General features: G+C 58.7%; 55 protein-coding genes, 2 tRNA genes, 1 pseudogene and 1 riboswitch (1 of these 59 running past the window's edge). Of the genes and pseudogenes, 22 read left to right on the top strand and 36 right to left on the bottom strand.

What is annotated here, in order from left to right; all coding sequences use genetic code 11:
• Nucleotides 1-696: the 5' portion of a Fic family protein gene (locus VD17_RS08580; RefSeq protein ID WP_046053463.1), read on the bottom strand. 459 nt of this gene lie to the left of the window's left edge; the window shows 696 of its 1,155 coding nt (coding positions 1-696); the start codon lies at nt 694-696; its stop codon lies off the left edge, out of view.
• 261 nt (nt 697-957) lie between these two features.
• Nucleotides 958-2,790 (bottom strand): gamma-glutamyltransferase, encoded by a 1,833-nt coding sequence (gene ggt, locus VD17_RS08575; protein WP_046053462.1) that lies wholly within the window; start codon nt 2,788-2,790, stop codon nt 958-960.
• Nucleotides 2,791-2,954: 164 nt separating this feature from the next.
• Here ggt and VD17_RS08570 point away from each other — a divergent pair, with 164 nt between their 5' ends.
• Nucleotides 2,955-4,064: a DUF2817 domain-containing protein gene (locus VD17_RS08570; protein WP_046053461.1), complete on the top strand. Its 1,110-nt coding sequence runs from the start codon at nt 2,955-2,957 to the stop codon at nt 4,062-4,064.
• On the opposite strand, the gene VD17_RS08565 is transcribed toward VD17_RS08570, so the two are convergent.
• From VD17_RS08565 to VD17_RS08555, 3 genes are all read right to left on the bottom strand, one after another.
• Nucleotides 3,968-4,876 carry a hypothetical protein gene (locus VD17_RS08565; RefSeq protein ID WP_052962684.1) on the bottom strand — a complete coding sequence of 303 codons (909 nt, stop codon included), beginning with the start codon at nt 4,874-4,876 and terminating at the stop codon, nt 3,968-3,970. The two genes, VD17_RS08570 and VD17_RS08565, sit on opposite strands and share 97 nt — an antisense overlap.
• A gap of 144 nt (nt 4,877-5,020) precedes the next feature.
• Nucleotides 5,021-5,097 (bottom strand) — tRNA-Met (locus VD17_RS08560).
• A gap of 116 nt (nt 5,098-5,213) precedes the next feature.
• Complete coding sequence (locus tag VD17_RS08555; protein WP_046053460.1) at nt 5,214-7,271, bottom strand: methyl-accepting chemotaxis protein; 2,058 nt, start codon at nt 7,269-7,271, stop codon at nt 5,214-5,216.
• Nucleotides 7,272-7,603: 332 nt separating this feature from the next.
• Here VD17_RS08555 and VD17_RS08550 point away from each other — a divergent pair, with 332 nt between their 5' ends.
• Nucleotides 7,604-8,821 (top strand): MFS transporter, encoded by a 1,218-nt coding sequence (locus VD17_RS08550; protein ID WP_046053459.1) that lies wholly within the window; start codon nt 7,604-7,606, stop codon nt 8,819-8,821.
• Nucleotides 8,822-8,862: 41 nt separating this feature from the next.
• Here VD17_RS08550 and VD17_RS08545 read toward each other — a convergent pair whose 3' ends face one another.
• Nucleotides 8,863-9,708: a helix-turn-helix domain-containing protein gene (locus tag VD17_RS08545; protein ID WP_046053458.1), complete on the bottom strand. Its 846-nt coding sequence runs from the start codon at nt 9,706-9,708 to the stop codon at nt 8,863-8,865.
• An 83-nt stretch (nt 9,709-9,791) separates the two neighbouring features.
• Here VD17_RS08545 and VD17_RS08540 point away from each other — a divergent pair, with 83 nt between their 5' ends.
• The gene (locus VD17_RS08540) at nt 9,792-10,415 is read left to right on the top strand and encodes a glutathione S-transferase family protein (RefSeq protein WP_046053457.1); all 624 of its coding nucleotides are present in this window, start codon (nt 9,792-9,794) and stop codon (nt 10,413-10,415) included.
• 174 nt (nt 10,416-10,589) lie between these two features.
• Nucleotides 10,590-11,495 (top strand): DMT family transporter, encoded by a 906-nt coding sequence (locus VD17_RS08535; protein ID WP_046053456.1) that lies wholly within the window; start codon nt 10,590-10,592, stop codon nt 11,493-11,495.
• A 190-nt stretch (nt 11,496-11,685) separates the two neighbouring features.
• Here the strand turns inward: VD17_RS08535 and ychF are convergent, their stop codons facing one another.
• The 8 genes from ychF to VD17_RS08495 form a co-directional block, all read right to left on the bottom strand.
• Complete coding sequence (ychF, locus tag VD17_RS08530) at nt 11,686-12,786, bottom strand: redox-regulated ATPase YchF (RefSeq protein ID WP_046053455.1); 1,101 nt, start codon at nt 12,784-12,786, stop codon at nt 11,686-11,688.
• Between the two features lie 22 nt (nt 12,787-12,808).
• Entirely contained in the window at nt 12,809-13,393 is a 585-nt protein-coding gene (gene pth / locus VD17_RS08525) for an aminoacyl-tRNA hydrolase (protein WP_008037207.1), read from the bottom strand.
• Nucleotides 13,394-13,562: 169 nt separating this feature from the next.
• Complete coding sequence (locus VD17_RS08520; RefSeq protein ID WP_046053454.1) at nt 13,563-14,165, bottom strand: 50S ribosomal protein L25/general stress protein Ctc; 603 nt, start codon at nt 14,163-14,165, stop codon at nt 13,563-13,565.
• A 141-nt stretch (nt 14,166-14,306) separates the two neighbouring features.
• Complete coding sequence (locus tag VD17_RS08515; protein WP_003208392.1) at nt 14,307-15,248, bottom strand: ribose-phosphate pyrophosphokinase; 942 nt, start codon at nt 15,246-15,248, stop codon at nt 14,307-14,309.
• 45 nt (nt 15,249-15,293) lie between these two features.
• Nucleotides 15,294-15,368, bottom strand: a tRNA-Gln gene (locus tag VD17_RS08510).
• A gap of 37 nt (nt 15,369-15,405) precedes the next feature.
• Entirely contained in the window at nt 15,406-16,257 is an 852-nt protein-coding gene (gene ispE / locus VD17_RS08505) for a 4-(cytidine 5'-diphospho)-2-C-methyl-D-erythritol kinase (RefSeq protein ID WP_046053453.1), read from the bottom strand.
• Nucleotides 16,258-16,259: 2 nt separating this feature from the next.
• Nucleotides 16,260-16,877, bottom strand: coding sequence for a lipoprotein insertase outer membrane protein LolB (lolB, locus tag VD17_RS08500; protein ID WP_046053452.1), 618 nt, complete (start codon nt 16,875-16,877; stop codon nt 16,260-16,262).
• Between the two features lie 4 nt (nt 16,878-16,881).
• Nucleotides 16,882-18,606 carry a tetratricopeptide repeat protein gene (locus tag VD17_RS08495; RefSeq protein WP_046053451.1) on the bottom strand — a complete coding sequence of 575 codons (1,725 nt, stop codon included), beginning with the start codon at nt 18,604-18,606 and terminating at the stop codon, nt 16,882-16,884.
• 282 nt (nt 18,607-18,888) lie between these two features.
• Between VD17_RS08495 and hemA the strand changes: the two genes are divergently transcribed.
• The 6 genes from hemA (at nt 18,889) to VD17_RS08465 (ending at nt 24,252) form a co-directional block, all read left to right on the top strand.
• Complete coding sequence (gene hemA, locus VD17_RS08490; protein WP_046053450.1) at nt 18,889-20,178, top strand: glutamyl-tRNA reductase; 1,290 nt, start codon at nt 18,889-18,891, stop codon at nt 20,176-20,178.
• Complete coding sequence (gene prfA / locus VD17_RS08485; protein ID WP_046053449.1) at nt 20,175-21,257, top strand: peptide chain release factor 1; 1,083 nt, start codon at nt 20,175-20,177, stop codon at nt 21,255-21,257. The genes hemA and prfA overlap by 4 nt, the downstream gene beginning before the upstream one ends.
• Entirely contained in the window at nt 21,258-22,088 is an 831-nt protein-coding gene (gene prmC / locus VD17_RS08480; protein WP_046053448.1) for a peptide chain release factor N(5)-glutamine methyltransferase, read from the top strand.
• Nucleotides 22,082-22,837 carry a molybdopterin-synthase adenylyltransferase MoeB gene (locus tag VD17_RS08475; protein WP_046053447.1) on the top strand — a complete coding sequence of 252 codons (756 nt, stop codon included), beginning with the start codon at nt 22,082-22,084 and terminating at the stop codon, nt 22,835-22,837. The genes prmC and VD17_RS08475 overlap by 7 nt, the downstream gene beginning before the upstream one ends.
• Nucleotides 22,830-23,621 (top strand): glutamate racemase, encoded by a 792-nt coding sequence (murI, locus tag VD17_RS08470; protein WP_046053446.1) that lies wholly within the window; start codon nt 22,830-22,832, stop codon nt 23,619-23,621. Before VD17_RS08475 ends, murI begins: the two co-directional genes overlap by 8 nt.
• Before the next feature lie 112 nt (nt 23,622-23,733).
• A complete protein-coding gene (locus tag VD17_RS08465; RefSeq protein ID WP_046053445.1) occupies nt 23,734-24,252 on the top strand; it encodes an acyloxyacyl hydrolase in 519 nt (172 codons plus the stop codon).
• Nucleotides 24,253-24,381: 129 nt separating this feature from the next.
• Here VD17_RS08465 and VD17_RS08460 read toward each other — a convergent pair whose 3' ends face one another.
• The 11 genes from VD17_RS08460 to VD17_RS08410 form a co-directional block, all read right to left on the bottom strand.
• A complete protein-coding gene (locus VD17_RS08460; RefSeq protein ID WP_046053444.1) occupies nt 24,382-24,687 on the bottom strand; it encodes a YkgJ family cysteine cluster protein in 306 nt (101 codons plus the stop codon).
• A 53-nt stretch (nt 24,688-24,740) separates the two neighbouring features.
• Complete coding sequence (locus VD17_RS08455; protein ID WP_046053443.1) at nt 24,741-25,244, bottom strand: DUF2878 domain-containing protein; 504 nt, start codon at nt 25,242-25,244, stop codon at nt 24,741-24,743.
• A complete protein-coding gene (locus VD17_RS08450) occupies nt 25,237-26,508 on the bottom strand; it encodes an SAM-dependent methyltransferase (protein WP_046053442.1) in 1,272 nt (423 codons plus the stop codon). The genes VD17_RS08455 and VD17_RS08450 overlap by 8 nt, the downstream gene beginning before the upstream one ends.
• Complete coding sequence (locus VD17_RS08445) at nt 26,495-27,310, bottom strand: DUF1365 domain-containing protein (protein ID WP_046053441.1); 816 nt, start codon at nt 27,308-27,310, stop codon at nt 26,495-26,497. The genes VD17_RS08450 and VD17_RS08445 overlap by 14 nt, the downstream gene beginning before the upstream one ends.
• Nucleotides 27,307-28,554: an NAD(P)/FAD-dependent oxidoreductase gene (locus VD17_RS08440; RefSeq protein ID WP_046053440.1), complete on the bottom strand. Its 1,248-nt coding sequence runs from the start codon at nt 28,552-28,554 to the stop codon at nt 27,307-27,309. Before VD17_RS08440 ends, VD17_RS08445 begins: the two co-directional genes overlap by 4 nt.
• Nucleotides 28,551-29,333: an SDR family NAD(P)-dependent oxidoreductase gene (locus VD17_RS08435; protein ID WP_046053439.1), complete on the bottom strand. Its 783-nt coding sequence runs from the start codon at nt 29,331-29,333 to the stop codon at nt 28,551-28,553. Before VD17_RS08435 ends, VD17_RS08440 begins: the two co-directional genes overlap by 4 nt.
• Nucleotides 29,330-29,752 (bottom strand): nuclear transport factor 2 family protein, encoded by a 423-nt coding sequence (locus VD17_RS08430; RefSeq protein ID WP_046053438.1) that lies wholly within the window; start codon nt 29,750-29,752, stop codon nt 29,330-29,332. The genes VD17_RS08435 and VD17_RS08430 overlap by 4 nt, the downstream gene beginning before the upstream one ends.
• Nucleotides 29,745-31,190 (bottom strand): deoxyribodipyrimidine photo-lyase, encoded by a 1,446-nt coding sequence (phrB, locus tag VD17_RS08425; protein WP_185753121.1) that lies wholly within the window; start codon nt 31,188-31,190, stop codon nt 29,745-29,747. The genes VD17_RS08430 and phrB overlap by 8 nt, the downstream gene beginning before the upstream one ends.
• Before the next feature lie 20 nt (nt 31,191-31,210).
• The gene (locus VD17_RS08420; protein WP_046053436.1) at nt 31,211-32,152 is read right to left on the bottom strand and encodes a MerR family transcriptional regulator; all 942 of its coding nucleotides are present in this window, start codon (nt 32,150-32,152) and stop codon (nt 31,211-31,213) included.
• A 10-nt stretch (nt 32,153-32,162) separates the two neighbouring features.
• The gene (locus tag VD17_RS08415) at nt 32,163-33,122 is read right to left on the bottom strand and encodes a YbgA family protein (RefSeq protein ID WP_046053435.1); all 960 of its coding nucleotides are present in this window, start codon (nt 33,120-33,122) and stop codon (nt 32,163-32,165) included.
• A gap of 133 nt (nt 33,123-33,255) precedes the next feature.
• Nucleotides 33,256-34,242, bottom strand: coding sequence for an NAD(P)/FAD-dependent oxidoreductase (locus tag VD17_RS08410; RefSeq protein WP_046053434.1), 987 nt, complete (start codon nt 34,240-34,242; stop codon nt 33,256-33,258).
• A 196-nt stretch (nt 34,243-34,438) separates the two neighbouring features.
• Here VD17_RS08410 and VD17_RS08405 point away from each other — a divergent pair, with 196 nt between their 5' ends.
• Nucleotides 34,439-35,341, top strand: coding sequence for a TIGR01777 family oxidoreductase (locus VD17_RS08405; protein WP_046053433.1), 903 nt, complete (start codon nt 34,439-34,441; stop codon nt 35,339-35,341).
• A 13-nt stretch (nt 35,342-35,354) separates the two neighbouring features.
• Nucleotides 35,355-36,377, top strand: a complete 1,023-nt coding sequence (gene hemH / locus VD17_RS08400) for a ferrochelatase (RefSeq protein ID WP_046053432.1) — start codon at nt 35,355-35,357, stop codon at nt 36,375-36,377.
• Between the two features lie 112 nt (nt 36,378-36,489).
• On the opposite strand, the gene VD17_RS08395 is transcribed toward hemH, so the two are convergent.
• Together VD17_RS08395 and upp are read right to left on the bottom strand one after the other, a co-directional pair.
• Nucleotides 36,490-37,764 carry a uracil-xanthine permease family protein gene (locus VD17_RS08395; protein ID WP_046053431.1) on the bottom strand — a complete coding sequence of 425 codons (1,275 nt, stop codon included), beginning with the start codon at nt 37,762-37,764 and terminating at the stop codon, nt 36,490-36,492.
• A gap of 2 nt (nt 37,765-37,766) precedes the next feature.
• The gene (gene upp / locus VD17_RS08390) at nt 37,767-38,405 is read right to left on the bottom strand and encodes a uracil phosphoribosyltransferase (RefSeq protein WP_046053430.1); all 639 of its coding nucleotides are present in this window, start codon (nt 38,403-38,405) and stop codon (nt 37,767-37,769) included.
• A 164-nt stretch (nt 38,406-38,569) separates the two neighbouring features.
• On the opposite strand from upp, the gene VD17_RS08385 reads away from it, so the two are divergent.
• From VD17_RS08385 to VD17_RS08375, 3 genes are all read left to right on the top strand, one after another.
• Nucleotides 38,570-39,127, top strand: a complete 558-nt coding sequence (locus VD17_RS08385; RefSeq protein ID WP_033061274.1) for a hypoxanthine-guanine phosphoribosyltransferase — start codon at nt 38,570-38,572, stop codon at nt 39,125-39,127.
• A 181-nt stretch (nt 39,128-39,308) separates the two neighbouring features.
• A complete protein-coding gene (locus VD17_RS08380; RefSeq protein WP_046053429.1) occupies nt 39,309-39,794 on the top strand; it encodes a hypothetical protein in 486 nt (161 codons plus the stop codon).
• Between the two features lie 63 nt (nt 39,795-39,857).
• Nucleotides 39,858-40,145 carry a PA4642 family protein gene (locus VD17_RS08375; protein ID WP_046053428.1) on the top strand — a complete coding sequence of 96 codons (288 nt, stop codon included), beginning with the start codon at nt 39,858-39,860 and terminating at the stop codon, nt 40,143-40,145.
• Between the two features lie 224 nt (nt 40,146-40,369).
• On the opposite strand, the gene mqo is transcribed toward VD17_RS08375, so the two are convergent.
• Complete coding sequence (gene mqo, locus VD17_RS08370; protein ID WP_046053427.1) at nt 40,370-41,878, bottom strand: malate dehydrogenase (quinone); 1,509 nt, start codon at nt 41,876-41,878, stop codon at nt 40,370-40,372.
• A 738-nt stretch (nt 41,879-42,616) separates the two neighbouring features.
• Nucleotides 42,617-42,850 (bottom strand): hypothetical protein, encoded by a 234-nt coding sequence (locus tag VD17_RS08365; RefSeq protein ID WP_046053426.1) that lies wholly within the window; start codon nt 42,848-42,850, stop codon nt 42,617-42,619.
• A 201-nt stretch (nt 42,851-43,051) separates the two neighbouring features.
• Between VD17_RS08365 and VD17_RS08360 the strand changes: the two genes are divergently transcribed.
• A complete protein-coding gene (locus VD17_RS08360; RefSeq protein WP_033061281.1) occupies nt 43,052-43,636 on the top strand; it encodes a YajG family lipoprotein in 585 nt (194 codons plus the stop codon).
• 371 nt (nt 43,637-44,007) lie between these two features.
• Nucleotides 44,008-44,292: a hypothetical protein gene (locus tag VD17_RS08355; RefSeq protein WP_046053425.1), complete on the top strand. Its 285-nt coding sequence runs from the start codon at nt 44,008-44,010 to the stop codon at nt 44,290-44,292.
• Nucleotides 44,293-44,418: 126 nt separating this feature from the next.
• On the opposite strand, the gene VD17_RS08350 is transcribed toward VD17_RS08355, so the two are convergent.
• Nucleotides 44,419-45,582, bottom strand: a complete 1,164-nt coding sequence (locus VD17_RS08350; RefSeq protein WP_185753118.1) for a 1-acyl-sn-glycerol-3-phosphate acyltransferase — start codon at nt 45,580-45,582, stop codon at nt 44,419-44,421.
• 142 nt (nt 45,583-45,724) lie between these two features.
• On the opposite strand from VD17_RS08350, the gene VD17_RS08345 reads away from it, so the two are divergent.
• Genes VD17_RS08345 through VD17_RS08335 form a run of 3 tightly spaced genes read left to right on the top strand, consistent with a single transcriptional unit; the run spans nt 45,725 to nt 46,839 of the window.
• On the top strand, nt 45,725-45,907 hold the full coding sequence (locus tag VD17_RS08345; protein WP_008153387.1) for a CPXCG motif-containing cysteine-rich protein: 183 nt from the start codon (nt 45,725-45,727) through the stop codon (nt 45,905-45,907).
• A 12-nt stretch (nt 45,908-45,919) separates the two neighbouring features.
• Nucleotides 45,920-46,180 carry a putative signal transducing protein gene (locus tag VD17_RS08340; protein WP_046053423.1) on the top strand — a complete coding sequence of 87 codons (261 nt, stop codon included), beginning with the start codon at nt 45,920-45,922 and terminating at the stop codon, nt 46,178-46,180.
• Nucleotides 46,181-46,215: 35 nt separating this feature from the next.
• Nucleotides 46,216-46,839, top strand: coding sequence for an SOS response-associated peptidase (locus VD17_RS08335; protein WP_046053422.1), 624 nt, complete (start codon nt 46,216-46,218; stop codon nt 46,837-46,839).
• Nucleotides 46,840-47,046: 207 nt separating this feature from the next.
• Here VD17_RS08335 and VD17_RS33070 read toward each other — a convergent pair whose 3' ends face one another.
• Both VD17_RS33070 and VD17_RS33065 read right to left on the bottom strand, forming a co-directional pair.
• Complete coding sequence (locus VD17_RS33070) at nt 47,047-47,790, bottom strand: methyl-accepting chemotaxis protein (RefSeq protein ID WP_370693218.1); 744 nt, start codon at nt 47,788-47,790, stop codon at nt 47,047-47,049.
• A gap of 114 nt (nt 47,791-47,904) precedes the next feature.
• Nucleotides 47,905-48,099 (bottom strand): annotated as a pseudogene (locus tag VD17_RS33065) (HAMP domain-containing protein); the annotation flags it as partial.
• A gap of 1,361 nt (nt 48,100-49,460) precedes the next feature.
• Here VD17_RS33065 and VD17_RS08320 point away from each other — a divergent pair.
• Nucleotides 49,461-50,279 carry a M48 family metallopeptidase gene (locus tag VD17_RS08320; protein ID WP_046053419.1) on the top strand — a complete coding sequence of 273 codons (819 nt, stop codon included), beginning with the start codon at nt 49,461-49,463 and terminating at the stop codon, nt 50,277-50,279.
• A gap of 160 nt (nt 50,280-50,439) precedes the next feature.
• Here the strand turns inward: VD17_RS08320 and VD17_RS08315 are convergent, their stop codons facing one another.
• From VD17_RS08315 to VD17_RS08305, 3 genes are all read right to left on the bottom strand, one after another.
• Nucleotides 50,440-51,024, bottom strand: coding sequence for a TMEM165/GDT1 family protein (locus tag VD17_RS08315; RefSeq protein ID WP_046053418.1), 585 nt, complete (start codon nt 51,022-51,024; stop codon nt 50,440-50,442).
• 88 nt (nt 51,025-51,112) lie between these two features.
• A riboswitch (yybP-ykoY riboswitch) is annotated at nt 51,113-51,237 on the bottom strand.
• A 50-nt stretch (nt 51,238-51,287) separates the two neighbouring features.
• Complete coding sequence (locus tag VD17_RS08310) at nt 51,288-52,286, bottom strand: class I SAM-dependent methyltransferase (protein WP_046053417.1); 999 nt, start codon at nt 52,284-52,286, stop codon at nt 51,288-51,290.
• A 34-nt stretch (nt 52,287-52,320) separates the two neighbouring features.
• Entirely contained in the window at nt 52,321-53,286 is a 966-nt protein-coding gene (locus VD17_RS08305) for a 2-hydroxyacid dehydrogenase (RefSeq protein WP_046053416.1), read from the bottom strand.
• A gap of 250 nt (nt 53,287-53,536) precedes the next feature.
• Here VD17_RS08305 and VD17_RS08300 point away from each other — a divergent pair, with 250 nt between their 5' ends.
• On the top strand, nt 53,537-54,166 hold the full coding sequence (locus VD17_RS08300) for a LysE family translocator (protein ID WP_046048281.1): 630 nt from the start codon (nt 53,537-53,539) through the stop codon (nt 54,164-54,166).
• Nucleotides 54,167-54,181: 15 nt separating this feature from the next.
• Here the strand turns inward: VD17_RS08300 and VD17_RS08295 are convergent, their stop codons facing one another.
• Nucleotides 54,182-55,075 carry a glycosyltransferase family 2 protein gene (locus tag VD17_RS08295; RefSeq protein ID WP_046053415.1) on the bottom strand — a complete coding sequence of 298 codons (894 nt, stop codon included), beginning with the start codon at nt 55,073-55,075 and terminating at the stop codon, nt 54,182-54,184.
• Between the last annotated feature and the right edge of the window lie 120 nt (nt 55,076-55,195).

The following is a 55,195-nucleotide window of genomic DNA, read 5'->3' as shown; positions in this document are numbered from 1 at the left end:
GTTACAGAAAACGGCTGTGGGATTCAGCACCCTCCCGCCTGTGTTGACGTTGAATCCGTATTTCATCAAGAGTGCGTAAGTGAGTAGTCTCACTACGCGGCCGTTACCGTTTCCAAAAGGGTGAATCCATCCGAATCGATGGTGCGCCAAGGCGACTTTCATCAGATCGTATTTTGGCAAGTCATCATGGTTCACAAAGGCAACCAGCTCTTGCATGTACCCCGGTATCTGAACTGCTTCCGGCGGAAGGTGCTCCGACTGTGCGATACGTACTGGCGTTTGACGATAGGCGCCTGGAGTTCGGTCGCCTTCACGCTGTAGTTCCTGGACGGTCATCGCATGAATTTCGCGAATGGTCCGTTCGGTCAGACGTTCACCTGGCTGCATGACTTCTTCGATATAGCTCATGGCCTTTTCGATGTTGGCAACTTCACGCAGTTGGTCGCTATCCGTTGCCTTTCCCTCGATTTTGTTGTCCAGGTAGTCGGCCAAGGTTGTGTGGTTACCCTCAATCCGCGCTGACCCCAGGCTTTCCAATGTGTGGAAAATTGCCTTGAGCTGGAAAAATACCGGAGCTGGAGTATCGCCTTCAAGTCGGAGCCGTCGTAGGTGTTCCAGCTCACTCAATACGTCCACCAACGGGGAGTCGAAAGTTGGATTCAGGAGCTGGAGTTCATGATGGGCAAATTCAGGCATATGGGGTTTATCTCTGACGCCGAGGGGAGTTATCTCTAATGAGGCCCTCAACAGGCCCTATTTATAGGGCTATTTTTGATGCGGGTGTAAAAATTATCTCTAATCGTTCTCTGTGTGAAGTCGAAAGCTGTAACGAGATAAGTGAAAAGGGCGTTCTTGGAAACGCGATTGGTGGTCTCACGTTCTTTACTCAATCAAAAGTAAACAAACATAAAAAAGGGCCTACCTCCCGGTAAGCCCTTGCTCATTCCCACGTACGACTCAATCCCCCAACGCTGCCCCCTCACGCCGCGGATCGGCCCCGCCCGCCAGCGACGTTTTCCCCTGTGCATCCTTGACCCGAACAATCGCCTGAGTGCCGCTGGTCATGTCGATCTCGTTCACGCTGTGCCCTTTGTCCTTCAGTGCCTGAATCAGCGCCGGGCTGAATTGCCCTTGCTCCAGTTCGGTCGGGCCATTGCGGCTACCGAAGTTGGGCAGGCTGATGGCAGCCTGTGGGTCGAGGTTCCAGTCGAGCAGGCCGATGGTGGATTTTGCGACGTACTCGATGATCTGCGAGCCGCCGGGGGAACCGATGGTGGCGAGGAATTCGCCGCTCTGGCGGTCGAAAATCAGGGTCGGTGCCATGGACGAGCGTGGGCGTTTGCCGGGTTCGACGCGGTTGGCAACCTTCTGGCCGTATTCTTCCGGGATGAATGAGAAGTCAGTCATCTGGTTGTTGAGCAGGAAGCCCTGGACCATCAGGTGCGAGCCAAACGCGGATTCCACGGTGGTGGTCATCGACACGGCGCCGCCTTCGTCATCCACCGCCACCACTTGCGAGGTAGAGATGCGCAGCGGCGAGCGGTCCGGTGCGTAGGCGACCTGAATGCCTGGCGGGGTGCCGGGTTTGGCGATGCCCATGCTGCGATCGCCGATCAGGGCCGCGCGGTCGGCCAGATAGGCAGGGTCCACCAGACCTTTGACGGGGACGGGCACGAAGTCTGCGTCGGCTACGTACAGCGCGCGGTCGGCGTAGGCCAGGCGTTCGGCCTCGGAGATCAGGTGCACGGCTTCAGGCGCTGGTTCGATGCCCGCAGGTTTGTTTGTCTTGAGCGGTTTGAGCGGCGCCAGGGCAAAGCGTGGGTCGCGGGTTTCCAGGGCTTGCAAGGTGCCGAGGATCTGCGCCACGGCGATCCCGCCTGACGACGGTGGCGGCATGCCGCAGACCTGCCAGCGTTTGTAGTCGGTGCACAGCGGCGCGCGCTCCTTGGCGCTGTAGCCTTTGAGATCGTTCAGCGACAGGCTGCCGGGGTTGGCGTGGCCCTGAACCTTGGCGACGATCTCTTGTGCGACGGGGCCTTTGTACAACGCATCCGGTCCTTCTTTGGCGATGCGTTTGAACACCGCGGCCAGTGCCGGATTTTTCAGTGGCGTGCCTGCGGCTTTCGGGCTGCCATCGGCATTCAGGAAGTAGGCCGCCATGTCCGGCGAGCGTCGAATGGACGAGTCCGAGGCGATCAACTGGTGAAGGCGTGGCGAGATCGCGAAGCCTTGCTCCGCGAGTTTGATTGCCGGTTCGAACAGTTGCGCCCACGGCAGGCGACCGTGTTTCTGATGGGCCAATTCAAGCGCTCGCAACACGCCCGGTGTCCCCACCGAGCGACCGCCAATCTGCGCCTGGGTGAACGGCATCGGTTTGCCGTCGGCTTGCAGGAAAAGCTTCTCGGTGGCGCCGGCAGGAGCGGTTTCGCGACCGTCATAAGTGCGCACAGTCTTGCCATCCCAGAGCACGATCAACGCACCACCACCAATGCCCGAGGATTGCGGCTCGACCAGCGTCAGCACGGCCTGCATCGCAATCGCGGCATCGATTGCCGAACCGCCCTGGCGCAACATCTCCCGCCCGGCCTCGGCCGCCAGCGGATTGGCCGCGGCTGCCATGTGTTTTGAGGCGTATTGGGTCTGCAGGTCGGCGCGATAACCTGACGCGACTTCTGGCGCGACAGGCAACGTCGAAGTGGTCGGGGCGCTACAGGCTACGAGGGTTAAAGCAGCGGCGATCAGCGAAAAGGCTGACAGGCGATAGCGGCTCAAGTGGAAGGCTGAGAACACGTGGGGGCACTCCGTCCGTGGGAAAGATCAGGGGACTTTATCGGCCGAAAGGAAGTGACGCAAACCAGGGCCTACAGCAAAGATGCTTTTGCCCTTCATGAGTCCACGGATTTTCTGTAGGGTCGAGGGCAACAGACTGGCCAGAAGATCAACAGGAGGCAGACATGCAGACCGAGTTCCCCACCCAGCCAAGTTACCGCACCCAGCGTGATCAATTCCTGGCCGTCGCGACCGCGGCCGGTGCGACGCTGACCGAGTACCCGCATCCACTCAAAGGGCCGTTCGGTGAGCTGTTGAGCACCGATGTGGCCGTGCTGGGTGATCCGGGCGCCAAGCGCTTGCTGATTGCGCTGAGTGGCACTCATGGCGTCGAAGGCTTCTATGGTTCGGGATGTCAGATCAAGTGGTTGCAGGAGTTGGGCAAGCGTACGCTGCCGGCCGATGTCGCGGTGGTGATGATCCACCTGATCAATCCGTGGGGCACTGCGTGGTTGCGTCGGGTCAACGAAGACAACATCGACCTGAACCGCAATCACCTGAACTTTGACCATGCATTGCCAGATAATCAGGCCTACACAGCGCTGCATGAAATCTATGCCTGCACGCAGTTGCAGGGCCCGGAGCGTGATCGCGCCGATGCCTTGCTCGACGAACAGATCAGCGAACACGGCTGGCCAGCGGTGATGTCGATTGTCGAGGGCGGCCAGCACCGTCATCCCGATGGTTTGTTTTACGGCGGACTGGCACCGAGCTGGTCGAACCGCACGTTGCATCAGATCATTCAAAAGCATGCCGCGCATGCAGAAGTGGCGATGTGTTTCGACTTGCACACCGGCGCCGGGGAGTACGGGCATCCGATGTTGCTGACCATTACCGAAGCGGCGTATCCAGCGCTTGCAGATGCGCAGGCCATTTATGGTCCCTGGCTCTATACCTTGCACACGGGCGCCGACACGCTGAGCGAAACCGGCGTTGCAGCCACGGCCACCGGCTACACCTCGCAGGCGTTGATCAACGCGCTGCCGCAGGTGCGGTTGATGCCGTTTGTGATCGAGTGCGGGACGTATCCCGGCGCCGAGGTTCATCGTCATCTGCGTGATGATCACTGGCTGCATCTGCATGGCAATCCGAGTGATGCAGTGGGGCGCGGGATCAAACTGAATCTGCTTGAGCAGTTCTATCCCGCCGACAGCGACTGGCAGGCGATGGTCTGGCTGCGCACCTGGCAGATTTGGGAGCGGGCGTTGTCAGCATTGCCGGCAATTCGTTCCTGACGTGATTGACGGGGACGTGGCCTCTCGTTGCCCGAACTCATGCGGTTCAAATCTTCCTGCAACCGCAGCATGCTTTCTTCGCCGACGCGGATGAAGCCGCTGCGGGGCTGATCCAGGTCGAGGATGAGGGTGAAGACCATGGCAATCAGGATCGCGAAGAGGGTCGTCGAACCGTGCCGTCGACGGTGGCCCAGGCCATAGCTGTAAGCGATGAAACCCAACGCGCCGATGGCCACGACGAACAGCAGATTGATCACAGTTGCCGGGACATGATTGCCCAGGGCAGCGCGACGTTTTTCATTAACGTTGTAGACATCGGTCAACGACTGGATCACCAGGTTCATGGTGGCTGTCGCTTCGCCCTGGGCCTCGGCGGCGGCAGCCAGATTCCATAACTGGTCTTCGATCTTCCGCGACGATTCGCTGGCCGCCTTCAGCAGTTGCTCGTCCGTGCCGGCGCGCATGAATTCAATCCGCGCCGAGACATATTCCTTGAGTAGCGCCGACACCTTCCCGCGCAGATCAGACGGCAACAACTTCGTTCGAAGATAGGTTGAGCCGATCACCGTGACTTCATCTTGAATCAGTGTTTTGCGCGCTTCGAAACGTGAGGTGGCCATCGCGAAGTTGAAACCCAGCAACAACGCGAGCAGACCGAGGAGGGCGGTTTGCAAAACGGTAAGGTGGGATCGGGTCGAATCGTTGCTGTGGGTCCGGTGATGACGGCCGAGACGAAAAGCGAGTTCCAGCACCACGCAGAAGATGGCGACCACGATGAAAAACACAATGATCTCGTCCAGGCCCCAGTGCATAGGGTGGTCTCTCTGCGTTAAAGCGTTGGCATTAACTGTAGGAGAGAACCGCAAAGAGTGGGCATTAACCGCTCTGTGGGCCGGGAGCACTTTTCTCGAGGCATAAAAAAACGGCCTACCTTTCGGTAAGCCGTTTTTAGTACTTGGTGGCTACACAGGGACTTGAACCCCGGACCCCAGCATTATGAATGCTATGCTCTAACCAACTGAGCTATGTAGCCAAGTGGCGCGCATTATTGGCTCGTAACAGAGATGTGTCAAGCGTAAATCTAAAATATTTCTCTACGCTTTCAACCGCTTATCCGCCTGACCCGAAAAAACGGGCCAGGGGAGGGCTTCAACTGAGCTGAAATCTCCCGGTATTGGCACTCAAGGCCTTGCTGCCCTGGCTCAAGGTGTCCGCTGCCAGGTTCACCGCCCGCGCGCCTTCGAGCAAGCGTACCGCCGCCTGATCGACTTGCTGGATATTGCCGCTGACCTCGTCGGCGGTGGTCGCTTGCTCGTCGACCGCTGTGGCGATCTGCGCCAGGGTGTCGGTGACGCTCTGCACGGCACTGGCAATTTCCCCGAGGCGTTCGCCGAGGCCCGTGACGGCCTGGGCGTCGGACTGAGCCTGGCCGCAAGCGGCTTCCATCAGGCTCACCGCTTCGTTTACGGTGCTGCGCAAGCTGTCGACAGTGCCGGCAATCTGCGCGGTAGAGGACTGGGTGCGTTGCGACAGGCTGCGCACTTCATCGGCCACCACCGCAAAGCCACGGCCCTGTTCACCCGCACGAGCGGCTTCGATGGCGGCGTTGAGCGCCAACAGGTTGGTCTGCTCGGCAACTCCGCGAATGGTATCCACCACCAACTGAATCTGCTGACCTTGCTCACTGACCCGGCCCAGTGCCGCAGCGGTGTCGTTCAAGCGCTGATTGAGTTGCTGAATGCTCGCCGTCGTGCGCTGGCTGTCACGGCTGCTGTCGGCAGCGATGCGCTGGGTGTGCTGAGCGCTGCCGGAGGCCTGTTCGCAACTCTGGGCGACCCCTTGAGAGGTCGCGGCCAATTGCGTGGCCGCTGCGGCGATCTGGCTGATCTGCAACTGCTGAGCTTCGACTTCCCCAAGGGCGCCGCTGGAGTGATGGTTGAGGGTGCGCACTGCGTTGCTCAGCTGCAAGGTTTCATGATCGACCCCCAGCAGGCTGTTGCGCAGTTGCACCACCGCGACGTTGAGGGCGGTGCTGATGGCGGCCAGTTCATCGCGGCCATGCACCGGTACTTGTAGACTCAGATTGCCGTCGCGCAAGGCTTCGGCCAGCAGGGTAATGCCGCTGGCGCTGCGACGGATCGAGGTCTGCAAGCAGATGAACAGGTACAGCGCGGCCAGCAGCAGGCAGCCAAAGATGGCCGATACCAGGATGAACTGGCGGATGGCTGAACCGTGGTAATAGTCCAGACGCTGATCCAGCGACACCAACGACTGCTGACGCAGCGAAGAGAGGTCAGTGAGCAGGGCGTCGAGGCTGTGTTCGAACTCTTCCGGCTTGAGCTTGATGCTGCCGCCGAACACGCCGTCATCGAGGACTTTCAACTCGGCGTCCAGGTGCTTGAGGCTGTCATGGTATTGCCCGGCCCAGGCTTGCAACGCGCTGGGCAGTCGCGCTTCCAGCAGGCTTGCGGTTTTGACCAGCTGCTCCCGGGCATCGCCGATGCGGCTGCGCAAGTCACGCAATTGCAGACGGCTTTGCAGGGTGAACTGCCCGGACACCACTGATGCCTGGCCGACGCTGGCCAAGCGGCCGACTCGTTCGATCAGGTCCGGCGCGTGCTGCGTGGAGATCTGGGTCAGCAAATAGGTCTCCAGCCACGGCGCCAATGTCAGGCGATTGTCCATGGCGATCTGCTCGCGCAAAGCTTGCAGGGCACTCAAGGCATTGGTGAAACGATCGTAACCGTCCGGCCACCAACCGACGCTGCTCAGGCTTTTCGAGTCCAGGCCGTTGAGGGCGGTTTGCAGGGCTTGATAACGGGCCAGGGTTTCGCTCTCGGCACCTTCGGTTTGCAGGGCGTTGCCGAGGTCCGAGGTGGCCTGGGCGACGGCTGGCTGAACCGTATCGAAAGCAGCCATCGCCGCGATCGTCGCGGGTGTCGGCTGACGATTGGTTTCCGTGGCGCGCCAGCGAGCCGCGCGGTCACGCTGAGCGGCTAGCAGATTATCCAGCGCATCCAGGGCGAGCAGTTGCCGAACCCCGGCACGTTCGCCGGAGATCAGGTTCAGTTTGTCGCGATAGTCCTGACCGATCATCCACAGACTGCCCGTCAGCGGCAGGATAAAGAGCAGAAACAACAGCTGAAATTTGCGTGCGAAGCCAAAACGCCCCAGCAACCCGATCCCCGGTGATAAAAAAGCCTGCATGCCCCCAAACTCCTCTGGACACCACGCGCCATTGGCGTGCGTCGCAACCGTTGCGGTCGCGACCTGTGCCCTTTTAAAAGGCCTCGAAAGTTCACCCTCGCCAGCTCTGTAGGCCGACTCTGTGGCGAAACTTCCCATTCTCGGTCCCCTTTGTAAGGGGCCGCGTTGAAGCGGATTACCAAGGCAAGATTCAGACCATGGCGTTGCGCTATCACCTTTTCAGCGATGAAAACCGAGGTCGTTAGCAGGCTAAGGGGATGGCGCTGCTGCACCGAAAAATGGCACATTGACGCACCTGCCCGTGTGCACCCATCTGTTGTACGGAAACTCTTATGGCTATCAGCAATGTCCAGACCGGCGCGCAGCCGGCATCCGCGACTTCACAAAGCAGCCCTTTGGTCATGCGCATCATCGGCGCCGTGGCGCTGGCGCATCTGATCAACGACTTGATCCAGTCGGTGCTGCCGTCGATCTATCCGATGCTCAAGGCCAACTATGGCCTGACCTTCACCCAGGTTGGCTTGATCACGTTGACGTTCCAGCTGACGGCGTCGCTGTTGCAGCCGTGGGTCGGTTACTACACCGATCGGCATCCCAAACCCTGGCTGCTACCCGCCGGGACGGTTTGCACATTGATCGGCATTTTGATGATGTCGGTGGTCGGCAGTTTTCCGATGATTTTGCTGGCGGCAGGGTTGATCGGTATCGGCTCCTCGACCTTTCACCCGGAAGCTTCTCGCGTAGCGCGATTAGCGTCTGGTGGGCGGTTTGGTTTGGCGCAGTCGACCTTTCAGGTCGGCGGCAATGCCGGGTCGGCCTTCGGTCCGTTGCTGGCTGCGGCGATCATCATTCCTTTCGGTCAGGGCCATGTGGCCTGGTTCGGACTGTTCGCAGTGTTTGCGCTGTTCGTGCTTTATCGGATCAGCCGCTGGAACGCCAACCACCTGAGTCTGTTCAAACTCAAGCAAGGCCAGGCGGCGACGCATGGCTTGTCGAAGAATCGCGTGATCAGTGCACTGGTGGTGCTCGGGCTGTTGGTGTTCTCCAAGTATTTCTACATGGCCAGCTTCACCAGTTACTTCACCTTTTACCTGATCGAGAAATTCGACCTCTCGGTGGCAAGTTCGCAGTTGCACCTGTTCCTGTTTCTCGGTGCGGTAGCGGCGGGGACCTTCTTCGGTGGGCCGATCGGCGACAAGATCGGGCGTAAGGCGGTGATCTGGTTCTCTATCCTCGGCGTTGCGCCGTTCACCCTGATCCTGCCTCACGTTGATCTGTTCTGGACCAGCATCCTCAGCGTCGTGATCGGCTTCATCCTGGCTTCGGCCTTTTCAGCCATCGTGGTGTATGCCCAGGAACTGGTGCCGGGCAATGTCGGAATGATTGCCGGAGTGTTCTTCGGATTGATGTTCGGCTTTGGCGGGATTGGTGCGGCGTTGCTTGGGCATCTGGCGGACATACACGGCATCGAATACGTGTACTTGCTGTGTTCGTTCCTGCCGTTGTTCGGTGTGCTGGCGATCTTCCTGCCAAGAACCAAAAAAGCCTGAAAACACGAGGTCCTGTAGGAGCAAGTTTTGCTCCTACAGGCTCATGCACTGCTGTTGCGGAAACTGCCGGGGGTGATGCCGACTACTTTTTTGAAGGCACGGCTCATGTGGCTTTGATCGAAGAAACCGCAAGCGAATGACGCTTCTGCGAGACCGGACCCGGTGCGCAGCAGTTTTTGCACCTGGGCGATTCTTTTCTGGATCTGGTAGCTGTGGGGGGAGACGCCAACGCTTTTTTTGAACACCCGGATCAGGTAAAGAGGGTCAAGGTTCACCAGTTGCGCCAGTTCTTCCAGAGACAGATGTTTGTCGAACTCGTCTTCGAGCTTTCTCTTTATCTTCTGCACTGCGTGCTGCTCAGCTGCGCTGACCGGTTCGATGGGCGCTCCGCTGCGCTCGAAGAGCTGCGTCACCAGATCCAGCAGGATAGTTTCCCGTTCAAGGCTGGCGGGGGATTTTTCAATGATTTGATGTTGAAGCAAAAAGGTCCGGGCGAAGTCGGGGGCCTGGCTCAGGGCTGTTTGAAAAAGATGAATATGATCGTTTGAAAAACGCCCTTGAAACACCATCCGATTGACCCATTCGGGGTCGATATAGAGCATTCGATACATCCAGCCATCATCATGGCCTGGCAAGCCGTCGTGGATCTCCCCGGGGGTAATGGTGACCACACTGCCAGCGACCCCCATGTAGTAACTGCCGCGATAAAAAAGTTTTTCAACACCACTACTTATAACGCCAATGGCGTACCGGTCATGTGAATGTCGGCCGAAAGATTGAGTGCTGTAACGCGCAGATAGCAACTCACAGTCGCCTTCGGGTATACGCCAGAATTGAACAAAGTCCTTGTCTTTTTGAGGGGCTTTATCAAGGCGATTCTCGTCCATGAATTGTCCAGTTTTGTGCAATACGTATGAAAAAAAGTTAGCTAAATTTAGCACCTATTTCATAACACAAGCGAGGGGATGCGATGTCTACAAAACTGGTAGTTGGGGATTTTAATAAGTCTTCATGGTCATTTCGTGCATGGCTGGTTCTTGTGACAGCGGATGTTGCATTTGAAACCCTTCAGATCAAATTAGAACAAAACGATACGCGCCAGCGCATTCTGGAGCACTCGCCTTCCGGCAAGGTGCCGGCGCTGCTGCTTGATGATGTCGTCATCAACGACAGCCTGGCCATCAGTGAATACATTGCCGGCATATATCCGGCCGCCAACCTTTGGCCCCAAGATTCACGGATCAAGGCCCTGGCACGAGCTGCTGCGGCAGAGATGCACTCCGGTTTCACCCATCTGCGCACGCAGATGTCGTTTGGCCTGAGCACCGGTGACATCCCGGAAAGCCTGACCGCCGAGACCCGAGAGGAAATCATGCGGGTATTCGCTATCTGGAACCAGCTCCGTGAGGTGAGCGGTTCAACGCAGTTCCTCTGCGGTGATTTCGGCATTGTTGATGCGATGTTTGTTCCGGTGGTGTTCCGCTTCCGTCGTTATGGCATTGCCATTCCTGCGCAATTGCAGGGCTATGTCGAAAACATCCTGGGTTATGCACCAGTACAACAATGGTTGAAGTTGGCCGCGCAAGAAGTTTAAAAAGTTGCGTTGCTGCCAACTATTAAAGCCCATTAAAAATTAGTTGTTTTTTTTTTTCTCGTGGCAGAAAAGACCTTTGGGGCTTTTCTGCTTTGTCGAGTCTGATGTTTGTTGCCCGGGGAGGGGTGTGAGTGTTCATAAAATTAATTCCGGTCTTTATCAATGAGGTTTCTCATGTCGACTAATAACAATCGGGCAATCATTGAGTTGACCCTCGGCGGACTGATGCTCAGTCTGTCTGCTCTCGCCGTCGCTTTCGCCCATATCGGCGCGGGTGGCGCAGGGTTCTATCGGATGTTGTTCGCCTCGATCCTGTTCTTCCTGCTGCTCAAGGTGCGCAAAATACCGGTACTGCTCAAAAGCGCCAAGGCGCAGCTGTACACCGCGTTGGCTGGGGTGTTTTTGGCCATCGACCTGGCGCTCTGGCACCAGAGCATCTATATCGTCGGCCCTGGCATCGGGTCGATCCTGACCAACTGTCAGGTGTTCTTCATGACCCTGCTGGGGTTGTACCTGTTGAAGGAAAAACCTTCGATGTACTTCCTGGTATCCATCACCTTGGCATTTGTTGGGCTCTATCTGTTGTTGCTACCCGAGATGAGCAATGCGGTAGGGATGAAGGGCGTGGTGTATGGCGTACTGTCGGGGCTGGCATATGCTATCTGCGTGTACTTCCTGAAGATCAACACCCAGTTGCCTGACGGCGGGGGGGACAAGATCGCACAGATGCTCAATTTGAGTCTTTGGGCGGCACTGGTTCTGCTGACATATGCGCTGGCAACCGGGGAAAGCTTGGCCATCGTGGATGGGCAAACCTTGCTGATGCTGATCATATACGGGGTACTGGTGCAGTTTGTCGGCTGGTTGCTGGTCAACCGCTCGATCGGAGCCATCAGCCTGGGGTTGGCAGGTCTGATCCTGTTACTGGAGCCGGTAATCACGTATTTCATTGATGTCACCTTTCTCGGCAAGGCCAGCTCCACGCTGCAGATTTGCGGCGCGCTGGTGACTATCTTTGCGGTTTACATCGGTTCGATCAAACCGCCTGAGAAAGCGCATCCTTTACCCGAAGCGACCTGACAGAAGGTGTATCACGGCGCAATCGTGAACGACGGGCTGCCGTGACCCTGGCCAATACGTCACGCGCAGGCCCGCAAGGTCTGCGTGTAAACGAAGAGGATGGTGATCCCAAGACGCAAAAATCCCCGTATCAGCGAGTGATTACGGGGATTTTTTGTCTATCGAGGTCCGTGTAAATCCACGGTCACCGTTATACGTTGAAACGGAAGTGCATCACGTCGCCGTCTTTAACGATGTAGTCCTTGCCTTCCAGGCGCCATTTACCCGCTTCTTTAGTGCCGGCTTCGCCCTTGTACTGGATGAAGTCGTCATAGGCGATAACTTCGGCGCGGATGAAGCCTTTTTCGAAGTCGGTGTGGATCACGCCGGCGGCTTGTGGCGCGGTAGCACCCACGCGTACGGTCCAGGCGCGGACTTCTTCGACACCGGCGGTGAAGTAGGTCTGCAGGTGCAGCATTTCGTAGCCAGCGCGAATTACGCGGTTCAGGCCAGGCTCTTCGAGGCCCAGGGCTTCGAGGAACATGTCTTTCTCTTCGCCGTCTTCCAGCTCGGCGATTTCGGCTTCGATCTTGTTGCAGACCGGAACCACCATGGCGCCTTCTTCTTCGGCGATGGCTTTGACGATGTCCAGCAGCGGGTTGTTCTCGAAACCATCTTCCGCGACGTTGGCGATGTACATGACCGGCTTGGTGGTCAGCAGGTGGAAACCACGAATCACCGCTTTGTCGTCGGCGCCCATGGTTTTCATCAGCGTACGCGCAGGCTTGCCGAGGGTGAAGTGAGCGATCAATTGCTCCAGCAGGCCTTTCTGGACCACCGCGTCCTTGTCACCACCTTTGGCGTTTCGGGCGACTTTCTGCAGTTGCTTCTCGCAGCTGTCGAGGTCGGCGAAGATCAGTTCCAGGTCGATGATTTCGATGTCGCGTTTCGGGTCGACGCTGTTCGAGACGTGAATCACGTTCTCGTCTTCGAAGCAGCGGACTACGTGGGCGATGGCATCGGTTTCACGGATGTTGGCGAGGAACTTGTTGCCCAGGCCTTCACCTTTCGAGGCGCCGGCCACCAGGCCTGCGATGTCGACGAATTCCATGGTGGTCGGCAGGATGCGCTTGGGATTGACGATGGCCGCCAGGGCTTCCAGACGCGAATCCGGCATCGGCACGATACCGGTGTTCGGTTCGATGGTGCAGAAGGGGAAGTTCTCGGCCGCGATCCCGGATTTGGTCAGGGCGTTGAATAGGGTGGACTTGCCGACGTTAGGCAGGCCGACGATGCCGCAATTGAATCCCATGGTGTTTTCCCCGAGGAGTGAGTCAGGCCTTCTGGCTGTGCAGGTTTTTCATCGCGCGGTTCCATTCACCGGCGAGGATATCCGGCAGCACGCCGAGGGCAAAGTCGATGCTGGCATCGAGTTTTTCCTGTTCGGCGCGTGGCGCACGACCCAGGACGAAATTTGAAACCATACTGGCAACGCCCGGGTGGCCAATGCCAAGCCGCAAGCGGTAAAAGGTATTCTGATTGCCCAGTTGCGCAATGATGTCGCGCAACCCGTTGTGACCGCCGTGGCCGCCGCCCTGTTTGAGTTTGGCAACGCCCGGTGGCAGGTCGAGTTCGTCGTGCGCCACCAGAATCTCTTCCGGCTTTATCCGAAAGAAGCCGGCAAGTGCCGCGACGGCCTGGCCGCTGCGGTTCATGTAGGTGGTGGGAATCAGCAGACGAACATCCTGACCCTGATGCGAATAGCGCCCGGTCAGGCCGAAATATTTGCGATCGGCCACAAGGTTTACGCCTTGTGCGTTCGCGATGCGCTCAACAAAAAGGGCCCCTGCGTTATGCCGGGTCTGTTCGTATTCAGCGCCTGGATTTCCCAGGCCAACGATCAGTTTGATGGCAGTCACGATAGGGGCCCTTCCTTGGAGTGGTGGATAACATCGCCGCGACAGGTGTGTGCGGCGAAAGTGGACGACAAGTGCTCATTTACCATTATGTAAACTCCGCGTTCTCGCCCGCTTTCTCGCTACGCTCTAGTCCGCGATGTTTCCGGTCACTCCGGCGAACAGAGTGAAATTACTCTGCTGCGCCTTCTTCGGTAGCTTCTGGAGCAACACGTGGAGCGTGGACGTTGGCAACAGCCTTGTCATCGCCGTGTGCCAGAGCAACAAACTCAACGCCTTTAGGGGCTTTGAGGTCAGACAGGTGAATGATCGAACCGATTTCGGCGTTAGCCAGGTCGACTTCGATGAATTCAGGCAGGTCTTTTGGCAGGCAGGTCACTTCGATTTCCGAAACAACGTGCGAAACTTCGCCGCCTTTCTTGATCGGAGCTTCTTCACCAACAAAGTGTACAGGTACGGTAGCGGTCAGTTTCTGGCCAGCTACAACGCGTACGAAGTCAGCATGCAACACGTGGCCTTTGGCCGGGTGACGCTGCAGAGCTTTGATGATTACGTTTTGCTTGGTGCCGCCAACGTTCAGCTCGATGATGTGGCTGTAAGCCGCTTCGTTTTCGAGCAGTTTGGCAACTTCTTTAGCCAGCATGCTGATGGATTCAGGGGCTTTTTCGCCACCGTAAACTACAGCTGGTACCAGGCTTGCGAGACGACGCAGGCGGCGGCTCGCACCTTTCCCCAGGTCGGAACGCACTTCAGCATTCAGAGTAAAATCGTTCATGTTGTATCTCCAAAATAACCACATTCGCCCCAGCGTTTGCGACCAGCGCTAAAGGCGATATGGGCAAAAAAGCCCCGCCCCGACAGGAATGCCGGGGCGGGGCGCTTTTCGTCAACGAGATATTCGAGAAGGGCAGGGCCCTTAACGGAACATCGCGCTGATCGATTCTTCGTTGCTGATGCGGCGAACCGCTTCGGCAACTACCGGTGCGATATCCAATTGACGGATACGCGAGCAGGCTTGAGCAGCAGCGGACAACGGGATGGTGTTAGTCACCACCAGTTCGTCCAGCATGGAATTTTCGATGTTTTCGATCGCCCGACCGGACAGCACAGGGTGTGTGCAGTAGGCGAAAACCTTGGCAGCGCCATGCTCTTTCAGGGCCTTGGCCGCGTGGCACAGAGTGCCGGCGGTATCGACCATGTCATCGACCAGAATACAGGTACGCCCTTCGACATCACCGATGATATGCATCACTTCAGAGTGATTGGCTTTCTCACGGCGTTTGTCGATGATCCCGAGATCCACGCCCAGGGATTTGGCAACAGCACGTGCACGCACGACGCCACCAATGTCCGGGGACACGATCATCAGGTTTTCGAAGCGCTGATCTTCAATGTCATCCACCAATACTGGGGAGCCGTAGATGTTATCTACCGGAATATCAAAGAAACCCTGGATTTGGTCAGCATGCAGATCAACCGTGAGAACACGGTCGATGCCGACTACGGTAAGCATGTCAGCAACGACTTTCGCGCTGATAGCCACACGTGCGGAACGCGGACGGCGATCCTGACGGGCATAACCAAAGTAAGGAATAACAGCAGTGATACGAGTAGCTGAGGAGCGGCGGAAGGCATCAGCCATCACTACCAGTTCCATCAGGTTATCGTTGGTCGGAGCGCAAGTCGGCTGAATAATGAAGACATCTTTACCGCGGACGTTTTCATTGATCTCGGCAGTAATTTCGCCGTCGGAGAACTTACCGACAGAGATGTCACCGAGAGGGATATGCAGCTGACGTACAACACGCCGAGCCAGATCGGGGTTAGCGTTCCCCGTAAAGACCATCATCTTGGACACGCGCAGTACCTAGAGGCTGAGGGTAACCTGGATGAGTATAGAAAATGGCAGGGGCGGCTGGATTCGAACCAACGCATGGCAGGATCAAAACCTGCTGCCTTACCGCTTGGCGACGCCCCTGTATCTGTTGCAACGAGTACCCAGTACTCGGTTCCTTTTAGAGCAGACTTTGCAGCTTGCGATGCAACATCGAAACGTTGCTTCCCTTTGCTACAAACCCTGTAAGGGTCTCTGTAAGAAGGGCCGAGACTTTATCAGCTTCAGCTTTGCTTGGGAAGCCCCCAAACACACAACTTCCAGTTCCGGTGAGTTTTGCTTCGGTAAATTTACCTAACAAATTCAATGCGTTACGTACATCTGGGTAACGCCTTGCTACCACCGGTAAGCAGTCATTTCGACTGTTTCCCTTGGGAACGGGGCGCACTTTAATGGGAGAAGAGTTACGTGTCAACAACGGATCTGAAAAAATTTCTGCTGTACTTACAGAGACTTGCGGCACAAGCACGAGATACCACGGTTCTTCGGGGTCTACAGGGGTCAATTTCTCCCCCACGCCTTCGGCAAAAGCCGCGTGCCCACGCACGAAAACCGGGACGTCGGCGCCAAGCGTCAGGCCCAGCACGGCCAGTCGATCCTCATCCCAGCCCAATTGCCAAAGATGATTGAGGCCGAGCAAAGTCGTCGCGGCATTTGAACTGCCGCCTCCGATTCCACCGCCCATGGGCAGAATTTTTTCGATCCAGATGTCGATACCGAGCGAACAACCGGATTGCTCCTGAAGTTTTTTTGCAGCTCGAACAATCAGATTGCTGTCGTGAGGAACGCCATCGAATTCGGTGTGCAGTCGAATCACACCGTCATCACGAACGGCGAACGTGATTTCATCGCCGTAATCGAGAAACTGAAAAATAGTCTGCAACTCGTGATAACCGTCTTCACGGCGACCGAGTATGTGCAGCATCAGATTGAGTTTGGCCGGGGAGGGCAGCGTCAAGCGCGGAGCGGTCATGTTCACTGCCCCAATTTGCGTGGTTGCCATTCCTTGATCACCAGCGTGATATCAAGGTCGGTGCCGTGCAGTTTGATCCGCTCGGGCAACCAATAACCGTTTTGCTCGGCGTAACTCAGGTATTCGACTTGCCAGCCATCCTGTTCGAGATGGGCCAGGCGGCTGTCGGCATCCAGGGTCAGGCGGCTTTTGCTGTCCGGCGCCGGGAGCCCGCGAACCCACCAGGCCAGGTTGGAAACGGGTAACTTCCAGCCGAGCTGTTCTTCGACCAGCGCCTCTGGTGTCGTTGCGTCATAACGGCCCTGATTGGCCACTTCCAGCGAAACTTTGCCAGGGTGACCCGTCAAGCGAGCCGCGCCGCGACCCAGGGGGCCGGAGAGGCGGATGTCGTAGTAATCCTGTCGTTGCAGCCAGAACAACGTGCCGCTGCCTGAATCTTTTGGCGCGCGGATACCGATCTTGCCGTTGATCTGCCAGCCGTCGAGGCTGGTCAATTGCTGTTTGTAGTCCCGCCATTGGGCCGCGTTGCCTTGGCCCTGTACCGATTCGCGGGCACCGAAGCCCGCGCAACCGGCGAGCAGGGCGATGAAGCTGAAAACAATGAGGTGGCGCAAAAACATAATCTTAAAGAGTCTCTGATCCGGTCACGCGCTTGATGGTGCTGCGCAGGATGGGGCTGTCGGGCTGTTCCTTGAGGAACTTGCTCCAGATTTGTTTGGCTTCCCGTTGCTTGCCATTGGCCCACAGGACTTCGCCCAGGTGCGCGGCGACTTCCTGATCGGGGAAGCGCTCCAGCGCCTGGCGCAGCAGGCGTTCGGCTTCGTCGAGATTGCCCATGCGGAAGTTCACCCAGCCGAGACTGTCGAGTACCGCCGGGTCTTCCGGGTTGATCTTGTGTGCCTGTTCGATCAAGGCCTTGGCTTCGGCGTAGCGCGTCGTACGGTCGGACAGGGTGTAACCGAGGGCGTTCAACGCCATCGCGTTGTCCGGGTCGCGCTTGATGATCAGGCGCAAGTCTTTTTCCATCTGCGCCAGGTCATTGCGTTTTTCCGCCTGCATGGCGCGGGTGTACAGCAGGTTCAGATCGTCCGGGTATTGCTGCAAGGCTTGCTTCAATACATTCCAGGCCTTGTCGGGCTGTTTATTGGCGGACAAGGTTTCGGCTTCGATCAAATACAACTGAATCGTGTAATCGGGCTGCTCATCGCGCTCCGCAGCCAGACGGCTTTGGGCTTCGGCGGTCCTGCCGTTGTTCATCAGGATATCGGCCTGACGCAATTGTGCCGGCAGGTAATCGTTGCCCGGGCCGACCTGGGCGTACTCGATCAGCGCGCCTTGAGGGTCGTTGCGCTCTTCAGCGATACGACCGAGGTTCAAGTGAGCCGAATCGACGTGGCTTTCCCGGGCAATCAGGTCTTCCAGATAGCCCTTGGCCTCATCCCAGGCCTTGGCTTCCAGGCAGACCAACGCCAGGGAATAACGCAGTTCGTCGTCTTCGGGGTACTGCTGAACCAGGCTCGAGAACTCCGCTTTGGCGTCGTCCATGCGGTCCTGTTCAACCAGCATGCGCGCGTAAGTCAGGCGCAGGCGTTTGTCGTCCGGGTATTTCTTGATGCTTTTTTGCAGCAGCGGCAAGGCTTCATCGCCACGACTGAGGGTCTGCAGCAGGCGTGCGCGCAGCAGGATTGGCGCTATTTCGCCTTCGTCCGGCGGATTGTCTTCCAGCAGGCCCAGCGCACCCTTGGCGTCACCGTCCTGTTGCAGCAGCAAGGCTTTGCCGAAAATCAGCTGACTGTTGTTCGGGTGGCGCTGCAATAAACGGTCAAAACTTTTCATCAAACCGTTGCGCGTGTCCTGGTCGGTATCGGCCGCCGACAGGGCGAGGAAATCGAAATGCGTGTCGCCCTTGCCCTGCAGGACTTTCTCCATATAGACCATGGAGTCGTCATAACGCCCGGCACGAGCCAGTTGCACGGCAGCTGCCCGTTGCGCCTCAAGGTCTTGCGGGGCGTTTTTCGCCCAGATCAACGCGGTGTCCAGGGCCGCCTGATCGGCGCCCAGGTACTCGGCGATACGGAATGCCCGCTCGGAGATGCCCGGATCCTGAGTATTGATCGCCTGGGTCACGTAGTTGTCCAGGGCAATGTCGAAACGATTGCGCTGGCCAGCCAGTTCGGCGCTCAACAGACTGAAGATGGTTTCTTCACTGAATGAGCTGTAAACCTTGGGCTTTTCAGGGGCCGGAGTGCTGTCTTCGACCGGCGGCGTACCGTCCGACGAAACGGGTGCCAAGGCCTGGCAGCCGCTGAGGAAGACAAAAGCGAGGAGCAACGCGGAAGATCTATTCATATAGGAAGAGGACGACTAACCTGCGGTCGGATCATCATGACACAAGCCTTCGGCCAAACATAACCGAGTCTCAATTGGCGCCTTTATAGAGGCGAGTCATGGGGACAATCGTAGGAGCTGCCGCAGGCTGCGATCTTTTGATCTTGCCTGTGCGGCACCTTTGAAACCTGAAAAGATCGCAGCCTTCGGCAGCTCCTACAGGGGCGATAGATATCGAATAGTTGTTCTGGCTCTGTCGAAGTAGGACAATTGCCGGCTTCACGTCACCATCAGCGACCTTGAATGGCCTTCCTTGCACTCGGTATCAACCACAAGACTGCTTCAGTAGACGTCCGCGAGCGCGTGGCCTTTACCCCTGAGCAGCTGGTGGAGGCCTTGCAGCAGCTCTGCCGACTCACCGACAGCCGCGAAGCTGCGATCCTCTCCACCTGCAATCGCAGTGAACTCTATATAGAGCAGGATCACCTTTCGGCTGACATCATATTGCGCTGGCTGGCCGATTATCACCATTTGAGCCTCGAAGAGCTGCGCGCGAGTGCTTATGTGCATGAAGATGATGCGGCAGTTCGTCACATGATGCGGGTGGCCTCCGGGCTCGATTCGCTGGTGTTGGGCGAACCGCAGATTCTCGGTCAGATGAAATCGGCCTACGCCGTAGCCCGCGAGGCCGGCACAATCGGTCCGTTGCTCGGGCGGCTGTTCCAGGCCACGTTCAATGCGGCCAAACAGGTGCGCACCGACACCGCCATTGGCGAGAACCCGGTGTCAGTGGCGTTTGCCGCGGTCAGCCTGGCGAAACAGATTTTCAGCGACCTGCAACGTAGCCAGGCCTTGCTGATCGGCGCCGGCGAGACCATCACCCTGGTCGCCCGCCATCTGCACGAATTGGGTGTAAAGCGCATCGTCGTTGCCAACCGCACCCTGGAGCGCGCGAGCATTCTGGCCGAGCAGTTTGGCGCCCACGCGGTGTTGCTCTCGGACATCCCGGCGGAACTGGTGCGCAGCGACATCGTTATCAGCTCTACCGCCAGCCAGTTGCCGATCCTGGGCAAGGGCGCGGTGGAAAGCGCCTTGAAACTGCGCAAGCACAAGCCAATCTTCATGGTAGACATCGCCGTACCGCGCGATATCGAGCCTGAAGTCGGCGAACTGGACGACGTTTACCTCTATAGCGTCGACGATCTCCACGAAGTGGTCGCCGAGAACCTCAAGAGTCGCCAGGGCGCAGCCCAGGCAGCAGAGGAGATGGTCTCGGTCGGTGCCGAAGATTTCATGGTCCGCCTGCGTGAACTGGCGGCGGTGGATGTGCTCAAGGCCTATCGCCAACAAAGCGAGCGCATGCGCGACGAAGAATTGCAGAAGGCCCAGCGCATGCTGGCCAACGGCAGCAGCGCCGAAGACGTGCTGGTGCAGCTGGCGCGTGGCCTGACCAACAAACTCTTGCACGCACCGAGCGTGCAGTTGAAAAAGCTCTCTGCCGAAGGCCGCCTCGATGCGCTGGCCATGGCCCAGGAACTCTTTGCCCTGAATGAGGGCTCATCGGATAGCTTTTCGGATAAAAAACCGCAATGAAAGCGTCACTGCTCAATAAGCTGGACATCCTCCAGGACCGTTTCGAGGAATTGACCGCCTTGCTTGGCGACGGCGAGGTCATTTCCGACCAGACCAAATTCCGCACCTATTCCAAGGAATACGCGGAAGTCGAACCGATTGTCGAAACCTATAAACAGTTGCTCAAGGTGCAAAGCGATCTCGAGGGCGCTCAGGCGCTGCTCAAGGACAGCGACCCGGACATGCGCGAAATGGCCGTGGAAGAAGTCCGCGAAGCCAAAGAGCAACTGATCGACATCGAAGCCAGCCTGCAACGCATGCTGCTGCCCAAGGATCCGAATGACGGGCGTAACGTGTTCCTCGAAATCCGTGCTGGCACCGGCGGTGACGAGGCGGCGATTTTCTCCGGCGACCTGTTCCGCATGTATTCGCGTTACGCCGAGCGTCGTGGTTGGCGGGTGGAGATTCTCTCGGAGAACGAAGGCGAACATGGTGGCTATAAAGAAGTCATTGCCCGCGTCGAAGGCGAGAACGTCTACGGCAAGCTGAAGTTCGAATCCGGGGCGCACCGTGTGCAGCGGGTTCCGGCCACTGAATCCCAGGGCCGCATCCATACCTCGGCCTGCACCGTAGCGGTGTTGCCCGAGCCGGACGAGCAGGAAGCGATCGAGATCAATCCTTCGGATTTGCGCATCGATACCTACAAATCCTCCGGTGCCGGTGGTCAGCACGTCAACAAGACGGACTCGGCGATCCGCATCACGCACTTGCCGTCCGGTATCGTCGTCGAGTGCCAGGAAGAACGTTCCCAGCACAAGAACCGCGCCCGGGCGATGTCCTGGCTGTCGGCCAAGCTCAACGACCAGCAGACCAGCGCCGCCGCGAACGCTATCGCTAGCGAGCGTAAATTGCTGGTCGGCTCGGGCGATCGTTCGGAGCGGATCCGCACGTATAACTTTGCCCAGGGGCGGGTCACCGACCACCGGGTCAACCTGACGCTGTACTCCCTCGACGAAATCCTCGCGGGTGGCGTCGATGCGGTGATCGAGCCGTTGCTGGCCGAATACCAGGCCGACCAATTGGCAGCGATAGGTGAGTAAATGACGATCATTGCCAGTTTGTTACGCGCTGCCGACCTGCCAGATTCGCCCACCGCGCGCCTGGATGCCGAATTGTTGCTGGCCGCTGCGTTGGGCAAGTCCCGCAGTTTTCTGCACACCTGGCCCGAGCGCATCGTTCCAAGCGAAGCGGCGCTTAAATTTGCCGAGTATTTGCAGCGCCGCCGTGGCGGTGAGCCAGTGGCCTACATCCTCGGTCAGCAAGGCTTCTGGAAGCTTGATCTGGAAGTTGCGCCGCATACGCTGATCCCGCGACCGGACACCGAGCTACTAGTGGAGACTGCGCTGGAACTGCTGCCAGCCACACCCGCCTCAGTGCTCGATCTCGGCACCGGCAGCGGCGCCATTGCGTTGGCCCTGGCCAGCGAGCGTCCGGCCTGGAAGGTTACCGCCGTGGATCGCGTGCTCGAAGCCGTGGCCCTGGCCGAGCGCAATCGCCAGCGCCTGCACCTGAACAACGCCACCGTACTGAGCAGTCATTGGTTCAGTGCGCTGGAAGGTCAACGTTTTCAGCTGATCATCAGCAATCCACCTTACATCGCTTCCGCCGACCCGCATCTGGTGGAAGGCGATGTGCGCTTCGAACCGGCCAGTGCCTTGGTGGCCGGCATCGATGGGCTCGACGATCTGCGTCTGATCGTCGCCCAGTCGCCGGATTATCTGGAGGCGGGCGGTTGGCTGATGCTTGAACACGGTTACGATCAAGCCACTGCGGTACGCGATTTGCTGCTGACCCGCGGCTTTGAAGAAGTCCACAGCCGCACCGATCTGGGCGGTCACGAACGTATCAGCCTGGGGCGCCTGCCGTGCTGAATGATCAGGAATTGTTGCGCTACAGTCGGCAGATTCTGTTGCAACACGTCGACATCGACGGTCAGTTGCGACTGAAAGAAAGCTGCGTGTTAATCGTCGGTCTCGGCGGCCTCGGCTCGCCGGTTGCGCTGTATCTGGCCGCCGCCGGCGTCGGCGAGTTGCATTTGGCAGACTTCGACACTGTCGACCTGACCAACCTGCAACGCCAGATCGTCCACGACACTGACAGCGTCGGTCTGAGCAAGGTCGATTCGGCTATTCGCCGACTGACTGCAATCAATCCCGAGATTCAGTTGATCGCCCATCGCACCGCGCTGGACGAAGATTCACTGGCCGCCGCCGTGGCTGCGGTGGATCTGGTGCTGGACTGTTCCGACAATTTCTCCACCCGCGAAGCGGTCAACGCTGCGTGTGTCGCCGCCGGCAAACCCTTGGTCAGTGGCGCTGCGATTCGGCTCGAAGGTCAGTTGTCAGTGTTTGACCCGCGCCGTCCGGAAAGCCCGTGTTATCACTGTTTATATGGTCACGGCAGCGAAGCCGAACTGACCTGCAGCGAAGCCGGTGTCGTCGGGCCTTTGGTTGGCCTGGTAGGCAGCCTCCAGGCGCTGGAAGCCATGAAGTTGCTGGTGGGTTTCGGCGAGCCGCTGGTGGGGCGCCTGTTGTTGATCGATGCCTTGGGCTCGCGCTTTCGCGAGTTGCGGGTCAAGCGTGATCCGGGCTGCAGCGTCTGTGGTTCGAAGCATGCGTGAAGCGCCGATTGGCGTCTTCGACTCCGGTGTCGGTGGGCTTTCGGTGCTGGCCGAGATCCAGCGTTTGCTGCCCAATGAGTCACTGTTGTACGTCGCCGATTGCGGGAATATTCCCTACGGCGAGAAAACCCCGGAATTCATCCGTCATCGCTGCAGCGTGATGGCCGGTTTTTTTCAGCAGCAGGGCGCCAAGGCCTTGGTGCTGGCTTGCAACACGGCGACGGTCGCTGGCGTTGCGGACTTGCGGCGCGATTATCCCGAGTGGCCCATCGTCGGCATGGAGCCGGCGGTCAAACCCGCCGCTGCCGCGACCCGTAGCGGTGTGGTCGGTGTGCTCGCTACCACCGGCACCTTGCAGAGTGCCAAGTTCGCCGCCTTGCTCGACCGATTCGCCACCGATGTGCGAGTCATCACCCAGCCGTGCCCCGGCCTGGTGGAACTGATTGAAAACGGCGATCTGCACAGCGAGGCATTGCGCCAATTGCTGGCCAGGTATGTCGAACCGCTGCTCGGTGCCGGGTGCGACACGATAATTCTTGGCTGCACGCATTACCCCTTTCTAAAGCCGTTGCTTAAGCAGATGATCCCCGATGACATCAGCTTGATCGACACCGGCGCCGCTGTAGCGCGGCAACTTCAGCGTCTGTTGGCCGAGCGTGAATTGCTCGCCGAGGAGCCTGCTCGTGCTGCACAGTTCTGGACGAGTGCCGATCCGGAGCATTTCAGAAATATCTTGCCGACACTGTGGAATACCGCTGGCGTTGTGCGAAGCTTCAAGGAGTAAACAAAACTCGGGGCAAGCGAGTTATTGGGGTGAGCTTCTGATTAAACGTCGACTTCTATAGCGTCAAGCAACAAAAAAACCATACGAAATCGTTCGGAAAAGGATGTTTCTAATGAAGCGACTATTCTGCTTGGCCGCGATTGCGGCCGCACTGATGGGGCACAGTTTTACCGCACAGGCAGCAGGCGTGGAGTTCGCGGTCGGGGAGACCAGCGACTCGACCATGACCTATAGACTGGGCATGCAATTCGATTGGGACAAGAGCTGGTTGCAGAGTGATGTCGGTCGGGTGACCGGTTACTGGAGCGGTGCCTACACCTATTGGGAAGGCGACAAGACCTCCAGCAACCACAGCCTGTCGTTCTCGCCAGTGTTTGTTTACGAGTTTGCCGGTCAAAACGTCAAGCCGTACCTGGAGGCCGGGATTGGCGTGGCGTTGTTCTCTCATAGCGAACTTGAAAGCAACAACCTCGGTGGTGCTTTTCAGTTCGAAGACCGGTTCGGCTTTGGTCTGCGCTTTGCGGGCGGACATGAAGTCGGGATTCGTGCGACGCACTACTCCAATGCCGGTCTTAACAGTTACAACGACGGCGTAGAAAGCTACTCGCTGCACTACACGATGCCGTTGTAAGCCTCAGTGCTTTAAATGTGGGAGCGAGCCTGCTCGCGAAAGGGGTTTAACATTCAACATTGATGTTGCTTGGTGCACCGCTTTCGCGAGCAGGCTCGCTCCCACATTAGATCTTCGGTGTTTTCTCTATCATCGATACGCCGTGGTAATCCCTTGGCGTTCGTCGATGCATTCTGGTGCGCCCATCTCGAACTCCCGGCAGATCAACGGGCGTTTTTCATAGATGGTGCACATCATCGTGTTGCGATCCAGCGCGGCGCACCAGCCGTCATCCAGACGCAGCATGACTTCCCCGCCCCACTCATCAGTATCGATAAAACGTTCGGGCACGCCTGTGTCGGTGATCAGCATGACTTCGAGCTGACAGCAGCAAGCTGCGCAGGTCGAGCAAGTGACCACCGGTTCGACGATTTGCGTGTGGGGAATGGTTTTCATGGCTCGCAGTGTAAGGCAGTGGGCCGGGGCTGTGTGAAAGGCCTGACGGACGCTCAGCTGTGGGTGTTGGACGCCAGCCGCTGAGACATGAAATGCAGCGTGGGAAACAGCAGCGCCCACAGTAATCCGATGCCGATCAGTGTCGGCGATTGCCCGAAGGGAAATTGCACCCCGGCCAATTGTCCTCCCGCGTAATACGACAGCGGCCCACCGACGGCGCCCAGTAGGCTGCCGAGCCACCAGGGATTGGCGGTCCATTGCAGGCAATGGCGCAAAGTGGTTGCCAGCAACGCCCACAACAGCATCAGCCACGGCGGAATCAGCGGCGCGACATCGTTGAAGTCGAACACCCCAAGCCAGCGTAACGAACTGTCGACCGTCGTTCCCAGCAGCACCACGCTGAGGATCAGTCGGCCTTCATCGGCCCAGGGACTTATCCACAACAGATGAATCACCAGCACCGCCAACGCCACCAGCAACCACAGACCACTGCCTCCGATCACGCATGCAAACCAGCCGATCTGAAATAGCGCGGCATTTGCCAATCGTTCAAGCATCGAATCGGCCGAGCAGCGGCGCCGGCATTGCGGCGGGTTTGGCCAGTAGCAATTGCGCCGTGCCGATGGTGCGTTCCAGGAAACCACCTTCGCAGTAGCACAGATAAAATTCCCACAGCCGCAGGAAATAGTCGTCGTAGCCCATTTCGCTCAAGCGACCGTGGGCGCGGCGAAAATTCTCATGCCACAGGCGCAAGGTTTGGGCGTAGTGCAGGCCGAAATCCTCCATGTGCAGCAGGTTCATGTCGGTGTCACGGCTGACAATCTCCAGCATTTTCTGCACGCAGGGCAGGGCGCCGCCGGGGAAGATGTAACGCTGGATGAAATCGACATTGCTCTTGGCTTGTTCGTAGCGCTGCTCGCGGATGGTGATCGCTTGCAACAGCATCAAGCCGTTGCTCTTGAGCAGCTGCGCGCATTGCTTGAAGTAGGTGGGCAGGAAGCGATGACCAACCGCCTCGATCATCTCGATCGACACCAGTTTGTCGTACTGCCCGCTCAGGTCGCGATAATCGGACAGCAGCAGTGTGATCTGGTCCTGCAAACCCAGGGCTTCGATCCGTTGCGCGGTGTAGGCGTACTGCTTTTTCGACAGCGTGGTGGTGGTGACTTTGCAGCCGTAATTCTGGGCGGCGTAAAGCGCCATGCTGCCCCAGCCGGTGCCGATTTCCAGCAGGTGATCGCTGGGTTGCAGCGCGAGTTTCTGGCAGATACGTTCGAGCTTGTTCAGTTGCGCCTGTTCCAGGGTGTCTTCAGGGGTGAGGAACTGCGCGGCGGAATACATCATGGTCGGGTCGAGAAACTGCTCGAACAAGTCATTGCCGAGGTCGTAATGTGCAGCGATGTTTTTCTGCGAGCCCTTGCGCGTGTTGCGATTGAGCCAGTGCAGGCTCTGCACGAACGGGCGGCTCAGTGTTGCCAGTCCACCTTCCAGCGCATCCAGCACGTCAAGGTTGCTGACGAAGACACGCACCACTGCCGTCAAATCCGGCGAACTCCAGTAGCCGTGGATAAACGCTTCGCCCGCGCCAATCGAGCCGTTACTCGCCACCAGTCCCCAGACCGCGGCGTCGAGGATATGGATTTCGCCCACGGGATGGCTGCCGGCGGTACCGAAGACATGCCGTTCGCCGTCTTCGAAGACCACCAGTTGCCCGTGTCTGAGCTGCGCCATCTGCCGCAACACACCACGGCGCAGCAACGATCCGGTCAGGCTGTTGGTACTTAACAGGCTGGTTTTGGCCGAGACACTAAAGGATTTCATGGCGGCGATCCTTGGGGGGAACAATGGTGGTCTGAAATCTGCCATCGGCAGCAGGATGAGCAAATATCGGTGTGCGTTTCAGTAACAAACGCACGGCCTGCCAATAAATCGCCAGACAGGTTTTCGCGGTCATCCACGGAAAACGCCGCAAGTAACGGTGCAGGCTGCCGCGGGTGAGGGCTTCGCGGTGCAGGTTGAGCGTGGCGTCGAACAGTTTCAGTTCGCCTTGCCAGTCCGCCATGTGCACGCCAAGTTTTTGCGCGGCGGGGCTGAAGCTCATGCGGTATTCAATATCGCGCGGTAGAAACGGCGACACATGAAACGCCTTGGCCACGGCGAAATGCTGGTGGAAGTCCTGTACGTTCGTCGGTGCCTTGGCCGGCAACACGTAGTGGTAACGCTCGCGCCACGGCGTATTGGTGACTTCGCAGAGAATCGCCGCCAGTTGGCCGTCGGCCTCATGGCAGTAGAAAAAACTCACCGGGTTGAACGACAGGCCCCAACTGCGGGCTTGGGTCAGGAGGCAGATCGAGCCGTGTGGCACATGGCCGATTACCTCGGCGACTTGCTGGCGTACCGCGTCGATCAAACGCATGCCACTGCCAGTGAAGGCTTTCAAGTAATCGGTTTCGCGAAATGAAAACGGCGCGAAACGGCTGGTGCCGGATAGCGGCGACAAGCCAAGCACCGCGTCCTGTTCATCGAGATCCAGGTACAGCAGACCGATCCGGTAACGGAATTCATGGCGCCGCGGGGCAAACCGCCGATGGGCGATCCAGCCGCTATAAAGGGCGCTGTTCACAACACTTCTCCCAGCGAGCGAGCAACCCGCAGCGCACTGACCACACCATCTTCATGGAAACCACTGGCCCAATAAGCGCCGCAAAACCAGGTGTGCTGCGCGCCGTCCAATTCATCCCAACGCGCTTGCGCGGCGACGGCAGCCAGGCTGTATTGCGGATGGGCGTAGGTGAATTTGGCCAGCACTTTGTTCGGGGTGATGCCGGCGCTCTGATTGAGGCTGACGCAAAACGTGGTGTCGCTCTGGATGCCTTGCAGAATGTTCATGTCGTAAGTGACGGCGGCCAGCGTGTGACCGGGACCACCGAGGCGATAATTCCAGCTTGCCCAGGCAAGTTTTCGCACCGGTAGCAAGCGCGTGTCGGTGTGCAACACCACTTCGTTGTCGGCGTAGGGCAGGGCACCGAGGATCGACTGTTCGGCGCTGCTCGGTTTGGCCAGCAGTTTGAGGGCCTGATCGCTGTGGCAGGCGAACACCACTTTGTCGAAACGCTCGCTGCCGGCGGCACTGTGGATAACGACGCCGTCTTCATCGCGTTCAACGCGGGTCACCGGGCAATTGAGGCGGATCTTGCCTTTAAAAGACGCGGTCAGAGGTGCGACATAAGCGCTTGAACCACCCTCGATCACACTCCATTGCGGACGATTGCTGACGGACAGCAAGCCGTGATTCTTGAAAAACCGGATGAAGAACTGCAACGGGAAACCGAGCATGTCGGCCATGGACATGGACCAGATCGCCGCGCCCATCGGCACGATGTAATGCAGGATAAAGCGCTCGCCGTAACCGCCGGCCTTCAGGTATTGATCGAGGGTGGTGTCGGCGGCGATCCGTTGTTCTTCGAGGTCGCGCTGGGCTTCTTTGTTGAAGCGCAGGATGTCCCGCAACATGCCCCAGAACCCTGGCGACATCAGGTTGCGACGTTGGGCGAACAAGCTGTTGAGGTTGTTGCCGTTGTACTCAAGGCCCGAGTCCGGGTCGGTGACCGAGAAACTCATCTCGGTGGGTTTGAAGCCCACGCCGAGCTGGCCCAGCAGGCGAATGAAATTCGGGTAGGTCCAGTCGTTGAACACAATAAAACCAGTGTCCACTGCATAGCGCTGGCCATCGACAGTCACGTCCACCGTGTGGGTGTGACCGCCGACCCAGTCGCAGGCCTCGAACAGAGTGATCTCGTGCCTGCGATTGAGCAGGTAGGCGCTGGTCAGCCCCGAGATCCCGCTGCCGATGATGGCGATGTTCAAGGGACATCCTTGATCGGCGGACTGCTGCGCACCATGCGCTTGCCGATGGCCAGTTTCACGCCGTTGGGCATTTTTGACAGCGGCCAGAGCGCGGCCATGAACAGTCCGGGAAACGCGATCTCCAGTGGGCGTTTTTTGAGTTTGGCGAAGATGTGCTGCGCAGCTTTATCCACAGGCCAACTGAGCGGCATCGGGAAATCGTTCTTCGCCGTCAACGGGGTCTCGACAAACCCCGGGCTGACCACGGTGACTTCAATGCCTTCCGGCGCCAGATCAATGCGCAACGATTCGAACAAGTAGCGCAGCCCGGCCTTTGACGCGCCATAAGCTTCGGCGCGGGGTAGCGGCAAATACGTCACCGAACTGGCGACGCCCACCAAGTGCGGCGCGGTACCCTTGCGCAGCAGCGGTAAGGCCACCTCGATGCAGTACGCGCTGGCGAGCAAATTGGTGCGCACCACATGCTCGACAATCGACGAATCGAATTGCTGAACGTCGACGTATTCGCAGGTGCCTGCGTTGAGAATCACCGTGTCCAAGGATCCCCAGTCTTCGGCAATTTGCGCGCCGATTTCGCGGACTGTCTGGCTGTTGGTCAAGTCACCGGGCACCACCAGCACTTGCCCCGGATAACGCAGGGACAAGACTTTCAGCACTGCCACCGAGCGTGAACTGACGGCGATGTGGGCGCCGGTTTTCAGTATTTCTTCGGCCAGCGAGGCGCCAATGCCGCTGCTGGCGCCGGTTAACCAGTATCGCCGTGGTGGTGTAAAACTCATCCCATTCTCCTTTTCAGCCAGGCAATCGCCCGACCCAATACGGGTACATGTTCGTAAAGCAGCGCCCCGGCATCGAAGTAATCCCGATGGCGATAAACCTTATCGCGCCAAAGCAGGTGCGAGCAGCCATCGACCCGAATCAACTGACCGCCCGCCAGACGCGGATGGCGATAACTCATGATCCAGCGCAAATAGCCCTCGCCTTCGCTGATCTGGTCTAGGCCATGAAAGTCGAAGTGCAGATCGCTGACGTTGGCGTAGAGCTCGGCGAAGTAGCTGCGCATTTGCACCAGGCCCTGAACTTCGTGCAGAGGATCGGTGAAGTGCACGTCGTGGGTGTAGAGCTGATCTAGGCGTAGCAGGTTGTCCTTGTCCAAGGCTGCAAACTGTTGGGCAAAACGGCGCAGGAAATCACTCATCGTGTCCTCCGGCCTGCTGTCTTGATGGCAGGTTCTTGAACGCGGCCAGCGCCCGTTGGCGCGAGGTGCTTAGGTTGACGATTGGCGACGGATAATCTGCCACGCCGAACAACCCACCAAGGTTGGCCGGGTTGTGCACGTCCTTTTTGTTCAGCCCGGCCAGTTCCGGCAGCCAGTGCTTGATGAACACGCCTTCGCTGTCGAATTTTTCCGACTGGCTCAACGGATTGAAAATCCGGAAGTAGGGCGCCGAGTCGGTGCCAGTAGACGAGCTCCACTGCCAGCCACCGTTGTTCGCCGCCAGGTCGCCATCGATCAGGTGCCGCATGAAAAAGCGCTCGCCTTCACGCCAGTCAATCAGCAGGTTCTTGGTCAGGAACATCGCCACCACCATGCGCAGGCGGTTATGCATCCAGCCGGTTTCAAGCAATTGGCGCATGGCCGCGTCGATAATCGGCAGGCCGGTACGGGCCTCTTGCCAGGCCAGGAGTTCATCTGGGGCATCGCGCCAGGCGAGGGCTTCGGTTTCCGGGCGGAAAGCACGGTGACGCGAGACCCGTGGGTAGCCCACCAGAATGTGTTTGTAGAATTCGCGCCACAGCAATTCGTTGATCCAGGTGACGGCACCAACCTTGCCGCTTTCAAACTCGCCCTGATTGCTTTGCAACGCAGCGTGCAGACACTGACGGGGGGAAATCACCCCGGCGGCGAGATAGGCCGACAGCTGGCTGGTGCCCGGTTTGGCCGGGAAATCGCGTTCGTTTTTGTAGTAGTCGATCTGGGCATCGACGAAGGTGTCGAGGCGGCGGTGGGCTTCGGCTTCACCGGCGGGCCAAAGACTGCGTAGGCTGTCGCTGGGCGTTGCGAAGCCTTCAATGGTTGATGGGATCTTGTCGTTGCTGATCGCCAGCGGCGCCTGTACGGCGGGTGCGGTGACCCGCTTCGGTAACGACCCGCGCAGGCGGTCGTAACACACCTTGCGGAACTGGCTGAAAACCTGAAAGTAAGTGCCCGTTTTGGTCAGTACGGTGCCCGGTTTTAACAGCAGTTGATCAAGGTAACTGTAAAAGTCGATGGCATTGGCTTTCAGTGTTTCGGCCACGGCTGCGTCACGACGGCTTTCATGAATGCCGTACTCCTCGTTCACGTGCACCGCGTCGATTTTCAACTGTTGGCAAAGATCGAGCAGCACCTTGGGTGCCTCGTCCCAGCGAGATGCCTTGCGGATCAACAAGGGAATGTTCAGCTCACCCAGCGCGCTGCTTAACTCGCTCAGGTTGCGCAGCCAGAAATCCACTTTGCACGGCGCATCGTCGTGCTCCAGCCATTGGTCCGGGCTCAGCAGGTATACCGCTACCGTCGGACCGCGAGCAGCGGCCGCCGAAAGGGCGGTGTTGTCATGTAGGCGCAAGTCGCTGCGCAACCAGATCAATTGCATGGTGGTGTCCGTACGTTTCATTAAATCAGTCCACGCTGAATCAGGTCCTGATGGACGATTAGCGGGTCTTCGGCCAAGAACAAATCAGCGATCTCAGTAGTTTTTACGGACAACTCGGCGTGGTGGATGCATACCGTTGGTCCGGCAATCATTTTTGGGCAACTGACACCATTCAAAAGTTTTGGCAGCTGTGAAAGGTTCATGGCTTTGCTGGAATACAGCAGTACGCCGCGGGCTTGCAGATGATCGACCGCCAGCGCGAGTTCGCCGGCGGGGAGTGGCCAGTCGAACACTTCCACCGGGCAATCGGCGCTGCTGATCAACCAGGCGGTCAGCCACAGGTGAGGTTCCAGTGGCAGGTCCGATTGATTGATCAACAACAGTGGTGCGGTGCGTAACTGGCGGTTGTTATGGTAGATGCGTGCGCCAAATTTGCTGCGTAACCAGGAGTAAAAAAACACTCGCTCCATCTGTGCGCCGAACTGGCCTTGCCAGCGTTGCTCCAGTTCAGCCAGCAACGGCATCAGCAGTTGTGCGCACAAGGTCCGTGGTGGGTACAACGCCATGGCCTGATTGACGGTGTCATCGAGGGTGCGTTCGTTCAGTTGAGTGACCGCTTGCAGCAACGTATGGCGCATCACTTGCCAATCGTTTTCGACGGACTCGGTAAAGGCCTGCGGGGTGTCGAGCAGTTGCTTGACCTGGCTGACGGCCACGCCACGGTTGAGCCAGGTGAGGATCGTCAGGATGCGTTGAACGTGTTCGGCAGAGAACAGCCGATGACCCTTGGGCGTGCGTTGCGGCACGATCAAGCCATAACGCCGCTCCCAGGCCCGCAGGGTGACGGCGTTGACGCCGGTCTGCCGCGCGACCTCACGGATCGGCAGCCAGCCTTCGTCGAGGGCTTTCTTGAAGTCGGCGCCGAGGTCTTCGCTGGCGCTGGTGTCGAGTAGGGTTTTCATTAGATTGTCATTAGATCGCGTTTCGCAGACTGAGATTTTCCGGGTGCGGTTGCAGGTAAACCTGTTGCGCAATGTACGGATCCGGGTGTTGACGGAAGTAGTGTTTGAGCAGCGTCAGCGGCACCACCAACGGCACAATGCCGTGGCGGTACTGACCGATGACGTGCTGCACTTCCTGTTTGTCTTCAGGGCTGATCGTCTGTTTGAGATAGCCACTGATGTGTTGCAGGACGTTGGTATGGGTGCGGCGTGTGGCGCATTTTTTCAAGGCCGCCATCAGCTCGCTGAAATAGCGTGGACCGAGTTCGTTCGGGTCGATCTGGCCCATGTTGCCCAGCAGGTTGCCCAGGGTTTTGTATTGCACCGGGTTGTGGGCCATCAGCAGGTATTTGTAGCGCGAGTGAAAGTCCGTGAGGCCACGGCGAGTCAGGCCTTCGCGCAGCAACTGCTGCCAGGCACTGTAGGCAAACACGCGGGTGAGGAAGTTTTCTCGCAGCACCGGGTCGTTGAGTCGACCGTCTTCTTCCACCGGTAAATCCGGATGCCCCGCGCAGAACGCCTGGGCGTAGATGCCACGGCCTCCACCGTCCACCGGCGCACCGTTGGCGTGGTAGACCTTGACCCGATCCAGGCCGCATGACGGGGATTTCTGCATGAAGATGTAGCCGCAGAGATCGCCCAATTCCGCGGCCATTTTCTGACCGTACTCGGCCAGCGGCCGGGTGACATTGAGTGTCGGGTTAACGGTACCGATGGCTTCTGGATGTTCGGGATCGCCCACCAGACGGATCGGTTCACGGGGAATGCCGAGACCGATAGCGACTTCCGGACAGACCGGGATGAAATCGAAATAGTCAGTGAGGGTGCGACTGCACAGCCGCGACGCCTTGTGCCCGCCGTTGTAACGCACTTCTGCGCCCATCAGGCAGGCGCTGATGGCGATCTTCGGTTTCACGGTGACGTGGGACATCGGAGCACCTCGAATCTAAACCTGTACAAACTGTCTGGTCTGTACAACATAACTTCATCATAGATTCAAAGGTGTACAAGTCAAATTGTTTGTATAGGTTTTACCGTCAGGCCTCCTACCGGATCGATGCGGTTCACTGCAGATGCGCATGCAAGCGGCGGGCAGCTTCCTGGCCGCTGAGCCAAGCGCCTTCGACACGACCGGACAAGCACCAGTCGCCACACACATACAAACCTAGATCAGCATCGGCCAGGGCGCCCCATTCATGGCTGTTGGCGGGTCGGGCGTAGAGCCAGCGGTGGGCGAGGCTGAAGGTCGGGGCGGGCATGGCGTCGTGCAGCAGCTCGGCAAATGCGCCGTGCAATTGCTCGATCACCGCTTCCTTGGACAGGTCGATATGTTGCCGGCTCCAGGCGCTGGTCGCATGCAGCACCCACGTATCGAGGGTGTTATCGCGCCCGGGTTTGCTACGGTTGCGAGCCAGCCAGTCGAGTGGACTGTCCTGTACGAAGCAGCCTTCCATGGGCGTATCCAGCGGTGTCTCGAACGCCAGCGCGACAGCCCAGGTCGGGTCCATTTTCACCCCGGCTGCGGCACCGGCGAGTTTCGGCGCGGAGGCCAGCAGTGCAGTCGCCTGGGGCGCCGGCGTGGCGATAATCACATGACTGAACGGGCCGTGGGTGAAGCCTTCGGCGTCCTGCAGATGCCAGTGCTCTTCGCCGCGATAGACCTCGGTAATGCGGCAGGCGAAATGCACTTCCAAGTCACCGAGCAGGCCCCGGGTAATGGCGCTCATGCGCGGCGTACCGACCCAGCGCGTCTGTTCGTCCGGCGACAGGTTGAGCTGGCCGCCGTGGTAGGTGTAGAGCTGCGGCATCCATTCAGCGACCCAGCCGTTGCCTTGCCAGCGCTGGACTTCGGTGACGAAGCGGCGATCTCGGGCGGTGAAATATTGCGCGCCCAAGTCCAGAGCACCCGCATCGCTGCGCTTGCTCGACATGCGTCCGCCACTGCCGCGGCTTTTATCGAAAAGTTGAACGACATGCCCGACCTCTGTCAGGGCCTGGGCGGCGGAGAGCCCGGCGATGCCGGTGCCGATGATTGCGATAGGTACAGTCATAGGGGCCTCGTTTACCTTTCTGTACAGACTACGCCGTGGTTTAAACCTGTACAATATTGTTTTTTGGTATAACTTTTAGCGTTCTCGTTCTGACAGCTTGGCCTATTGTTAATCACAGAGCCTGCCCGATACCAAAGATCCCTGCTTATAAAAATAGACTAGGGATCAGGGTAAAACGCTACGTGAGGAAGTAGTCATGCACATATTGCTGACCGGCGGTACTGGTTTGATAGGACGTCAACTCTGCCACCTCTGGTTGAGTCAGGGGCATCGCGTGACGGTCTGGAGTCGCAAGCCTGAAAAAGTCGCGAAAATCTGCGGTGCCCAAGTGCATGGAGTGGCCCGCCTCGAGGACATCGGTCAGGAGCCAGTGGATGCGATTATCAACCTCGCGGGTGCACCGATTGCCGATCGCCCCTGGACAACCCGACGCAAAGCGCTGTTGTGGAGCAGTCGCATCACCCTGACCGAAACCCTGCTGGCCTGGCTCGAAACCCGTGAACAAAAACCGCAGGTGTTGATTTCGGGGTCTGCGGTCGGTTGGTACGGTGACGGGGGCGAGCGGGAATTGACCGAGAAGTCTCCACCGGTCATCGATGATTTCGCCAGCCAGTTGTGCATTGCCTGGGAAGAAACCGCCCAGCGTGCCGAAGGCTTGGGCATTCGGGTGATTTTCATTCGTACCGGGCTGGTGTTGTCGGCCGAGGGCGGCTTTTTGTCGCGGCTGTTGCTGCCGTTCAAAATGGGGCTGGGCGGGCCTATTGGCAATGGCCGGCAGTGGATGCCGTGGATCCATATCAACGATCAAATCGCCCTGATTGATTTTCTTCTGCATCAGGAAGACACCAGTGGTCCTTATAATGCCTGCGCGCCCAAGCCGGTGCGCAACCGCGAGTTTGCCAAGACGTTGGGCAGCGTGCTGCACCGCCCGACGTTCATGCCCATGCCGGCCCTGGCGTTGAAGGTGTGTCTGGGCGAATTGTCATTGCTGTTGCTGGGCGGCCAGAAGGCCGTACCGGCTCGCTTGCTGGAAGCGGGTTTCACTTTCCGGTTCACTGATTTGCGCGCGGCTCTGGACGACCTTTCCAGCCGCCTTTGAAATAGGACGTTGCATGACCGATCACGCATTGCTTCTGGTCAATCTGGGCTCCCCGGCCTCCACCTCGGTGGCGGATGTGCGCAGTTACCTCAATCAGTTTCTGATGGACCCGTATGTGATCGACCTGCCCTGGCCGGTGCGACGTTTGCTGGTGTCGCTGATCCTGTTCAAGCGCCCGGAGCAGTCTGCCCACGCCTACGCCTCGATCTGGTGGGATGAGGGCTCGCCGTTGGTGGTGCTCAGCCGTCGCCTGCAACAGGTTATGACTGCCCAGTGGACCCACGGTCCGGTGGAACTGGCGATGCGTTACGGTGAGCCGTCGATCGAGTCGGTGCTGGTGCGCATGGCCGGGCAGGGGATCAAACGTATCACGCTGGCGCCTCTGTACCCGCAGTTCGCTGACAGCACCGTGACCACGGTGATCGAAGAAGCCAAACGGGTCGTGCGGGAGAAGAATCTTGATCTGCAGTTTTCAATTCTTCAGCCGTTTTACGACCAGCCGGAATACCTCGATGCGCTGGTGGCCAGTGCCAAGCCGCATCTGCAGCAGGATTACGATCACCTCCTGCTGAGCTTTCACGGATTGCCGGAGCGGCATCTGAAGAAGCTCAATCCCGGACACAGTTTTGAGGGTGGCGGCGATTGCTGCGCCGGTGCGCCACCGGAAGTGGTCGCGACCTGTTATCGCGGGCAATGCCTGCGAACTGCCGCGGAATTTGCCAAACGCATGGGTTTGCCGGACGGCAAGTGGTCGGTGTCCTTCCAGTCGCGTCTGGGCCGGGCCAAATGGATCGAACCCTACACCGAAGCGCGCCTTGATGAGTTGGCTGGAATGGGCGTGAAGAAAGTGCTGGTGATGTGCCCGGCGTTCGTTGCCGATTGCATCGAGACGCTGGAAGAGATCGGGGATCGCGGCAAAGAGCTGTTCCGCGAGGCCGGGGGGGAGGAGTTGGTGTTGGTGCCGTGCCTCAATGACGATCCGCAGTGGGCGCGGGCGTTGAGCACCTTGTGTGAAAGGGCCCCGTTGGCCCTGTAAATTGTGGCGAGGGGATTTATCCCCGTTGGACTGCGCAGCAGTCCCATTCTTTAGGGCCGCTTCGCGACCCAACGGGGATAAATCCCCTCGCCACAGAGCTTTACACAACCTGTTACAACAACGATTCATTCGCCTTTTTGTGCTTCCAGCTGTCATTACCCGGTAGCAACAGGTTCAGCACAATCGCCGTCACCGCGCACAGCGCGATGCCTTTGAGGCCGAAGTCGTCCGGCCCTGTGCCGGTGCCGACCAATACGCCGCCAATCCCGAACACCAGAGTCACCGAGACAATCACCAGATTGCGCGCTTCGGCCAGGTCGATTTTGTGGCGAATCAGCGTGTTCATGCCCACCGCCGCGATCGAACCGAACAACAGGCACAGAATTCCGCCCATCACCGGCACTGGAATGCTTTGCAGCAGCGCGCCGAACTTGCCGATGAACGCCAGGCTGATGGCGAAAATCGCCGCCCAGGTCATGATCTTCGGGTTGTAGTTCTTGGTCAGCATCACCGCGCCCGTCACTTCGGCGTAGGTGGTGTTGGGTGGACCGCCAAACAGGCCGGCGGCGGTGGTGGCAATGCCATCGCCGAGCAGGGTGCGGTGCAGGCCGGGTTTCTTCAGGTAATCGCGACCGGTCACGCTACCGACTGCAATCACGCCGCCGATGTGCTCGATGGCCGGGGCCAGAGCCACCGGAACGATGAACAGAATCGCCTGCCAGTTGAATTCCGGCGCGGTGAAGTGCGGGATCGCAAACCACGGTGCAGCAGCAATTTTCGCGGTATCAACGACGCCGAAATAAAACGCCATCGCAAAACCCACCAGCACACCGGAGATGATCGGCACCAGGCGGAAGATGCCTTTACCGAACACCGCGACGATGAGGGTGGTCAACAGCGCAGGCATCGAGATCAGCATCGCCGTCTGATAATGAATCAGCTCAGTGCCATCGCCAGCCTTGCCCATCGCCATGTTGGCGGCGATCGGCGCCATGGCCAGGCCGATGGAGATGATCACCGGGCCAATCACCACCGGTGGCAGCAGACGGTCAATGAAACCGGTGCCTTTGATCTTCACCGCAAGGCCGAGGAAGGTGTAGACGAAGCCGGCCGCCATCACGCCGCCCATGGTCGCCGCGAGGCCGAACTGGCCCTTGGCGAGAATGATCGGGGTGATGAAGGCAAAGCTCGACGCCAGGAACACCGGCACCTGACGCCCGGTGACGATCTGGAACAGAATCGTCCCCAGGCCTGCGGTGAACAGCGCGACGTTCGGGTCGAGGCCGGTAATCAGCGGCATCAACACCAGAGCGCCGAAGGCCACGAACAGCATCTGCGCACCCGACAGCACCGTGCGCCAGAGCGGATCGTTGAACTCTTGCTGCATGCTCAAGCGTCCTTCTGCTTGGTGCCGAAGATCTTGTCACCGGCATCGCCCAGGCCTGGGATGATGTAACCGTGTTCGTTGAGTTTCTCGTCAATGGAAGCGGTGTAGATGGTCACGTCCGGGTGAGCTTTCTCTACGGCGGCGATGCCTTCAGGGGCAGCCACCAGCACCATCGCGCGGATATCCCGGCAACCGGCTTTTTTCAGCAGGTCGATGGTCGCGACCATGGAGCTGCCGGTGGCGAGCATCGGGTCGATGATCATCGCCAGGCGTTCGTTGATTTCCGGAACCAGTTTTTCCAGGTAGGTGTGGGCCTGCAGCGTTTGTTCGTTGCGAGCCACACCCACGGCGCTGACTTTGGCGCCCGGGATCAGGCTCAGCACGCCTTCGAGCATGCCGATACCGGCGCGCAGGATCGGTACTACAGTAATTTTCTTGCCGGCGATTTTCTCGACCGACACAGTGCCGGCCCAGCCTTCGATGTCGTAGCTTTCCAGCGGCAGGTCTTTGGTGGCTTCATAGGTCAGCAGGGCACCGACTTCCTGAGCGAGCTCACGGAAATTCTTCGTGCTGATGTCGGCGCGGCGCATAAGGCCGAGTTTATGGCGGATCAGCGGATGGCGGATCTCGAGGATGGGCATGGGAAAGGCTCCGGCGGCGGGCAAAAAAACCGGCCTAGATTAATCTATCCGAGGGTGTTGTCCTATAGACATACAGTACGTTAGTCCACAAACGCTTGATCTGGCCTCGGTTGATGCGTACCTTTGCCCGCTTTTCCGAACCTGCCACCCCCCTGGAGAGCGCCATGTCCGCTGATCTCGAGCATATCCGTCAAATCATGCGAGAGGCTGACTGCCTGTACACCGAAGCTGAAGTCGAGGCGGCCATCGCCCGCGTCGGTGCACAAATCAACGATCAGCTGGCTGAAAGCAATCCGGTGGTGTTCTGCGTGATGAACGGCGGGCTGATTTTCTCCGGCAAGCTGCTGACCTATCTGAACTTCCCGCTGGAAGCGTCCTACCTGCACGCCACCCGTTATCGCAACGAAACCAGCGGCGGTGATCTGTTCTGGAAAGCCAAGCCGGAAGTATCGTTCATCGACCGTGACGTGCTGATCATCGACGACATCCTCGACGAAGGTCACACCCTGGGCGCGATCATCGACTTCTGCAAACACGCCGGTGCCCGCGCTGTGCACACCGCCGTGCTGATCGACAAGGACCACGACCGCAAGGCTCGCCCGGACCTGAAAGCCGATTTCGTCGGCCTGCCATGCATCGACCGCTACATCTTCGGTTACGGCATGGACTACAAAGGCTACTGGCGTAACGCCAACGGGATTTTTGCTGTTAAAGGCATGTAAAAACCTGAAACAAATCCCTGTGAGAGCGAGCTTGCTCGCGATGGCGGCCTCACCTTCAGCATTGATGGTGACTGATACACCGCTATCGCGAGCAAGCTCGCTCCCACATTGGTTCTGTGTTCACAGATCCACTTTTGTGCGCCCATGCTACAGTGCTCGGCCCCGCCCTCCGGAGCCTGTCATGAGCCTTTTGATCCGCAGCTGCGCCGCTCTGTTGCTGACTATCAGCCTGCCTCTGGCGGCCGCCCCGGCGCCGATGCACGCGCAGTTTCTGCCCCCCGATGACCTGACTCTGCGTGACGCGGAACCCGATCAGCAACAGCTGTTGCAGGTTACCGAGTACTCGGTGGTGGTCGGCAGCCAGCGCCAGTCCAACCAGCAGCCAATTCCGGTGACCTCACCGTTGCTGATCCGTCTCAAGGGCAAATCCTTGAACAAGGGCGCGACCATCAACCAGGTACTGGTCAATTTCGATGGCGAAAGCAAAAGCCTGAAAAAGCCGATCTACGACGACAAAAATAAAACCCTGACGCTGTTTTACCCGATGGCTCAGTACCGCGTGGTGATCGACTTGTTGCGCAATGACACGGTGTATTGCCAGTTCCTCAGCTACGCCAACGGCCATGTCTGGGCCGATCTGCACACGGGCGCTGTTCGTCCGCGTTGAGCCCGGTGGCAAGGGAGGGGTAAACTGCCCGCCCCGTGAAATGTCTGCGAGCTGGAGTCGGCAATGCGTAAAGATAAGAAGCAAGTGATTGGTGACGAGATCGGCGATGAGCAGATCAAGCTGTTCCTCGATTTCGAACCGGTCGACGCCACGTCGCCGTCGCTGCACAAACTGATCAAGGCCTATCGTGGCCTGCGCATCGACGACTTCGAGCGTTTTCTGACGTTCTTCGTCGAAGCCGGTCTGGATCTGGATGGCAAGGATGAGCACGGCAATGACTTCGTCGCCCTGATCAAGGATCAGCGCAACGCGGCCGAGTACATCGAGCTGATCAACAAGGCCCGCGGTTAATTCCAGACACACCGGTTGTTGTCATGCCTTGGCGGGTGTGATTGCTGGCCCCATCGCGAGCAAGCTCGCTCCCACAGTGGATTGGTGTACACAATCAAATGTGGGAGCGAGCTTGCTCGCGATGAGGCCGGAACAAACACTGATGATCTTGAATTATCCGTTTCACCGGCCATAAAAAAACGCCCCGCTCTCAATGAGAGCGGGGCGTTTTTTATGAGGCCGAATCAAGCGTAGCTTTCGGTCTCGTTGCTGGCTTCAACCAGTTCCAGCGCGACGTTGTTCTGCACATTGATCTTGCGATACAGCGCAGCGTCGGTTTCCAGAACCTTTTCCCGAGCCGGGAAGATTTCCGCCAGTTTGGCAGCCCACTCACCGGACGCTTTGTTCGGGAAGCATTTCTCGATCAGCTCAAGCATGATCGAAACAGTCACCGACGCGCCTGGCGAAGCGCCGAGCAGGGCAGCAAGGGTACCGTCCTTGGCCGCGACCAGTTCGGTACCGAACTGCAGAACGCCGCCCTTTTTCGGGTCTTTCTTGATGATCTGCACGCGTTGGCCGGCCACTTCCAGGCGCCAGTCTTCGGCTTTCGCTTCAGGGTAGAAGCGACGCAGGGAATCCAGGCGCTGCTCCATCGACTGCATCACTTCGCTGACCAGGTACTTGGTCAGGTCCATGTTGTTTTTGGCCACGGCCAGCATCGGGCCGATGTTGCCGGCGCGAACCGACATCGGCAGGTCCATGAAGGAGCCGTGCTTGAGGAACTTGGTGGTGAAGCCGGCGTAAGGTCCGAACAGCAGGGACTTCTTGCCATCGACGACGCGGGTGTCCAGGTGCGGCACCGACATCGGTGGCGAACCCACGGCTGCCTGGCTGTACACCTTGGCCTGGTGGTGTTTGACCACTTCCGGGTTGTCGCAGCGCAGCCACTGGCCACTGATCGGGAAGCCGCCGAAGCCTTTGCTTTCTTCGATGCCCGAAGCTTGCAGCAGCGGCAGTGCCGCGCCGCCAGCGCCGAGGAACACGAATTTCGCGTCGACGTCACGGGAATTGCCGCTGTTGACGTCCTTGATGCTGACGGTCCAGCCGCTGCCGTTACGCTTGAGGCCGGTCACGCGCTTGCAGTACTTGACCTGGGTATCGGGTGCGCTGGTCAGGTGCTTGAGCAGTTGATTGGTCAGGGCGCCGAAGTTGACGTCGGTGCCGTTCATGACGCGGGTGGCGGCGACGACTTCGTCGGCCGGCCGGCCAGGCATCATCAGCGGCATCCACTCGGCCATGGTGGCCTTGTCTTCGGTGTATTCCATGTCCGAGAAGGCGTGGTGCTTGCTCAGCGTCTTGAAGCGTTCCTTGAGGAAGGAAACGCCATCGTCGCCCTGGACGAAGCTCAGGTGCGGCACCGGGCTGATGAACGTCTTGCACGAGCCGAAGGTGCTTTTTTTGGTCAGGTAGGACCAGAACTGCTTCGACACCTCGAACTGGGTGTTGATGTGCACGGCTTTCTTGATGTCGACGGTGCCGTCGGCGGCCTGCGGCGTGTAGTTGAGCTCACACAGCCCGGCGTGACCGGTACCGGCGTTGTTCCACGGGTTCGAACTCTCCGCGGCACCGGAATCCATCAGCTCGACGACTTCCAGCTTGATCGCGGGGTCGAGCTCTTTGAGCAGTACAGCGAGGGTGGCACTCATGATGCCGGCCCCAACCAGTACTACGTCGACTGCTTCGTTATGCGCCATTTAACGCGTCTCCAAAATCTGCAGCACCAAATTGTCGGCATGGCTGCCAGGCGTTCAGGGGCGTGTCAGTGATGCCCCAGGTACCCATGGCAGTATCGCCATGTCCGAATCTTCGCAATTTTTCGCAACTTCGACGGACGCTACCGGCCGGGTCTAAAAGAGTTACATGAACTCACTTCAACGCGCGGCTGGCAATTCGACTTATGGTCGATACATCCGTTTGTGCAACCAAATCCGTAGAGGACAGGCTTCAGGCTCCGGTATTCGAGGCGTACTCGGTCCTGTGTCGTTGGGCTGTTTCAGACGCTAATGGTGCATATTCAGACGCAAAACTATTCATTTGCTCGCCACACTCTTGTGAAGTTGTGAAAACCCGTTTTTTTCACGCTCTTTTGAAGACGTGAACCTCAAAAAGGGCTGCCCCAGCCTGGCACCGTGCCCGGATGGATTGCCGCCATGGGATACATGACAGGCAAAACGGGCAAACAGCTCAGTGACCGAGCGTAATGACAGCTCTGCAGATTCGCGAAAAGTGGGGGTTTTGCTAAAGAAACAGCAAGCGCGCCAGCTTCACTCGATCTGTGTGGGCGGCTCTCTGTGGGCGGTGCGGGGTGTCAATACAAGCGCATTGACGATGCTGCGAGGCCCGATCAGGAGACGTCCTTATAATCGGGGGGAGATTGTAGCGAAGAAACGCAGGGAAATGGTCGTGTTTAATGACTTTTATTAGGTGTTCGGTCAGGTGGTCAACTGGTGTTGAGCCCGCGCACGTGGCTGGCGCTGGCTGACACGGGCGCTAGGGGGCAGGGGATGGTGCAGCCAGTTGAGACGGATTTCTTCGATTTCGACCCAGCCATCGCCCATGGGCTGGAGGCTGCACTGTTTGAATGCCTGGCAATGGCCGTTGTGGTCGAGCAAGGCGAAGCAGCGATGCAGAGGACGTGGGTTGAACAGCGAGATGAGGTAGCGCATGGCGAAGTACCTTGTGGGTGACTGCTGTAAAGGTTGACAGTGAGCCGTGACGAGCAAGTGTATGGGCGGTGACATATCTGTGACAGGAACCGCGGTCTGAAGGGTTTGTCAGACATTTAGTAATCACTGAAGGGCTCTAGTTAGCCGCAGTGGCGCACCGCTATACTGCGGGCCTTAGTGCCTGATTCTGGAGAGAAGCGCATGTTGCAACGCCTGTTGTTCGGTTTGATCACTGTGACCAGTTTGACCCTGGTCGGCTGCGCCCACAGCCCGCAACAACTGAATCCGGAACCCAAGCTGACGACTCAGCTGGCGCCGGTCGGTCATGGTCAGCCGGTGGTGGTGCGTGTAGTGGACGGTCGTCCGTCGCCGACGTTGGGCACCCGTGGTGGCCTGTACCCTGAGACCAGCGCGATCACCGTGCAGGGCGCGCAGATTCTGCCGAAGTTGCAGGCTCAGGCCGAAGCGGCCGTGCGGTTGTTGGGCTTCACCCCAACCTCCAATGCGCTGAATGCTCCGCAGTTGACCGTGACCCTGGCCGAACTGAAGTATCAGTCGCCTAAAGAAGGCATGTATGTGACTGAGGCCACCATTGGCGCGACGTTCCGCTCCGATGTGCAGAATGCCAATCGTCGTTACAGCGGTCGTTATGGTGCGTCCCTGGATCAGCGTTTTGGTATGGCGCCGAATCAGGAAACCAATACCAAGCTGGTCAGCGATGTGTTGAGCGATGCGTTGACGCGTCTGTTCAAGGATCCGACGATTGGTCAGATTCTCGGCGAATAAACGTTCGCTGGATTCAAAAAAGCCCGGTGCCAGCAATGGCCCCGGGCTTTTTCATGTCCGCTGGTTTTTGGTGGGGCTGCGCCCATCCCTGTGGGAGCGAGCTTGCTCCGGGCGGCGTTCCGACGATGGCAGCGTGTCAGGCGGCATCAGTGTTGAATGTTAGACCGTCATCGCGAGCAGGCTCGCTCCCACAGGGGGGCAGCGATCCTGGTTTTCGGCGTGCAACATGACGGCGCCGTGACACAGCACAGGAATTGGTCAAATGGTTCGTTATTTGTCGGAAAGCAAGGGCAGGAGCGGAGGCTTTCGGTAGAATCCGCGCCGCGGTCGCCGGTTCGGCGTCTGCCACACCTGTTTTGCTGAGGTTCGTGATGTCGTTGCATTTGATTTCGCTGTTTACCAACCATCCCGCCAAGTTGATCAACCTGTTGGCCTTGTTGTTGGCCTTCCCGGGCGGTTGGTTGTTGCACGCCACTCGTCGCCGCGAACAGCGCGCGCTGGCCATTCTCGAAGCACAAAGCCAGAGCCGTCGTATCGATGAACCGACGTTGATGCTGGATGGGGCGACCTTGCGCATGAACCGGTTTTTCTATGGTTTCGGTTTTGCCTGCCTGGGGTTGGCCCTGCTGGTGTCGTGGATCAGTACTCGGGTTTGAATCGCTGAAAAGCAAAAGATCGCAGCCTCGTTTCACTCGACAGCTCCTACAAGGGATAGCGTTCGCCCTGTAGGAGCTGTCGAGTGAAACGAGGCTGCGATCTTTTGATCTTGCTTCAAAAAAACCTTACAGCGGCAAGCCTGCTTTCACACGGTACTGATTGCGCACCGGCGTCGCGTATTGCAGGACCATGAACGGACGATGTTCCTCAGGGCACGCGTCCAAACGCTGTTGCCATTGCTCCTGAGCCTTGGCCAGTTCGTCGGCCGCGAACACTTCAGAGGCTTTCGGCACCTGCAATTGCGGGTCGGCGTCTTTCCACTGGGCGTAGGCCAGGTAATGCACCGGGAACAGGCGGTAGCCGCCGAGGATCTGCCGGTCCATCTCGATCGCCAATTGCTTGGTGTCGTCGAACAGCTCGGTGATGGGCGAGGCGAAGTTCACATGCACCCGGCCCTTGTAGCCGGTGATGCCCTTGGCGATGCTCACATCGTCCTCGCCCGGCACTTTGGTGTAGCTGCCGGTGGTGGCGCGGATGAACAACTCGCGCGCCTTGGCTTGATCGCACGGGTCGTATTCGTAGCTGATCGACACCGGGGTGAGGTTCAGCGAGCGAATGACTTCGCCGAACGGCTCGTCCTTGCGGCTCATGTGGAACATCTTGAGGATGGCCGACTCGGTGCGGTCGTCGCCGTCCTTGGCCCGGCCTTCGGCCTGGGCGATCCAGATCGAGGCGCAATCGTTGCGGATCGAGTGGTTGATGTAGGCCGACAGCAGCTGATACGCCGCCATCTTCTCGCGTCGACCGGTGATCGAACGGTGCACGATAAAGCTCTTGTTCAGGCGCATCAGATCGCTGACAAAGGGCTTTTGCAGCAGGTTGTCGCCGATCGCGATGCGCGGTGTCGGCAGGCCGGCGTGGTACACGGCGTAGTTGACGAAGGCCGGGTCCATTACGATATCGCGGTGGTTGGCAATGAACAGGTAGGCGCTGCCGGACCTGAACTGCTCGACGCCGGTGTACGTCACACCGTCCGTGGCTCGCTCGATGGTGTGGTCGACGTACATCTCGACTTTATCCTGCAACGTGGCCACCGACGTGACGTCAGCGAACTCACGGCGCAGCCGATGAGCTATAAGAGGTTTGAGCGCCCAGCCGAAAGCACCGGCAAAGCGCGGGAAGCGGAAGTGGATGAGGATGTCTAGAAACGCCTTGTCGCCGAGCAGCCTGTCCAGCACCGCTGGGACTTCGCTATCGTCGTACGGTCGGATGGCATCGAATTCGCCCATCATGCTCTCTTGTTAGAAACGGCTAGGGTAAGTAAAGGTTTTGATCGAAAACCAACGGGGCACGGTCTGAAAAGTTAGCCAGACAAAAATAGCCCTGCAAATAGACCGGCGATTATACGCACAAGTCACCTGGGAGACCGCGATGCTGGAAACCGAGCGCTACGAATGTCCGTATTGTGGTGAAGAGGCTGAGGCCGTTCTGGACTTGTCCGGTGGCGATCAGACTTATATCGAAGACTGTCCGGTGTGTTGTCGTCCGATTACGTTTGTTCTACAGACTGACGGTCAGGAATGGTTGCTCGAAGTTCACAGCGAAAACGAATGAAAGGGGCACCCCATGCAGCGAATCTACGAGCCGGAAAACCTCATGGAAGGCGAGTTGCTGCAAAGCATGTTGGCCAGCGAGGGCATCGAAGCGCATCTGGTGGGGCGCGATTTACTGGGTGGCAGCGGCGAATTGCCGATCTTTGGCTTGCTGGGATTATCGGTTGATAACGACCAGGCGGAATACGCCCGGGAGTTAATCAGCGCGTACAATGCCGCGCTGCCGATGCCCGGCGATGAGCCGGAAAGTTTTCCCGGCACGCTGGTCTGTTAGGCTGACGTTCGTTTTATCAAGAGTCGTGTTGCCCCATGTGTGGACGTTATGCCCTGTTTCGCTGGAACCCCGCCTTCGCGGCCCTGCCTGGCTTCCCCGCCGATCAGCAGGCCCAGTGGAATATTTCTCCCAACGATTCGGTGTTGATGCTGCGCGCGGGTGTTGACGGCCAGCGTGAGTTGGCCCGAGCGCGCTGGGGTTTGACGCCGCCGTGGCTGACCGATTTGTCCCGTACGCCAGCCCATGCCCGGGCCGAGACCGTTGCCGAACAACCGATGTTTCGCCAGGCCCTGCGCGAACGCCGTTGCCTGCTGCCGGCCAACGGTTTTTACGAATGGCGCGGCACGACCCGCAAGCGTCCGTACTGGCTGACACCGGGGGAGGGCTCGACGCTGTTTTTTGCGGCGATTTGGGAAGCGTATCCAGTGCAGGAACAGGTGTGGTTGAGCACGGCGGTGATCACTCAACCGGCGGCGAGTCAGCGCCGGCCGTTGATTCTCGATACGGCGGGGCAGGAGGCGTGGCTCAATCCAGAGACTCCGTTGCATGCGTTGCAGGCGTTACTCGCCAGTGAACCCGCGGCGTTGCGCGAGCGGGTGTTGGCGAACATGGTGAATGATCCAAAGCTCAATGGGCCGGAGTGTTTGACGCCGGGTTGATGAACCGTGAGTGTCTTCAAATATTTGTCAGGTTCAAAATCGACCCCTCACCCCAGCCCTCTCCCCACGGGGGAGAGGGGGAAAGGGAGCCGATCTTCATGCTTTTCAAACCTGAGTTCGGCTCGGTAACTCAGGTCGATGTACCTCGAAAGATCACCTCGGTCAGTCCCCTCTCCCCCCGGGAGAGGGTTAGGGTGAGGGTGCTCTTCAGACCTTGAACTGATTGATCAACCGCCGCTGCTGTTCAGCCAGCTTGGTCAGGTCCGCACTCGCCGCACTCGACTCATCCGCGCCGCCCGCCACTTCATTGGCCACTTGCCCGATGTTGATCACGTTACGGTTGATGTCGTCAGCCACCGCACTCTGTTCCTCAGCCGCACTGGCAATCTGGGTGTTCATGTCGTTGATCACCGACACCGCCTGAGTAATCGTCTCCAGCGCCTCGGCCGCTTTCGCCGCATGCTGCACGCTTTCATCGGTGCGGTTCTGACTGTCTTCCATGACCCGCACCACATCGCGGGTGCCTTGTTGCAACTGCTGGATCATGGTCTGAATTTCTTCAGTGGCTTTCTGAGTCTTCTGCGCCAGGTTGCGCACTTCATCGGCCACCACCGCAAAACCGCGTCCCTGTTCGCCGGCTCGCGCCGCTTCGATGGCCGCGTTCAAGGCCAGCAGGTTGGTCTGTTCGGCAATTCCGCGAATGGCCGTCAGGATCGCATTGATGTTCTCGCTGTCCTTGGCCAAGGTCTGCACCACGCCGACAGCCTTGCCGATTTCTATCGCCAGCACGCCAATCGAGTTCGACGTGTCCCGCACGATTTGCATGCCCTGCGCCGCTGCCTGATCGGCGTGGCTGGCGGCTTGCGCAGCCTGGGTCGCGTTGCGCGCCACGTCCTGAGCGGTCGCAGTCATTTCATGCACCGCCGTGGCCACCTGATCAATCTCAGCCATTTGCTTGTGCACGCCGATGTTGGTGCGGATGGCGATGTCGGCGGTGTGTTCCGACGAATCACTGACGCTCTGCACCGAAGTCACCACCTGGGTGATCATCACCTGCAACTTGGCCAGGAAGGTGTTGAAACCTTTGGCGATCGAGCCCAGTTCGTCGGCGCGGTCGCTGGTCAGGCGTCGAGTCAGGTCACCTTCGCCCTGAGCGATGTCGTCGAGCATGGCAACCATCTGCTTCAGCGGCCGGGCAATGCCGTGGCCCACCAGCCAGATCACCAGCAAGCCGATACCGGCAATCAACAAGCCGACCATGGCCATGCCGAAGGTGTCGGACTTGCGCTGGGCGTCCAGATCGCCCTGAAGTTTTTGCAGATCGGCCATCACTGCGTTCAGCGGCAGTTGCAGCATGAGGGTCCAGCGAGCGTCGGTCTGGCCGATGCCGAACGGCAGGTACAACTCGATCCGGCCCTGGGCCTTGTCGACGGTGTAAGTGACTTCGCCGCGCTTGAGATTGGCCATGTTGGCGATCTGCTGGCTGTCGAGGATGTCGCTGACCTTTTCGCCGAATTTGCTCGGGTCCTTGGTGTAGGCAACGATCCGGTTGTTGCCGCCAATCAGGGCCATTTCACCAGCGCCGCTGTACAACTTCTGATTCGCGCCGAGGAGCATTTCCTGGATGAAGTTCACCGACAGGTCGGCACCGACGATGCCCTGGAAGGCGCCGTTGAGCATGATCGGTTCTATAAAGGAGGCGAGCATGACGATCTTGTCGCCGACCTTGTAGGGCGCCGGATCAATCACGCAGGATTTTTTGGTTTCTTTCGAGCACAGGTAGTACTCGCTGGCGCGTACGCCGGTGGACAGGGTTTTCTGGTCGTCGACGTCCACCAGTTTGTCCAGGCCCAGGCTGCCGTCTTCGTTGCGGAACCACCACGGCAGGAAGCGGCCGTTGCTGGCGTCGATGCCAACAACCTGGGTGTCGACGTAGGCCGCGTCGTTGTGATCGAGGACGTTTTTTTCCCAGCCGATGTAGGTGCCGAGAATTTTCGGGTTCTTGACGACGTTTTCCTTGATCAGGCTGATCAATTGCTCACGGCTCAGGTTCAACTGTGGCTGGCCATCGGCGCCCGGTGTGCCAATCAATGCGTTGACTCGCACCAGTCCGCCGGCAATCAGCAGTGGCGCTTCGAGCTCGCGCTGGATCTGGCTGACCTGGGTTTGCGCCAGTGACGTCAGGCGTTGTTCGATGACTTGCTCAAATTGTGCCTGGGTCCGCTGCTGGACCATGTCTTGTGTCCGTGCGCCGGAAAACAACGCGTACAGCACCAGAGCTGCCACGACACTAAGAACGATGGCGCCGGCGAGGGCCGCCACGGAAAACTGGATGGACTTGAATTTCATGGGTGCTCCGCACGCAAGAGGACGTCTGCGGTGCTGTATCGGCAGGGGGGGCGATGGCCATGAGCGGAGGTTGGCGAATTGGCTGTTTTGGAGGGGGCGATGTCGCAAACGAATCATTGCGGGCCGTTATCGATCGCGTGGGCGCCGTTATGTGAATTTTTTTCTACGCCCATGAGAGCTTTGTCTGAAATGAGCGTCTACACCTCTGTTGTATCTGGCGTCGATACAATTCCACGCCTAGGATACGCGGCATGTTTTAAGGGGTTTTTTTGATGAACAAGACATTGGTTGTGTGTGCGCTGAGCGCAAGTCTGCTGCTCGCCGGTTGTCAGTCGGTCAATACCACCAGCGGGGGCGCGGTAGGCGTTGAGCGTAAACAGTACATGTTCAGCATGCTGTCGACCGACGAGGTCAACCAGATGTACGCCCAGTCTTACCAAAAGACTGTCGGTGAGGCGAACACCAAAGGCGTGCTGGACAAGACCAGTAACGAGGCCAAACGTGTCCAGGCGATTGCCGACCGACTGATTGCCCAGGCCCCGGTTTTCCGTCCGGATTCGGCCCAATGGAAATGGGAAGTCAACCTGATCAAGAGCGACGAACTCAACGCCAACTGCGGGCCTGGCGGCAAGATCATTTTCTACACGGGCCTGATCGACAGCCTTCAACTGACCGACGATGAGATCGCCGCGATCATGGGCCACGAAATCGCCCACGCCCTGCGCGAGCATGGTCGTGAAGCGATGTCCAAGGCTTACGGCATCGAAATGGCCAAGCAGGGCGCCGGTGCCTTGTTCGGTCTGGGTCAGGACAGCCTGGCACTGGCCGATACCGTGGCCAACTACGGCATGACCTTGCCCAACAGTCGCGCCAATGAAAACGAGGCGGACTTGATCGGCCTGGAACTGGCCGCTCGCGCCGGTTACAACCCGAACGCCGCGATCACCTTGTGGAACAAGATGACCAAGGCCTCGGAAGGTTCGCCGCCGGAGTTCATGAGCACTCACCCGGCATCGTCGAGTCGTATTGCTTCGTTGCAGGCGGCGATTCCGAAAGTCATGCCGCTGTACGAGAAAGCCCAAAAGTCCTGATAGTCATGTTGCGCGGCTGCTGACGCCCTCGTCGGAACGCCGCCCGGAGCAAGCTCGCTCCCACATTGGTTTTGTGATCGACACTGACCCCTGTGGGAGCGTGCTTGCTCCGGGCGGCGTTCCGACGATGAACGATAACGCGGTCTTCTGGCCTAACGCGTCAAACCCAGCCGCTGCTCTGCATCGCCTTGTACACCGCGACAATGGCGAGGATGAAGAACGCCGACGCCGCCAGGCGACGGATCAGGGTCAACGGCAATTTATCCGCGGCAAAGTTACCCGCCAAAACCACTGGCACGTTGGCAATCAACATGCCGGCGGTAGTGCCGATGATTACCAGCCACAGTTCCGGGTATTGCGCCGCGAGCATCACCGTGGCGACTTGAGTCTTGTCGCCCATCTCCGCAAGGAAAAACGCGATCAACGTGGTCAGGAACGGTCCGAACTTGCGGGCGGTGCTGGCTTCGTCGTCATCCATCTTGTCCGGCACCAAGGTCCACAATGCGGTCGCGGTGAAGCTCACGGCGAGGATCCAGTGCAGCGTCGCATTCGAGAAGAAACTACCGACCCAGGCGCCTACCGCACCGGCTGCCGCATGGTTGGCCAGGGTTGCAGCGACGATACCGGCGATGATCGGCCAGGGTTTGCGAAAGCGAGCGGCAAGAATGAGCGCGAGCAGTTGCGTCTTGTCGCCGATTTCGGCCAAGGCAACGATTGCGGTGGGAACGAGAAGTGAATCCAGCATCAGGGTTTTCCTAAGGGGCGGGTCGACACGGCTATGACACGTACAGCCTTCCCGCCCCGGGTAAGGTGTTCGTGTCATAGGTCTTGTCAAACCCTGCGATCCGTCTGATGCGGACGCTTGGGTCGCATACGCCATGGTCTGTTGACCAAGTATGTTGACGTATGCCGGACGAGCATGGCGCTCGTGGGAGACTACTCCCCTAGGACGGAGCGGATTCTGCCTAGGCAAATTCGATTGGGCAAGCCTCTTTTTTAAAAGAGGTTCTAGCCGCGTTTGGCTCGGTAGATCCTGAAACCCTGTCCTTCAGCCTTGATCGCACACACGCCCAGATGCTCCTCGATCAGCGGCTGATACTTCAGGAAGCTGTTCGCCACCAAGCGAAGTTCGCCACCATTTTTTAGATGTTTGGCGGCTTTTCGCAGCAAGTTCTCGGTAGCGAAGTAGTCTGTGTGAACCCCGACATGGAACGGTGGATTGCTCAGAATCGCACTCAGACCCATCGGTGCGGCGTCGATACCGTCACCGGTAATCACGTCAGCTTCCAGACCGTTGGCAGCCAATGTCAGGCGACTGCTGGCGGCGGCAAAGGCATCCACATCCAGCAAGGTGACCTGGTTGTGTGGATAGCGACGTTTCACGGCCGCTCCCAACACACCGGCGCCGCAACCGAAGTCCAGCAAATGGCCGCTCGGCAATTTGTCCAAATGTTCCAGCAACAGCGCGCTGCCGCGATCCAGCCGACCGTGGCTGAACACGCCCGGCAGGCTGATGACTTTTAGCGGACCTTCGGCCAGCGGCAATTCATAAGTCTGGGCCAGGCTTTCCAGCGATTTGGCTTCTGGCGCCGTGGCCACGGTTACCTGCCACAGCTGGCAATGCCGCGCGCTGTCGAGTTTGCGCGGTTTGCCGAAGGGGTTCAGTTGCTTGGCCGCGCCTTCGATGCCGCTGCGTTTTTCACCCACCAGATACAGTTCACGACCGGCCAGTCTGGAGGCGAGGGCGTTGAGGATGTAGTCGGTCAGGTCCTTGGATTTGGGCAGAAACACCACGGCGATGTCGAACGCGCGCTCCGGTGCATTCACACCGAAATGGCTGCGCTCGGCGAAGCGGGCATCCAGCGCTGCTTGATCGCCGGCATGCCAGCACCAGCCATGAGCATCGGGCAGACGGCCCAGCAGGTCATCGGCGGGCAAACCGGCCAGCAGCACCGAACCCTGGAATAACTCGGCCTGACGAAGCAGTACTTCACTGCGCGGATCCATACTCTGCTCCTGTGAAAAAAAGTGCCGCAGTCTATCAACTGACGACCCGCAGCGCTTTACCACTGAAGTATCCCTGCGCGTTTTCGGTCAACTGGCCCACGATTCGCTGGCGTGCCTCGCGACTGCCCCAGGCGTTGTGCGGGGTGACAATCAACCGTGGAATGTCTTGGGCCAGCAGCGGATTGCCGGCGGTCGGTGGCTCAACGCTCAACACGTCGGTGGCCGCGCCACCCAGGTGACCGTTGCGCAAGGCATCGGCCAGCGCCTGCTCGTCGATCAAGCCACCGCGTGCGGTGTTGACCACGAACGCACCGGGTTTCATCGAGGCCAGTTCACGGGCTCCGATGAAGTGACGGGTGTGTTCATTGAGCGGACAGTGCAGGGTCAGCGCGTCGATCTGCGGCAGCAGCTCCTCCAGTGGCAAACGATCCGGTCGGGCAGGGCGCCCGGGAATCTGACCGAGCAGTACACGCATCCCAAAGGCTTCGGCCAGCCGTGCGACCGCGCCGCCCAGTTCGCCGTGACCGAGCAGGCCGAGGGTTTTGCCTTCCAGTTCGACAATCGGGTAGTCCAGCAGGCAGAACTGTTTCGCCTGCTGCCAGCGACCTTCGCCGACAGCCTTTTGATAATCGGCCAGGCGCGTTGCCAGATTGAGCAGCAACATGATCGTGTGCTGCGCCACCGACGGCGTGCCGTAACCCTGGCAGTTGCAGACGGTAATGCCGTGGGCGCGGGCGGCGGCGAGGTCAACGTTGTTAGTGCCGGTGGCGGTGATCAGGATCAGCTTCAGCTCGGGGCTGGCAGCGATGGCGGCGGCGTCGATCAGGATTTTGTTGCTGATGGCAACGGTGGCGCCCTTGAGGCGTTCAATTACCTGGTCCGGCGTGGTCTGGGCGAAAAGCTGTAAGTCGCTGAAACACTCTTGCAGCGGGCTGAGGTCGAGATCGCCCAGGTCCAGGGACGGATGGTCGAGGAAAACGGCGCGGTGAGTGTTCGTCATCAACTGTACCTTTTGTGCAATGAACTGAAGGCGTAATCTGCCGAGCCTATCAGATGAAACACCTGTGGCGAGGGGGCTTGCCCCCGTTGGGCTGCGCAGCAGCCCCAATCCAGGCGACCGAGTTTTGTCGGGAATACCGCGTTATCCGGTTTCACGACTGCTTCGTAGCCGAGCGGGAGCAAGCTCCCTCGCCACAGAGATTGATTTCGCTCGAGTGTTTTTATTGACCAAATTGCCCCTGAGGAGCCCCATGTACTGGACAGAGTTTTTGACCGTTGCCCTGATTCACTTGCTGGCCGTGGCCAGCCCAGGCCCGGACTTTGCCGTGGTGGTGCGTGAGAGCGTGACCCATGGTCGTCGCGCTGGCACCTGGACGGCGCTGGGTGTCGGCACGGCGATTTTCTTGCACGTCGGCTATTCGTTGCTTGGCATTGGCCTGATCGTGTCCCAGTCGATCGTGTTGTTTAATGCCCTGAAATGGGCCGCCGCCGCGTACCTGCTGTACATCGGCTTCAAGGCCTTGCGAGCACAACCAGCCCAACCTGCGGCTGACGATCTGCACAAGGAAGCGGGCGAGCGCACTGCTCGCGGCGCCTTCACTTCGGGTTTCGTGACCAACGGTTTGAACCCGAAAGCGACGCTGTTCTTCCTCTCGCTGTTCACCGTGGTGATCAATCCGCACACGCCGCTGGCGGTACAGGCGGGCTACGGCATCTACCTCGCGGTGGCCACCGCTGTGTGGTTCTGCCTGGTGGCGATGCTGTTCAGCCAGCAGCGCGTGCGCGCAGGTTTTGCCCGGATGGGCCACTGGTTCGATCGGACCATGGGCGCGGTACTGATCGCCATCGGTGTGAAACTCGCGTTTACCGAGATGCACTGAGGCCCTGTGAGGCGGCTAGCGATGTAGTACCAGCCGCTTGAAGCGTTTGAAGCTGGTTCTATTGAGGTGCCGCCAGGGAATCGAGCGCAACAGCTGCCAGGCTTCTTTCTTGTCTTCGACCACGGCATATTTGAGGGCCTTGTTCACCAGTTTGGTGCGGGCGCTCTGGTAGCCGGGATGGTTCTCGTACGGCGCGATCGCCTCAAGGTCCGCCTGGAGCAATATCCGGTATTTTCTCGACAGGTTGTTGGCATGGCGGCGATAGCGGGTCATGCAGATCGGCAATTCATGGATCTCATAACCCAGCCGGGCAATCCGCAACGTCATCTGAAAGTCCTGAACCCTCAGCTTCGGCGCGTAGAAGTCGGCACTTCGCATCGCTTTCATGCGATAGAGCGCAACAGGGGCGCCGATCACGACGGCACCTCTGAGGACCTGATCGAAGTTGTAGGTGTGGATCTTGTCGCGTTGTTGCTGCTTGATGGTGTTGCCATCGCTGTCCATGTAGCTGATCAGCGCACCCACGCAGCCGACGTTCGGGTGCTGGTCCAGGTATTCGGCGCGAATGCGCACTGACTCCGGCAGCATGATGTCATCCAGGTCCGGCGTCGACACATAGACGCCCTTGGCGTATCGCAAGCCGTGGTTGAGCGCCGCGCTCACGCCCTGGTTCGGTTGCGAATACAGCTGGAAGTCATAGGTTTGTTGCAAGCGCTTGAGTATGGCGAGGCTGTCGTCGCTGGACCCATCGTCCACGATGATGACTTCGAAGTTCGGGTAGTCCTGGGCGAAGATGCTCTTGATGGCCTCTTCCAGGTACTTTTGCGCGTTGAAACAGGGCGCCACGATGGAAACCAGAGGTACTTGTGTGGAGGTGCCGTTCTGGGGCGCGGTCAATTCAATAGTCATTGTTATATGCAATACCGATGGCGAGTGACCAGACAGGTCTAGTGGACAAGATCCTTCTCTTGACGATGAGGTTGAAGGTCGGGTGACCTGGGGCAACTGTTCGGCTGCCAACCGATCGGC

This window comes from Pseudomonas fluorescens, assembly GCF_000968015.1.
GTDB classification, from domain to species: Bacteria; Pseudomonadota; Gammaproteobacteria; order Pseudomonadales; family Pseudomonadaceae; genus Aquipseudomonas; species Aquipseudomonas fluorescens_W.
This window is presented reverse-complemented; position numbering and strand designations above follow the sequence as displayed.

Bases quoted from the DNA above. Each gene is read 5' to 3' on its own strand.
- VD17_RS08570 (WP_046053461.1), top strand. From the start codon at position 2,955: ATGCAGACCGAGTTCCCCACCCAGCCAAGTTACCGCACCCAGCGTGAT.
- VD17_RS08565 (WP_052962684.1), bottom strand. From the start codon at position 4,876: ATGCACTGGGGCCTGGACGAGATCATTGTGTTTTTCATCGTGGTCGCC.
- VD17_RS08555 (WP_046053460.1), bottom strand. From the start codon at position 7,271: ATGCAGGCTTTTTTATCACCGGGGATCGGGTTGCTGGGGCGTTTTGGC.
- VD17_RS08550 (WP_046053459.1), top strand. From the start codon at position 7,604: ATGGCTATCAGCAATGTCCAGACCGGCGCGCAGCCGGCATCCGCGACT.
- VD17_RS08545 (WP_046053458.1), bottom strand. From the start codon at position 9,708: ATGGACGAGAATCGCCTTGATAAAGCCCCTCAAAAAGACAAGGACTTT.
- VD17_RS08540 (WP_046053457.1), top strand. From the start codon at position 9,792: ATGTCTACAAAACTGGTAGTTGGGGATTTTAATAAGTCTTCATGGTCA.
- VD17_RS08535 (WP_046053456.1), top strand. From the start codon at position 10,590: ATGTCGACTAATAACAATCGGGCAATCATTGAGTTGACCCTCGGCGGA.
- ychF (WP_046053455.1), bottom strand. From the start codon at position 12,786: ATGGGATTCAATTGCGGCATCGTCGGCCTGCCTAACGTCGGCAAGTCC.
- VD17_RS08520 (WP_046053454.1), bottom strand. From the start codon at position 14,165: ATGAACGATTTTACTCTGAATGCTGAAGTGCGTTCCGACCTGGGGAAA.
- ispE (WP_046053453.1), bottom strand. From the start codon at position 16,257: ATGACCGCTCCGCGCTTGACGCTGCCCTCCCCGGCCAAACTCAATCTG.
- lolB (WP_046053452.1), bottom strand. From the start codon at position 16,877: ATGTTTTTGCGCCACCTCATTGTTTTCAGCTTCATCGCCCTGCTCGCC.
- VD17_RS08495 (WP_046053451.1), bottom strand. From the start codon at position 18,606: ATGAATAGATCTTCCGCGTTGCTCCTCGCTTTTGTCTTCCTCAGCGGC.
- hemA (WP_046053450.1), top strand. From the start codon at position 18,889: ATGGCCTTCCTTGCACTCGGTATCAACCACAAGACTGCTTCAGTAGAC.
- prfA (WP_046053449.1), top strand. From the start codon at position 20,175: ATGAAAGCGTCACTGCTCAATAAGCTGGACATCCTCCAGGACCGTTTC.
- prmC (WP_046053448.1), top strand. From the start codon at position 21,258: ATGACGATCATTGCCAGTTTGTTACGCGCTGCCGACCTGCCAGATTCG.
- murI (WP_046053446.1), top strand. From the start codon at position 22,830: ATGCGTGAAGCGCCGATTGGCGTCTTCGACTCCGGTGTCGGTGGGCTT.
- VD17_RS08465 (WP_046053445.1), top strand. From the start codon at position 23,734: ATGAAGCGACTATTCTGCTTGGCCGCGATTGCGGCCGCACTGATGGGG.
- VD17_RS08460 (WP_046053444.1), bottom strand. From the start codon at position 24,687: ATGAAAACCATTCCCCACACGCAAATCGTCGAACCGGTGGTCACTTGC.
- VD17_RS08455 (WP_046053443.1), bottom strand. From the start codon at position 25,244: ATGCTTGAACGATTGGCAAATGCCGCGCTATTTCAGATCGGCTGGTTT.
- VD17_RS08450 (WP_046053442.1), bottom strand. From the start codon at position 26,508: ATGAAATCCTTTAGTGTCTCGGCCAAAACCAGCCTGTTAAGTACCAAC.
- VD17_RS08435 (WP_046053439.1), bottom strand. From the start codon at position 29,333: ATGAGTTTTACACCACCACGGCGATACTGGTTAACCGGCGCCAGCAGC.
- VD17_RS08430 (WP_046053438.1), bottom strand. From the start codon at position 29,752: ATGAGTGATTTCCTGCGCCGTTTTGCCCAACAGTTTGCAGCCTTGGAC.
- phrB (WP_185753121.1), bottom strand. From the start codon at position 31,190: ATGCAATTGATCTGGTTGCGCAGCGACTTGCGCCTACATGACAACACC.
- VD17_RS08420 (WP_046053436.1), bottom strand. From the start codon at position 32,152: ATGAAAACCCTACTCGACACCAGCGCCAGCGAAGACCTCGGCGCCGAC.
- VD17_RS08415 (WP_046053435.1), bottom strand. From the start codon at position 33,122: ATGTCCCACGTCACCGTGAAACCGAAGATCGCCATCAGCGCCTGCCTG.
- VD17_RS08410 (WP_046053434.1), bottom strand. From the start codon at position 34,242: ATGACTGTACCTATCGCAATCATCGGCACCGGCATCGCCGGGCTCTCC.
- VD17_RS08405 (WP_046053433.1), top strand. From the start codon at position 34,439: ATGCACATATTGCTGACCGGCGGTACTGGTTTGATAGGACGTCAACTC.
- hemH (WP_046053432.1), top strand. From the start codon at position 35,355: ATGACCGATCACGCATTGCTTCTGGTCAATCTGGGCTCCCCGGCCTCC.
- VD17_RS08395 (WP_046053431.1), bottom strand. From the start codon at position 37,764: ATGCAGCAAGAGTTCAACGATCCGCTCTGGCGCACGGTGCTGTCGGGT.
- upp (WP_046053430.1), bottom strand. From the start codon at position 38,405: ATGCCCATCCTCGAGATCCGCCATCCGCTGATCCGCCATAAACTCGGC.
- VD17_RS08385 (WP_033061274.1), top strand. From the start codon at position 38,570: ATGTCCGCTGATCTCGAGCATATCCGTCAAATCATGCGAGAGGCTGAC.
- VD17_RS08380 (WP_046053429.1), top strand. From the start codon at position 39,309: ATGAGCCTTTTGATCCGCAGCTGCGCCGCTCTGTTGCTGACTATCAGC.
- VD17_RS08375 (WP_046053428.1), top strand. From the start codon at position 39,858: ATGCGTAAAGATAAGAAGCAAGTGATTGGTGACGAGATCGGCGATGAG.
- mqo (WP_046053427.1), bottom strand. From the start codon at position 41,878: ATGGCGCATAACGAAGCAGTCGACGTAGTACTGGTTGGGGCCGGCATC.
- VD17_RS08365 (WP_046053426.1), bottom strand. From the start codon at position 42,850: ATGCGCTACCTCATCTCGCTGTTCAACCCACGTCCTCTGCATCGCTGC.
- VD17_RS08360 (WP_033061281.1), top strand. From the start codon at position 43,052: ATGTTGCAACGCCTGTTGTTCGGTTTGATCACTGTGACCAGTTTGACC.
- VD17_RS08355 (WP_046053425.1), top strand. From the start codon at position 44,008: ATGTCGTTGCATTTGATTTCGCTGTTTACCAACCATCCCGCCAAGTTG.
- VD17_RS08350 (WP_185753118.1), bottom strand. From the start codon at position 45,582: ATGGGCGAATTCGATGCCATCCGACCGTACGACGATAGCGAAGTCCCA.
- VD17_RS08345 (WP_008153387.1), top strand. From the start codon at position 45,725: ATGCTGGAAACCGAGCGCTACGAATGTCCGTATTGTGGTGAAGAGGCT.
- VD17_RS08340 (WP_046053423.1), top strand. From the start codon at position 45,920: ATGCAGCGAATCTACGAGCCGGAAAACCTCATGGAAGGCGAGTTGCTG.
- VD17_RS08335 (WP_046053422.1), top strand. From the start codon at position 46,216: ATGTGTGGACGTTATGCCCTGTTTCGCTGGAACCCCGCCTTCGCGGCC.
- VD17_RS33070 (WP_370693218.1), bottom strand. From the start codon at position 47,790: ATGGCTGAGATTGATCAGGTGGCCACGGCGGTGCATGAAATGACTGCG.
- VD17_RS08320 (WP_046053419.1), top strand. From the start codon at position 49,461: ATGAACAAGACATTGGTTGTGTGTGCGCTGAGCGCAAGTCTGCTGCTC.
- VD17_RS08315 (WP_046053418.1), bottom strand. From the start codon at position 51,024: ATGCTGGATTCACTTCTCGTTCCCACCGCAATCGTTGCCTTGGCCGAA.
- VD17_RS08310 (WP_046053417.1), bottom strand. From the start codon at position 52,286: ATGGATCCGCGCAGTGAAGTACTGCTTCGTCAGGCCGAGTTATTCCAG.
- VD17_RS08305 (WP_046053416.1), bottom strand. From the start codon at position 53,286: ATGACGAACACTCACCGCGCCGTTTTCCTCGACCATCCGTCCCTGGAC.
- VD17_RS08300 (WP_046048281.1), top strand. From the start codon at position 53,537: ATGTACTGGACAGAGTTTTTGACCGTTGCCCTGATTCACTTGCTGGCC.
- VD17_RS08295 (WP_046053415.1), bottom strand. From the start codon at position 55,075: ATGACTATTGAATTGACCGCGCCCCAGAACGGCACCTCCACACAAGTA.